General features: G+C 42.7%; 47 protein-coding genes and 1 riboswitch (1 of these 48 running past the window's edge). Of the genes, 44 read left to right on the top strand and 3 right to left on the bottom strand.

Annotated elements, in window-relative coordinates; translation table 11 throughout:
* From recG to JFU01_RS02500, 31 genes are all read left to right on the top strand, one after another.
* Positions 1 to 75 carry the final stretch of an ATP-dependent DNA helicase RecG gene (recG, locus tag JFU01_RS02650; RefSeq protein ID WP_195856579.1) on the top strand. 1,965 nt of this gene lie to the left of the window's left edge, so the window shows 75 of its 2,040 coding nt (coding positions 1,966-2,040); the start codon falls outside the window, past its left edge; its stop codon occupies positions 73 to 75.
* A 23-nt stretch (positions 76 to 98) separates the two neighbouring features.
* Complete coding sequence (plsX, locus tag JFU01_RS02645; RefSeq protein WP_195856580.1) at positions 99 to 1,118, top strand: phosphate acyltransferase PlsX; 1,020 nt, start codon at positions 99 to 101, stop codon at positions 1,116 to 1,118.
* A 39-nt stretch (positions 1,119 to 1,157) separates the two neighbouring features.
* Complete coding sequence (acpP, locus tag JFU01_RS02640) at positions 1,158 to 1,403, top strand: acyl carrier protein (protein ID WP_195856581.1); 246 nt, start codon at positions 1,158 to 1,160, stop codon at positions 1,401 to 1,403.
* An 18-nt stretch (positions 1,404 to 1,421) separates the two neighbouring features.
* A complete protein-coding gene (rnc, locus tag JFU01_RS02635; protein WP_195856582.1) occupies positions 1,422 to 2,120 on the top strand; it encodes a ribonuclease III in 699 nt (232 codons plus the stop codon).
* 14 nt (positions 2,121 to 2,134) lie between these two features.
* Positions 2,135 to 5,695, top strand: coding sequence for a chromosome segregation protein SMC (gene smc, locus JFU01_RS02630; RefSeq protein WP_195856583.1), 3,561 nt, complete (start codon positions 2,135 to 2,137; stop codon positions 5,693 to 5,695).
* A gap of 485 nt (positions 5,696 to 6,180) precedes the next feature.
* Positions 6,181 to 6,993, top strand: a complete 813-nt coding sequence (locus JFU01_RS02625) for a Cof-type HAD-IIB family hydrolase (protein WP_195856584.1) — start codon at positions 6,181 to 6,183, stop codon at positions 6,991 to 6,993.
* Between the two features lie 14 nt (positions 6,994 to 7,007).
* Positions 7,008 to 8,033, top strand: coding sequence for a signal recognition particle-docking protein FtsY (ftsY, locus tag JFU01_RS02620; RefSeq protein WP_195856585.1), 1,026 nt, complete (start codon positions 7,008 to 7,010; stop codon positions 8,031 to 8,033).
* Positions 8,034 to 8,183: 150 nt separating this feature from the next.
* Positions 8,184 to 8,531 (top strand): putative DNA-binding protein, encoded by a 348-nt coding sequence (locus JFU01_RS02615; RefSeq protein ID WP_111821317.1) that lies wholly within the window; start codon positions 8,184 to 8,186, stop codon positions 8,529 to 8,531.
* Between the two features lie 3 nt (positions 8,532 to 8,534).
* Positions 8,535 to 10,010, top strand: coding sequence for a signal recognition particle protein (gene ffh / locus JFU01_RS02610; protein ID WP_195856586.1), 1,476 nt, complete (start codon positions 8,535 to 8,537; stop codon positions 10,008 to 10,010).
* A gap of 24 nt (positions 10,011 to 10,034) precedes the next feature.
* Positions 10,035 to 11,285 (top strand): peptidoglycan bridge formation glycyltransferase FemA/FemB family protein, encoded by a 1,251-nt coding sequence (locus JFU01_RS02605; RefSeq protein WP_195856587.1) that lies wholly within the window; start codon positions 10,035 to 10,037, stop codon positions 11,283 to 11,285.
* A gap of 237 nt (positions 11,286 to 11,522) precedes the next feature.
* Positions 11,523 to 13,238 carry an ABC transporter ATP-binding protein gene (locus JFU01_RS02600; RefSeq protein ID WP_195856588.1) on the top strand — a complete coding sequence of 572 codons (1,716 nt, stop codon included), beginning with the start codon at positions 11,523 to 11,525 and terminating at the stop codon, positions 13,236 to 13,238.
* Positions 13,231 to 14,988 (top strand): ABC transporter ATP-binding protein, encoded by a 1,758-nt coding sequence (locus JFU01_RS02595; protein ID WP_195856589.1) that lies wholly within the window; start codon positions 13,231 to 13,233, stop codon positions 14,986 to 14,988. Before JFU01_RS02600 ends, JFU01_RS02595 begins: the two co-directional genes overlap by 8 nt.
* 448 nt (positions 14,989 to 15,436) lie before the next feature.
* Positions 15,437 to 16,039, top strand: a complete 603-nt coding sequence (locus tag JFU01_RS02590; RefSeq protein ID WP_440201601.1) for a hypothetical protein — start codon at positions 15,437 to 15,439, stop codon at positions 16,037 to 16,039.
* 58 nt (positions 16,040 to 16,097) lie between these two features.
* Complete coding sequence (floA, locus tag JFU01_RS02585) at positions 16,098 to 17,081, top strand: flotillin-like protein FloA (RefSeq protein WP_111851786.1); 984 nt, start codon at positions 16,098 to 16,100, stop codon at positions 17,079 to 17,081.
* A complete protein-coding gene (locus JFU01_RS02580) occupies positions 17,081 to 17,656 on the top strand; it encodes a hypothetical protein (protein ID WP_195856591.1) in 576 nt (191 codons plus the stop codon). Before floA ends, JFU01_RS02580 begins: the two co-directional genes overlap by 1 nt.
* A gap of 168 nt (positions 17,657 to 17,824) precedes the next feature.
* Positions 17,825 to 18,097 carry a 30S ribosomal protein S16 gene (gene rpsP, locus JFU01_RS02575; RefSeq protein WP_013668726.1) on the top strand — a complete coding sequence of 91 codons (273 nt, stop codon included), beginning with the start codon at positions 17,825 to 17,827 and terminating at the stop codon, positions 18,095 to 18,097.
* 15 nt (positions 18,098 to 18,112) lie between these two features.
* Complete coding sequence (locus tag JFU01_RS02570; RefSeq protein WP_064293197.1) at positions 18,113 to 18,367, top strand: KH domain-containing protein; 255 nt, start codon at positions 18,113 to 18,115, stop codon at positions 18,365 to 18,367.
* Positions 18,368 to 18,457: 90 nt separating this feature from the next.
* Complete coding sequence (gene rimM / locus JFU01_RS02565; protein WP_111821309.1) at positions 18,458 to 18,997, top strand: ribosome maturation factor RimM; 540 nt, start codon at positions 18,458 to 18,460, stop codon at positions 18,995 to 18,997.
* Complete coding sequence (trmD, locus tag JFU01_RS02560; protein WP_195856592.1) at positions 18,987 to 19,745, top strand: tRNA (guanosine(37)-N1)-methyltransferase TrmD; 759 nt, start codon at positions 18,987 to 18,989, stop codon at positions 19,743 to 19,745. Before rimM ends, trmD begins: the two co-directional genes overlap by 11 nt.
* A 118-nt stretch (positions 19,746 to 19,863) precedes the next feature.
* A complete protein-coding gene (gene rplS, locus JFU01_RS02555) occupies positions 19,864 to 20,226 on the top strand; it encodes a 50S ribosomal protein L19 (protein WP_013669011.1) in 363 nt (120 codons plus the stop codon).
* A gap of 72 nt (positions 20,227 to 20,298) precedes the next feature.
* Complete coding sequence (locus JFU01_RS02550; RefSeq protein WP_195856593.1) at positions 20,299 to 20,754, top strand: MaoC family dehydratase; 456 nt, start codon at positions 20,299 to 20,301, stop codon at positions 20,752 to 20,754.
* A 154-nt stretch (positions 20,755 to 20,908) separates the two neighbouring features.
* Positions 20,909 to 21,442, top strand: coding sequence for a hypothetical protein (locus JFU01_RS02545; protein ID WP_195856594.1), 534 nt, complete (start codon positions 20,909 to 20,911; stop codon positions 21,440 to 21,442).
* Positions 21,443 to 21,814: 372 nt separating this feature from the next.
* Positions 21,815 to 24,127: a CAMP factor family pore-forming toxin gene (locus JFU01_RS02540; protein ID WP_195856595.1), complete on the top strand. Its 2,313-nt coding sequence runs from the start codon at positions 21,815 to 21,817 to the stop codon at positions 24,125 to 24,127.
* Positions 24,128 to 24,654: 527 nt separating this feature from the next.
* A complete protein-coding gene (locus tag JFU01_RS02535; protein ID WP_195856596.1) occupies positions 24,655 to 25,533 on the top strand; it encodes a LysR family transcriptional regulator in 879 nt (292 codons plus the stop codon).
* 261 nt (positions 25,534 to 25,794) lie between these two features.
* Complete coding sequence (gene clpB / locus JFU01_RS02530; RefSeq protein ID WP_195856597.1) at positions 25,795 to 28,413, top strand: ATP-dependent chaperone ClpB; 2,619 nt, start codon at positions 25,795 to 25,797, stop codon at positions 28,411 to 28,413.
* A 202-nt stretch (positions 28,414 to 28,615) separates the two neighbouring features.
* The gene (tgt, locus tag JFU01_RS02525; RefSeq protein WP_195856598.1) at positions 28,616 to 29,755 is read left to right on the top strand and encodes a tRNA guanosine(34) transglycosylase Tgt; all 1,140 of its coding nucleotides are present in this window, start codon (positions 28,616 to 28,618) and stop codon (positions 29,753 to 29,755) included.
* A gap of 38 nt (positions 29,756 to 29,793) precedes the next feature.
* Positions 29,794 to 30,177: a preprotein translocase subunit YajC gene (yajC, locus tag JFU01_RS02520; protein WP_195856599.1), complete on the top strand. Its 384-nt coding sequence runs from the start codon at positions 29,794 to 29,796 to the stop codon at positions 30,175 to 30,177.
* 2 nt (positions 30,178 to 30,179) lie between these two features.
* On the top strand, positions 30,180 to 30,473 hold the full coding sequence (locus JFU01_RS02515) for a post-transcriptional regulator (protein ID WP_060777922.1): 294 nt from the start codon (positions 30,180 to 30,182) through the stop codon (positions 30,471 to 30,473).
* Positions 30,474 to 30,593: 120 nt separating this feature from the next.
* Positions 30,594 to 31,712: a DNA polymerase IV gene (dinB, locus tag JFU01_RS02510; RefSeq protein WP_195856600.1), complete on the top strand. Its 1,119-nt coding sequence runs from the start codon at positions 30,594 to 30,596 to the stop codon at positions 31,710 to 31,712.
* Positions 31,713 to 31,731: 19 nt separating this feature from the next.
* Entirely contained in the window at positions 31,732 to 33,045 is a 1,314-nt protein-coding gene (locus JFU01_RS02505; RefSeq protein WP_195856601.1) for a DRTGG domain-containing protein, read from the top strand.
* 28 nt (positions 33,046 to 33,073) lie between these two features.
* Positions 33,074 to 34,039, top strand: coding sequence for a DHH family phosphoesterase (locus JFU01_RS02500; RefSeq protein WP_195856602.1), 966 nt, complete (start codon positions 33,074 to 33,076; stop codon positions 34,037 to 34,039).
* A gap of 396 nt (positions 34,040 to 34,435) precedes the next feature.
* Here JFU01_RS02500 and zwf read toward each other — a convergent pair whose 3' ends face one another.
* Positions 34,436 to 35,893 carry a glucose-6-phosphate dehydrogenase gene (gene zwf, locus JFU01_RS02495; RefSeq protein WP_195856603.1) on the bottom strand — a complete coding sequence of 486 codons (1,458 nt, stop codon included), beginning with the start codon at positions 35,891 to 35,893 and terminating at the stop codon, positions 34,436 to 34,438.
* Positions 35,894 to 36,076: 183 nt separating this feature from the next.
* Between zwf and JFU01_RS02490 the strand changes: the two genes are divergently transcribed.
* Positions 36,077 to 37,426 (top strand): DEAD/DEAH box helicase, encoded by a 1,350-nt coding sequence (locus JFU01_RS02490; RefSeq protein ID WP_195856604.1) that lies wholly within the window; start codon positions 36,077 to 36,079, stop codon positions 37,424 to 37,426.
* A 27-nt stretch (positions 37,427 to 37,453) separates the two neighbouring features.
* Here JFU01_RS02490 and JFU01_RS02485 read toward each other — a convergent pair whose 3' ends face one another.
* Complete coding sequence (locus JFU01_RS02485; RefSeq protein ID WP_195856605.1) at positions 37,454 to 38,356, bottom strand: DUF1189 family protein; 903 nt, start codon at positions 38,354 to 38,356, stop codon at positions 37,454 to 37,456.
* Between the two features lie 177 nt (positions 38,357 to 38,533).
* Between JFU01_RS02485 and JFU01_RS02480 the strand changes: the two genes are divergently transcribed.
* Entirely contained in the window at positions 38,534 to 39,217 is a 684-nt protein-coding gene (locus JFU01_RS02480) for a class I SAM-dependent methyltransferase (RefSeq protein ID WP_326494195.1), read from the top strand.
* A gap of 60 nt (positions 39,218 to 39,277) precedes the next feature.
* Here the strand turns inward: JFU01_RS02480 and JFU01_RS02475 are convergent, their stop codons facing one another.
* Complete coding sequence (locus tag JFU01_RS02475; protein WP_230086968.1) at positions 39,278 to 41,962, bottom strand: YfhO family protein; 2,685 nt, start codon at positions 41,960 to 41,962, stop codon at positions 39,278 to 39,280.
* 183 nt (positions 41,963 to 42,145) lie between these two features.
* On the opposite strand from JFU01_RS02475, the gene JFU01_RS02470 reads away from it, so the two are divergent.
* The 11 genes from JFU01_RS02470 (at position 42,146) to glmS (ending at position 57,215) form a co-directional block, all read left to right on the top strand.
* Entirely contained in the window at positions 42,146 to 44,266 is a 2,121-nt protein-coding gene (locus JFU01_RS02470) for a penicillin-binding transpeptidase domain-containing protein (protein WP_146744273.1), read from the top strand.
* A gap of 108 nt (positions 44,267 to 44,374) precedes the next feature.
* Complete coding sequence (rpmG, locus tag JFU01_RS02465) at positions 44,375 to 44,530, top strand: 50S ribosomal protein L33 (RefSeq protein WP_013670055.1); 156 nt, start codon at positions 44,375 to 44,377, stop codon at positions 44,528 to 44,530.
* Between the two features lie 395 nt (positions 44,531 to 44,925).
* A riboswitch (TPP riboswitch) is annotated at positions 44,926 to 45,011 on the top strand.
* A 61-nt stretch (positions 45,012 to 45,072) separates the two neighbouring features.
* The gene (locus tag JFU01_RS02460) at positions 45,073 to 46,110 is read left to right on the top strand and encodes a LuxE/PaaK family acyltransferase (protein WP_195856608.1); all 1,038 of its coding nucleotides are present in this window, start codon (positions 45,073 to 45,075) and stop codon (positions 46,108 to 46,110) included.
* Positions 46,103 to 47,521, top strand: a complete 1,419-nt coding sequence (locus tag JFU01_RS02455; RefSeq protein WP_195856609.1) for an acyl-CoA reductase — start codon at positions 46,103 to 46,105, stop codon at positions 47,519 to 47,521. The genes JFU01_RS02460 and JFU01_RS02455 overlap by 8 nt, the downstream gene beginning before the upstream one ends.
* A 23-nt stretch (positions 47,522 to 47,544) precedes the next feature.
* On the top strand, positions 47,545 to 48,309 hold the full coding sequence (locus JFU01_RS02450) for an SDR family oxidoreductase (RefSeq protein ID WP_198434178.1): 765 nt from the start codon (positions 47,545 to 47,547) through the stop codon (positions 48,307 to 48,309).
* A 485-nt stretch (positions 48,310 to 48,794) separates the two neighbouring features.
* Positions 48,795 to 49,460: a rhomboid family intramembrane serine protease gene (locus tag JFU01_RS02445; protein WP_111821274.1), complete on the top strand. Its 666-nt coding sequence runs from the start codon at positions 48,795 to 48,797 to the stop codon at positions 49,458 to 49,460.
* Positions 49,461 to 49,469: 9 nt separating this feature from the next.
* A complete protein-coding gene (locus JFU01_RS02440) occupies positions 49,470 to 50,435 on the top strand; it encodes an ROK family glucokinase (RefSeq protein WP_195856611.1) in 966 nt (321 codons plus the stop codon).
* Between the two features lie 3 nt (positions 50,436 to 50,438).
* Complete coding sequence (locus JFU01_RS02435) at positions 50,439 to 50,861, top strand: rhodanese-like domain-containing protein (RefSeq protein ID WP_070559395.1); 423 nt, start codon at positions 50,439 to 50,441, stop codon at positions 50,859 to 50,861.
* Positions 50,861 to 51,487, top strand: a complete 627-nt coding sequence (locus JFU01_RS02430; RefSeq protein WP_195853902.1) for a DNA-3-methyladenine glycosylase — start codon at positions 50,861 to 50,863, stop codon at positions 51,485 to 51,487. The genes JFU01_RS02435 and JFU01_RS02430 overlap by 1 nt, the downstream gene beginning before the upstream one ends.
* A gap of 320 nt (positions 51,488 to 51,807) precedes the next feature.
* Positions 51,808 to 54,438: a valine--tRNA ligase gene (locus JFU01_RS02425; protein ID WP_195856613.1), complete on the top strand. Its 2,631-nt coding sequence runs from the start codon at positions 51,808 to 51,810 to the stop codon at positions 54,436 to 54,438.
* 968 nt (positions 54,439 to 55,406) lie between these two features.
* Complete coding sequence (gene glmS, locus JFU01_RS02420; RefSeq protein WP_195856612.1) at positions 55,407 to 57,215, top strand: glutamine--fructose-6-phosphate transaminase (isomerizing); 1,809 nt, start codon at positions 55,407 to 55,409, stop codon at positions 57,213 to 57,215.
* Positions 57,216 to 57,671 lie beyond the last annotated feature (456 nt).

Here is a 57,671-nt window from a genome sequence, read left to right as displayed (position 1 = left end):
CTCATGGAAAATACCCAGGACTATCCCTTACTAGGTGCCTGGTTGAATCAAGTGGAAGAAGAACGTCAAGCCTGATCTAGACTAAAGGAGTGAAGCTCATGATTAAAATTGCAGTAGATGCTATGGGTGGCGACCACGCCCCTCAAGCTATCGTGGAAGGGGCTCTGGCAGCGGTCCAGACCTATTCCGATATTCAGATCCTGCTCTATGGGGACCAAGATCAAATTCAAACCCTGCTTCCTGAGGGCGACTATCCCATTGAAATCATCCATTGTTCAGAAAAAATTGCTGGTGATGATGAACCGGTCCGGGCCATCCGCCGCAAGAAGGATGCCTCCATGGTGGTTGCCGCTAAGGCGGTAAAAAAAGGACAGGCTCATGCCTTGGTTTCAGCCGGTAATACTGGGGCCCTCTTAGCAGCAGGGACCTTGTTAGTCGGGCGAATTAAAGGAATTGATCGTCCGGCCTTATTGGGAACCCTACCTAATTTAAGAGAATCAGGGGAATCCTTTGTCTTGGTGGATATGGGCGCTAATGCCGATGCCAAGGCCAAGCAACTCTGGGAGAATGCCTTGATGGGGAACCAATATGCTAAGGACGTCTTAGGTAAGCGTCAGCCACGTGTGGGTCTTTTGAATAATGGTTCTGAGGATACTAAGGGTAACAAAGTCACTAAAGAAGCCTTTGAATTACTGAGCCAGGAAGAACAGATCCACTTCATCGGTAATGTGGAATCCCGCGACATCTTAGCTGGGGTCTGCGATGTGGTGGTTAGTGATGGCTTTACCGGTAATGCCGTTTTAAAGGCCATTGAGGGGACGGCTAAAGAGATTCTTACATTAGTCAGTCACAGCCTCAAATCAGGGAACCTCCAAACAAAACTAGGGGCCTTACTGATAAAAAATTCATTAAAGGAAACCCTAGGGCAATTTGATATTGAAAGTGTTGGTGGAGCGACCCTGTTTGGAGTTAAAGCCCCAGTGATTAAGTGTCACGGAAATGCCAGTGCTAAGACTGTTGCTGCAACCATCGGCCAGGCCCGGCAAATTGTGAAGTCAGGCACCTATGACAGTTTGGCCCAACAAATCGCTAATAAGGAAGGTCAAGCAGAGGACTAGGCCTTTAAAAAGGAATGGTTTTGGGAAGGAAGACCAACTATGGAAGAGAGAAAAATTTTTGATATCATTCGAGAAATGATCAGTGAACGATTTGGTTTGGAAGATGAGAAAATTGATAAAACTACCCACTTATCTAAGGACCTTGGGGCAGATTCCTTAGATATTGTGGAGCTGGTCATGACCTTAGAAGATTATTTCAAGGTATCCATTCCCGATTCAACTGCAGACCATATTGAAACCTTAGAAGAATTAGTTGATGCTATTAGTTTAGCGAAAAAGGGTTAATTATTAAGGAGGAAAACCATGTTTAAAGCGATTAAGCAGCTTTTTAAAGAGCAATTTGATTTGGACATTCATGAAAAGCGCCATTATCAAATTGCCTTTACGCATTCATCTTATGTGAATGAAAAACGCAAAGAAAATTTACAGGACAATGAACGAATTGAATTTTTAGGGGATGCGGTTTTAGAGTTAACAGTCTCTAATTTCCTCTACCATTACTTTCCCCAATTACCAGAAGGCGACTTATCCCGGATTCGGGCCTTAATTGTCTGTGAGGAAAGTCTGAGTAAACGCTGTAAGGAGTGTGGCTTTGACCAATATGTCCGTCTAGGGCACGGTGAAGAGGCCAATGGTGGTCGCGAACGTTCTTCCTTACTTTGTGATTTATTTGAAGCCGTCGTGGGAGCCTTATATCTTGATCTTGGGTTAGATGCTATTGAGAAGTTTCTAGAGCAAACCATTTATCCTAAGATCGAGAGCGGTGAATTTAAGGACCACCGAGACAATAAAACCGCCCTCCAAGAAGAACTACAAAAAGATGGTCAGATTAACCTGTCTTATCGTTTGTTGAAGGAATCTGGCCCCTCCCATAATAAACGCTTTGAAGTGGCGGTCTGTTTGGATGGTGAAATCATCGGTCAAGGCCAGGGGACTTCTAAGAAGCATGCTGAACAGGCGGCAGCCAAACAGGCCCTCGAGGATATACAAAAAGAGAAATAAAGGACGGCAAGTGTGTGTATTTAAAAACAATTGAAATGGTCGGTTTTAAGAGCTTTGCAGAGAAAACCCGGGTCGAACTCGACCGGGGTTTTACAGCCATAGTTGGACCAAACGGTAGTGGTAAATCGAATATCACTGAAGCAGTGAAATGGGTGCTCGGTGAACAATCCGCCAAATCACTGCGGGGGAAAAGAATGGATGACGTGATTTTCTCAGGTTCACAAAGTCGGCGGCAATCCCAATACGCCCAGGTGGTTTTAACCTTTGACAACAGTGACCGGGTCCTTGATATGGATAGTGATGAGGTCTCGGTCTTGAGACGCTATACCCGTTCGGGCGACAGTATCTATAAAATTAATGGCCAAAATTGTCGCTTAAAGGATATTACCCAGTTAATGATGGATACAGGAGTGGGAAAGGAATCCTTCTCCATTATTTCCCAAGGAAAGGTAGAAGAGATCTTTACTCAGCGAGCTGAAGAGCGACGGGCTATCTTTGAAGAAGCCGCTGGGGTAATGAAATATAAGAGTAAGAAACAAGAAGCTGAACGCAAGCTCGACCGGTCTCAGGAAAATTTAAACCGGATCGAAGATATTCTGTCAGAAATTGAAGGTCGCTTAGAGCCCCTCAAGGAACAAAAAGAAGCGGCTGTTTCCTACCGGGACAAGAAGCAAGAGCTTAGTCAGATTGAAATTGCCCTGACTGCCGTTCAAATTGAAACCCTTAATGAACAATGGCAACTGGCTAAGAAAGATTTGGAAAGCATTCAGGCCAGCAATGAAGGGAAAAAACGTCAACTTGACCAGGAAGAAACAGCTCTGGCCCAAGCCAAGACCGCTGAAGAACAGTCTGATGAGCGTGTTAACGAGCTCAATGACAACTACGTGGTCAAACTCCAGGCTGGGGAGAAACTACGTAGCCAACTGCAAATGATGGAGCAGGAGCAGCGTTTTATCCAGTCTAACCGTCAAAACCAAGAAAAAGAACAGGCCAATTTACAAGTAAAAATTGAAAAACTGAAAGCAAACTTAAAAAGTAACCAGGCTCAGCTAGATAAGTACCAAGAAACTTATCAAAGCCAAGCCGACTCCTATCAATCCCTCAAGGAGCAATTAGCGGCTTTAAGTGACTACAGCGAAGAAGATTTGGAAGACTTGCGTAACCAATATATCGCTTATTTACAGGAAGAAAGCCATTTATCTAATCAAATCCAACAAACTGAGAAGGATATCCAACAAGGGCAAAAGAACCAAGAAAAATATGCGGAGAGGATCCGGAACAGTCAAAAAGAACAGGCTAAGCTGGAAGACCAGCAGGAAGAATTGAACCAAGAAATTAGTCAAAAAGAGCAAACTTTAAAAGACTTGCTCCAAGAATATCAAGACCAAGCCCAGTCATTAAGACGGTCCCAAGACCAAGTCCAAAAAGCGACCAATGACAACCAGGCCCTCTATCAAAAGCTTTTGAGAAAGCAAGCCCAGTTAGATTCCTTAAAGAATTTAGAGGATAACCACGAAGGCTTCTACTACGGGGTCAAAAATGCCCTGAAATTAAAGAGCAAAAAAAGAGGGATTTTTGGGGCCATTGCGGAATTGATCGATGTGCCTGAGGATTATACCCTGTCGGTAGAAACGGCCTTAGGGGGTAGCATGCAAAATATCGTCACCCAGGATGGCCAAGTGGCCCAGGAAGTGATTACCTACTTGAAGGCTAAGAAGGCCGGACGGGCGACCTTCCTACCCCTGGATACCATGAAAAGTCGGCGGATCAATGACCAGCAAGTCAGCCGGGTCCAAGCTGATCCCGCTTATATCGGCTTGTTGGTTGACTTGGTAGACTTTGACGATCAATTTCAAACCGTCATGGAAAATGTGATGGGAAATATCATTCTGGCTGAGGACTTAACCGGGGCTCGCCGCCTATCCCAGGCCCTCCATGCTCGTTACCGGATCGTCACTTTGACCGGAGACCTAGTTAATGCGGGAGGATCCTTAACCGGGGGCGCTAATAAGCGGAACCAGACCTCCCTCCTTAGTCGTAAAAATGACATCCAAAGCTTAAGCCAAGATATTGAATCCATGGAAGCCTCTTACCAAGAAGCGGCTAGCCGGATAGCGACCCAGCAGAAAGACCAAGATCAGATGTCCCAGGCCTTAGAAAGCTTGAAAGAAAAAGGTAGTGAGGCTCGCTATGACCTGCGTTCTAGCCAGGCTGAAAGGGAGCACTTGACTCAAGAGCTGGAGAAATTGGTTAAGGAAGTCCAAGGCCAAGATTATGAGAAAAATCTCAGCCAAGAGGATGTTAAGCAGAGTCAGGCAGACCTGGCCACCAGCCAGGAAAAATTGACTCACTTACAGGAAAAAATTCAAGCAGCCAAGGCCAAGATCAATGCTCGTTTACTCTCTGATGAAGAAAAAGGCCAGCAAAAAGCCCAGCTGCAAGAAGATTTTCAACAGATTGCGACTGACTTTGCGGTCACCAAGGAGCAATTAAAGCAGGCTAAGGATCAAAAAGCTAGCTTGTCCGCAGAGCTCGTTGACCAGGAACAGGCCTATCAAGAACTTACTAACTTACTAAGCCAAGCCCTGACCAATGATAGCGACCAGGAGGAGAAGAAAAAGCATTTAGAGGCCCAATTGCAAAGCTTCCAAAAGCAAAGTAAAGACATCCAGACCCAGTTAAAAACAGCCAAAGAAGAACGCCAGGAAGCTAGTCAAAAGGTTGAAGCGGCCAATCAAATGATTAGTCAACTGAACTCAGAAATTCAAAGCAACTTACAAAGTATTGCTAAGCTAGAGGCCAGTGCCAGTCGCTATGAGGTGTCGATTGATAATCACCTGGAACAATTAAGTGAATCATACGGTTTGACCTATGAACGGGCGCGGGCAGAAAGTCAGTTAACCATGTCGATTGACCAAGCCTCCAGCCGGGTTAAGCAATTAAAGCAGGCCATTGACAGCCTGGGACCAGTCAATATGCAGGCCATTGAAGAATATGATGAGGTCTATGAGCGATTTTGCTTTATCGATAAACAGCGCCAAGATGCTATCGATGCTCGTGAAAATCTCTATCAAACCATTGCTGAAATGGATAGTGAGGTCTCTACCCGCTTTAAAACCACCTTTGAAGCTATCCGCGACGCCTTTGAAAGTATTTTTCCGGCTCTCTTTGGTGGAGGCAAGGCAACCCTCAAGCTCACCGATCCCAATGACTTACTGAATACTGGGGTAGAAATCATGGCCCAACCGCCAGGAAAGAAACTCCAGCTCTTGAGCTTGTTATCGGGGGGTGAGCGGGCCCTAACCGCTATTGCCCTGCTCTTTGCCATTTTGGATGTCAAAACGGTGCCTTTCTCCATTCTCGATGAAGTTGAAGCGGCCTTAGATGATGCCAATGTGGCCCGCTATGGACGCTACTTGCAAAAATTTGCTCAAAAAACCCAATTTATTGTTATTTCCCACCGTAAGGGAACCATGGAAGCCGCTAATATTCTCTATGGGGTGACCATGCAACAAGAGGGAATCTCCCAACTAGCTTCGGTTCGCTTAGAGGATGTTGATGACCAGTTGAATTAGGAGATAATGAGTATAAATCGTAATTAGGACTGGGAGATTTCTCCTCAGTCCTTTTTTAATACGAACTTTCTAATCAAAACCAACTAAAAACTGGTAACGCTCAGCCTAGTTGAGTTCGAAAAGGGGAGGGGATGTCCTTTCAGAAGTCTTCATAAATCCTCTTTGAGTATTTACTACACACTTCTTCCAATTGCTATAGCTGTTCGAAGCAAAGCGAGTTACAGATATAGTATGCGTAGCTCTCTCCCCTCTTTTTGCGCTTGTCACACTCTAGTTGAGTTCGGAAGGGTGAGGGGATGTCCTTTCAGAAAAGTTGAACGGTCAGCTTACTGACCTTTTCATCTTTTCCTCCAAGGAATCTCCCTCCCTGATCCTTCCTCACATCCTTTCCAAATGGGTTATTTTCTTGTTCTGTGATATAATGAGAAAGAAATTTTGTAAAGTTTGCTTCGGCATGCGCTAAGGATTTATAAAGGATAGATTGCATGATTAAACTTATTGCTATTGACTTAGATGGAACCTTATTACGCGATGATAAGACCATTAGTGAAGCCAATGCTTCTACCATAAGAAGAGCAGTGGAAGCGGGGATTGAAGTGGTGATTTGTACCGGTCGTCCCATTGAAGGCATTCAATTTGCCTTGGACCGCTTTAACATGAATACTGCTAAACACTTCTCCATCACCTATAATGGTGGCTTAGTCTTACACAACGATTCTCGTGAGATTATTTCTGAAACCATTATGACAACGGCTGATGTGCTTCGCATTTATGACATGATGTATGGTCTCGATTTACCCATTGATGCGGTAGATATCGATACCGTCCACCGTCTCAAGTACCCCAAGGACTGGCCGGGCCACTATGACCAACAGATGCCTTTTCTTCCCTTTGTTCATTTTGATTTGGATGCTTTGGGGATGGACCACCATTTTTATAAAACCGTGACCAATACCCCTAAGGAACATATTGAAGACCAGCTATCAAAATTGCCTGACTGGCTTTATCAAGACTATTCCGTCATGCGCTCTCACGGCCATCAGTTAGAAGTGATGCCTAAGGGTGTGGATAAGGGGCAAGGCTTGGCAGCCTTGGCCAATTATTTAAAGATTGATGTTAGCGAGGTCATGGCCATTGGTGATGAAGAGAACGATAAGGCTATGTTACAATGGGCAGGAACTGCCGTTGTCATGGCTAATGGCAATGAAACAATAAAAAAATATGCTGACTATATTACCAAATCCAATATGGACGATGGGGTTGCCCATGCCATTGAAGAATTGGTATTGAAGTCGTAAGGGAGTGAATCAATTTGGGTTTATTTGATCGTATTAAACAAGCCTTTACCGGTGAAGATCCGCTAGTCGCTGAACAAGCTAAGAACCGGGAGGAAGAAGAAGAGAAGATTGTCTTTGAAAAGTATGACAAGGGCGTCGAGAAAACGCGGAAAAGTTTTTCCGAGCGCATGAATGACCTTTTTGCTGGTTTTCGTGAGGTCGATGAAGAATTCTTTGATGATTTAGAAGAAGCCTTGATTACTAGTGATGTTGGCTTTGATATGACCCTGGCTCTATCAGATGCCGTTCGCGAAGAAGTGCAAAGACGGAATGTGACCAAGGGAGAAGATGTTAAAAATACTGTTATTGAGGAAATGGTCAAGATCTATGAAAAGGGTCAGGACAACTCCGTTGCTTTAAAGGAAAATCCCGATGGGCCAACTGTGATGCTCTTTGTTGGGGTCAATGGGGTTGGAAAAACCACCACTATTGCCAAGGTCGCCCACCATTATATCAGCCAGGGTAAGAAAGTTCTCCTAGCTGCTGGTGATACCTTCCGGGCTGGAGCGGTAGAACAGTTAAATTCCTGGGGCCAAAGGGTCGGAGCGCCGGTGGTTAGTGGTAAGGCCAATGGTGACCCTTCTGCCGTGGTCTATGACGCTGTTCATAAGGCGGTCAGTGAAGACTATGACTATCTATTAATTGACACGGCTGGTCGTTTACAAAACAAGAAGAACTTGATGAATGAATTGGATAAGATGAACCGGGTCATTAAACGGGAAATCCCTGATGCTCCCCATGAAACCTTATTGGTTCTGGATGCCACGACAGGACAAAATGCCCTGGTACAAGCCAAGGAATTTAATAAAACCGTCGATATTACCGGCTTAGTTTTAACCAAATTAGATGGAACCGCCCGTGGGGGAGTTATCTTTGCCATTCGTTATGAGCTAGACCTACCAGTGAAGCTGATTGGACTAGGCGAAGGGATGGATGATTTACAACCATTTGATGGGGAAAAATTCATTTATCAGTTGGTCAAAGATGTCGTCGAAGTCTAAAAGTGTTGAGAGTCTGGGACAAAAGTCTCAGACTCTTTTTCTGCCGCCTAATCTTAAGGGGATTTTACTGGCCTCTGCATTGACTTTCCCTAAGGACTTCGGTATTCTTAAAGATTGTAAGCTAGAAGCAATCTAGTGATGGAGGCAAATATGGAAATTCAAAAGACTAATGAAATTAACCGCTTACTGGACTTCTATTACCAGTTATTAACCAAAAAACAACAAGATTATATTAGTCTTTACTACCAAGATGACTACTCCCTCGGTGAAATTGCGGCCTATTTCGATGTCAGTCGGCAGGCCGTTTATGATAACATTCGTAGAACGGAAAAGACCCTGGAAAATTATGAGTCCCGCTTACACTTAGCCTCTGACTACCGTAAGCGGCAAGCGGCGATCAAGGAGCTCAGGGACTATGTCAAAAAGAACTATGCTCAAGATGATGAACTCAAACAAACAATAGATAAGTTACTAATAATGGATGATAAAGAGGTGTAAGGAATGGCTTTTGAAAGTTTATCGGACCGCCTGCAAGGAGCGGTAGAAAAAGTCGGTAAAAAGGGAAAAATCTCCGAAGGCGACTTGCGAGAAATGATGCGGGAAGTGCGTTTGGCCTTACTAGAGGCTGATGTTAACTTTAAAGTGGTAAAAAACTTTGTTCGTAAGGTCCAAGATAAGGCCCTAAATAGTGATGTCTTAGAATCACTAAGTCCAACCCAACAAATTGTTAAAATCGTCGATGAAGAGTTGACTGAATTATTGGGTGGCGAGCAAGTTGGCGTTAACTATAATGAAGATGGACCAACAATTATTATGATGGCTGGTTTACAAGGGGCTGGTAAAACCACCACGGTGGGTAAACTAGCCAATCACTTACGGGAAGAAGACCATCGCAAACCTCTCTTAGTGGCCGCCGACGTCTACCGTCCTGCTGCAATTGACCAGTTAGAAACCATTGGCCGTCAGCTGGACTTACCGGTCTTCCAACTAGGTAACCAAGTGAGCCCTGTTGAGATCGCCCAAAAGGCGGTCGTTTATGCCAAAGAGAATAACTACGATACTATCTTTATCGATACTGCCGGGCGCTTACAGATCGACCAAACTTTGATGGATGAATTAAAGAACATCCAAGCAGCTGTTCATCCCGATGAAATTCTTCTCACCGTTGACGCCATGAGTGGTCAAGAAGCTGCTAATGTGGCGAAGACTTTTGATGAAGAATTAGCACTCTCCGGGGTTGTCCTGACTAAATTAGATGGGGATACTCGTGGTGGTGCCGCCTTGTCGATTGCCTCTATCACTGGCAAACCGATTAAATTTACCGGGGTCGGGGAAAAATTAGAAGACATTGAAACCTTCTATCCTGACCGGATGTCTAACCGAATTTTGGGTATGGGGGACATGATGACCCTAATTGAAAAGGCCCAAAAAGAATTTGATGAAAAAGAAGCCGAAGAGATGGCAGCTAAGATGCAGGCCAATACTTACGACTTTAATGACTTCGTTAAGCAAATGGATCAAATGAACAAGATGGGCTCATTTGAAAGCATCATCAAGATGATACCGGGCTTAAATAAGATACTACCGGTTGATAAGTTAAACATCGACCCTAAAGATATGGTCCGTACCAAGGCCATTATCCAGTCCATGACTGATTATGAACGGACCCATCCGGATGAAATTAACCAAAGCCGGCGCCGGCGGATTGCTAAGGGATCAGCAACCACGGTCAACCAAGTTAACCAATTGATTAAACAATTTAACCAAAGTCGGACTATGATGTCAGCCATGACCAATGGGGATATGAGTTCCTTATCTTCCCTAATGGGGGGCATGCCTAATGGAATGGGTAATATGCCTAATATGCCTGGTATGGATGGTGGCCGTCGCAAGAAACAGCGGGCTCAAGAACTAGCAGCAAAACACATGAAGAAGAAATTAAATAAGCAACGTAAAAAACGTGGCAAAAAAGGGTAAATGTGAAGGAGACTAGTGGGATAAATGAAATTCGTTGAAATAGCAGCAGATGATTTTGACAAGTGGATCAAGCAATTAGGCCGCAGTAACCACTTGCAATCGCTAGACATGGCGCGCTTAAAAGCCGCCCGGGGCCGAGAAATTCATTATTTAGCCTTAGCAGACGACCAAGATCAGATTCTAGAAGCCTGCATTTTGGCCAACTTACCTACCCATGTGGGTGGGGCCTTTGAATTAGAAGGCTGGCTACCTGGAGATTTAAGCAATCGCGACCAAATTATTACTTTCTTGAATGGAGTTAAGGATTTTGTCAAGTCTCATAAGGGGATCTCCTTACTCGTGAAGCCAGATGTTGGGATTATTGTTACTGATGAAAAGGCACAAAACCCCAAAAAGATTAATGAAGATCTGGTTTCCTGGATTCAAGCAGCAGGCTTCACCTACCATTACCAAGACAAAAGACCAGAATTTGCGGGGTTTGACTGGAATTATAAGAAGGATTTGACTACAGTTGACCCCAACAAGGTGGAAAAATCCTACCTCCATGGCGCCCAACAATCCCTCAAACAAGCCCATAAGTATAGTACCGTGGTCCGAGAGATTACTGGAATTGAAGAAATGCCGCGCTTCTATGCTTGCTATGAGGAGACTTGTCAGCGATTGGGGATTGCGCCTAAGGAATACCCATACTTTGAAGAAGTTTACCAAAACATTGGCAGTGCGGCCCGCTTTGTCATTGCGGAAATTAACTTCAAAGACTACCAAGCTAGTTTAATTGAACGTCAAGAGGAATTAGAAGGAATCTTAGCGGACTTAGATGAAGATCTGGCTAAAAATCCCAATAGCCGCAAAAAGAACAACCAAAGACGGGAATACCAATCCCAATATGACGCTCAAGTGAAAAAGATTGCCGATGCCCAAGTCTGGGTGGACCAAGCCAAAGAAGAACAAACCGTTTTAGCAGTGGCTCTCTTTATTGAGAGTCCTTACGAGATGACCTATCTCTATTCGGGTTCAGATGAGGAATATTCCATCATCAATGCTCCTTATCTCATCCAAGATCAATCCATCAAGCTGGCTATAGACCATGATATTCCGGTCTATAATTTCTTAGGCATCAGTGAGCCTTTTGACGAGAATAACGGCTTGCTTCATTTTAAACAATCCTTTAACGGCTATGCGGAAAGAAATATTGGGACCTTTACCTGGTCACCACACCCCCACTTCCTCGCCCTCTATGAGAAGGTCAAACGTCTCCTTGGTCGCTATAATTAAGCGCCTTGACTCTGAGTGAATAAAAAATAGCTTTCAAAAATCAAGCAGGATAATGAGTCAAATACTTAAGTCGATGATTGATTAAGTTTGGGAGACTATATTCAAATTACCTATTAACAAGCTTCGCTTCTAGCGAGGCTTTTTTAGTGGAAATGTAAATGATTTGCTATGTTTTTTTAGATAGGGTATTTTAGTAGTTAGTCAGTAATCACATTCAGGGGGAGGTTGGTCATTTTTATGCAAGTGTTTTCCTATTTAAAGAGTTATCGCTGGCGGATTTTGCTAGTGATTGCTTTAACTTTTGGTAACGCCCTAGGGGAATTATTTTTACCACGCTTAATGGCTGAAGTGGTTGACCAGGGGGTGGCTCAAGGGGATACCTCATTTATTTTAAAAATTGGGAGCTTGATGCTGGTGGTCGTGCTGTTGACAGTGATTTGTCGGGGATCAGCGGCCTTTCATTCTGCCAAAGTTGCTATGGGTTTTTCTCGCGATGTCAGACATGCTATCTATACCAAGGTCAACCATATGACCTTTGATGACACCGAACATTTTGGCATTTCATCCTTAATCACGCGAACGACAGACGATGTCAGCCAGGTAGAACAAATGGCGCTTATGGGACTAAGGCCTTGGGTGCGTGGTCCGCTCATGTTCATTGGGGGCCTGATTATGGCCATGTTAACCAACATGCAATTATCCGTTATTATATTATTGAGTATTCCCTTTTTATTTTTGGGGATGTGGGTCATTATCAAGAAGGCCCTCCCTTATTTTCCCCGTTTACAAGGGAAGTTAGACCGGATCAACCTGCTCTTTCGTCAACGTTTGACCGGTTTAAAGGTGATTCGGGCCTTTAATAAGAATGACTATGAAGAAGCTGTCTTTAGTCAAGCCAATGATGAATATTATCAAATCGCCTTAAAGGTCAACAATTTAATGATTACGGTCATGCCGATTCTTTCCACGGTTTTAAATCTAGGAATTGTTGCCATTGCCTATTTTGGGGCTCATTTAATTAGCCAGGGAAGTTTAGAGATTGGTGGGTTAATGGCCTATCTCCAGTATATTACCCAGGTGCTAACGGCTTTAATCATGATTTGTAACTTACTTACTATGTTGCCACGGACCGTGACCTCAACGGAAAGAATCAGTGAAGTTTTAGCTTATCCTCAGGCAGAAATGATTGGTGAGAACTTACTTACCGAACCCATTAGTCGGGTAGAAGCTAAGGATTTGACTTTTTACTATCCAGGAGCGGCCTTACCTGCCCTAGATAAGATTAATTTCTCTTTAAGTAAAGGGGAAAGCCTAGGGATCATTGGTGGAACCGGGTCAGGGAAATCAACCCTCTTAAAACTCCTCTTACAGTTTTACCCACCCAGTGAGGGCGAGCTCTTAATCAATGGTCAAGCCATTGAAAGTTTAGCGCCGGGATCAGTCCGCCAGTATATCTCTTATATTCCCCAACAGAATTTCTTCTTTACCAAGACTGTGGGGGAAAATCTATCTTATGCGGATGAATCCGTCACCGATGCTGCTATGGAGAACAACCTAGATATCGCTCAGTCTAGGGACTTTTTATCTGATCGTCCTTTAGCTGACCGCATGGTTCGAGGTGGGGTCAATTTTTCCGGTGGGCAACGCCAACGCTTGGCCATTGCCCGGGCTCTTAGCCGCCGGGTACCTCTCTACTTATTTGATGATTCTTTTTCAGCTTTAGACTATCAAACGGATTATCAATTGCGCCAAGCCCTAAAAGATAACTTGGGCGATGCCATGTTAATCATTGTGGCGCAAAGAGTGGCCACCATCCGCCATGCCGATAAGATCCTGGTCTTAGATGAGGGCAAGGTCAGTGCATATGGCAGCCACGAAGAGCTTATGAAGCATTCTAAACTCTATCGTGAAATTGTTATTAGTCAAGGGGAGGAGGATGACATCCATGGCTAGGAAGAAACACCAAAGTAGCCAAGCTAATTTGCTCCGTTTAATCAAGCATTTAGGCAAGTACCATTGGTTGCTCATTTTTAGCTTGTTAGCGACTATTGTGATTGCAGCCTGTGATATTATCGCTCCTCGGATTATGGGAGACTTAACCAATGGCATTGCAGCCGACATCAGCCAGGGCCAGGCCATTAATTTTGACCAGATCAAGGTCTTCTGTCTCTATCTTATTGCCATCTACCTGGTCCTGGGCCTTTTCCGTTACTTTCAGGGTCGCTTGCTGACCTATTTGGCCCAATCCTTTATCAAGGAATTGCGCCAAGCCGTCTCAAAAAAAATCAAGAAAATCCCCCTGTCCTTCTTCGACCAACAATTGACAGGTGACTTATTGAGTCGGATGACCAATGACATTGAAAGCTTGGGACGTAATATCCAGCAAAGTATTGACCAAGTCTTTTATGGAGCCATTCTCTTAGTCGGCATTTTGATTATGATGTTGAGAATTTCAGTCACCATGACGGGAATTTTCTTTATTACCATCCCGCTGTCCTTTTTTGCAACCCGCTTCATCACCTCACGGTCGCAGAAATATTTTCGGGCCAAGGCGAAGGGCCTGGGAGCTATTGTGGGCTACATTGAGGAAAGTTTCACCGGGACTGACCTGATTAAGGCCTATAATTATCAAGATCGGGCTGACCAAGAATTTCAACGCTATAATAACCATCTCTATGAAGTCTCCTATCATGCCAGTTTTATGGCGGGGATCTTACTGCCAGTGATGACCTTTATCAGTAATATTGGCTATGTGGCCATTGCCATTGTGGGAGGGTTACTTGTCCTAGGACAGAGAATTTTAATTGGGGATGTCTTGGCTTTTATCCAATATAGTCAAAAAATTACCCGGCCCATTAATACCATTGCCGAAATGGCTACTCTTCTCCAAGAAACCCTGGCCTCGGCCGACCGGATCTTTGAATTATTAGATGCTCCCGAAGTGGTTGAGGATACCACTTATGAAATAGAGCCGCCGATTGAAAGTATTGTCTTTGACCATGTTGGCTTTGCCTATGAGGAAGAGATGATTATTAAAGACTTGAATCTCCAGGTTGAAAAAGGTCAAACTATAGCGATTGTAGGACCAACCGGGGCAGGAAAATCGACCCTGATTTCTTTATTGTTGCGGTTCTATGATGTTAACCGCGGGGCGATTCGCGTCAACGGTATTGATATCCGCCAAGCTAGCCGGGAAAACCTGCGTCAGTTTTTTGGCATGGTGCTTCAAGATACCTGGCTCCAGCAGGGGACCATTGCGGATAATATCCGTTATGGGGCCGAGGGAGCTAGCGATGAAGAAGTGGTTCAAGCAGCCAAGGATGCTCATTGCTATCACTTTATTCAAAGCTTGCCTGATGGTTTCAATACCCTCTTAAATGAAGAAGCCAATAATATTTCCCAGGGGCAAAAGCAATTAATTACCATTGCTCGGGCCTTTATCTCTAACCCCGAAGTCATGATCCTTGATGAAGCCACCTCGTCAGTGGACACCCGTACAGAACAACTTATCCAGTCAGCCATGGCTAAGCTCATGCAAGGGCGGACCAACTTTGTCATTGCCCACCGCTTGTCTACCATTGTGGAAGCTGATAAAATTCTGGTTCTAGATCAAGGGGATATTGTTGAACAAGGAAACCATGAAGAGCTGCTAGCAAAAAATGGCAAATACGCCCAACTCTACCAAAGTCAATTTAATGACTAATGAATAGAGTGCGAGGTGACGAAAAAAAGTGAAACGCTGGAAGAAATATGCGGTAATCCTTGAAAAGGATTGCCAAATATTTCTGAAGCGGAGTTCACTTTTGTCACCGAGCAGATTTGAAAAGGATGTGAGGAAGGATCAGGGAGGGCGATTCCTTGGAAGAAAAGCTGATAAGATCAGCTTGCTGATCGTTCAACTTTTCTGAAAGGACATCCCCTCACCCTTCCGAACTCAACTAAAGAGTGCGACAGTCAGGCTAAATAACAAAATTGCTGGGAAATAAGCCCAGCTTTTTTTATGTATCAAGCTTTGTAAAAAATGCCTTTCAAAAGTCGATTTTGCTCTAGGGTAGGGCTAACTTTTGAAACATTTTTCTTATCTTTCTATTTCTGTATTCTTTGGGGCTGTGCTATTATTAAAGCGAGAAAAGAAGGGGGTTGTTGGTAGGATGGGAAGTCTGCTCTTTCTATTAGGAGTCCTGGCTTTAATGGTAGCTTTAATGACTAGAGAGTATCTCTTTATGGGCTTAATAAGCCTGATTCTCTTTGCTCTATACTTTTATTTCTTTGCCAGCGCTTCTTGGCTGGCTATAATTTTATTGGTTTTAGGATTTTCTCTTTTGGCCTTTGAATTTATTTTACCCACGATGGGCCTTTTAGGCGTGATGGGCTTAGGGGTGATTTATCTGTCCTTATGGCTATTGCAGGGAAATTGGCTAAGGGCCTTAATAGACGGTACCCTAGCCTTAGCAATTGCCCTAGTCACGGTCTTAATTTTTACCCGCTTGGGTTTTCAATTGCCTTTTACTAAGAAAATAGTTTTAGACACTTCACTGACTGAAGCGGAGGGCTTCCAGTCCTTAGCTGATTCATCTAAATATCTCAACCAAAGGGCTATCGCAGTAACTGATTGCCGTCCAGTGGGCAAGGCTCGCTTCTCTAATGGGGAAATTCTCGAAGTCCTTAGTCAGTATCACTATATAGAGAAAGGAAGCGAAGTGACAGTCGTTAAGGTGAAGAATGATCGCTTGCTGGTCGCTGAAATAAAATAAGCCTATCAGGTAAAAATTGTTTAAGTTGGGAAAAGTAATACAGAAAGGATGGCAGCACATGACTAACCTACAAGCTGGAACCTTTTTAATTATGATGGTTCTGCTCTTGACATTAATTATTCTCTTTTTTGTTTTTGTGCCTATTGGTTTATGGATCACGGCCTATTTTTCTGGAGTTAAGGTAGGAATTGGAAATCTGATTGGTATGCGTTTGCGTCGGGTGAATCCTTCCCGCATCATTAAACCAATGATCAAAGCCACTAAGGCTGGTTTAGCTATTGATATTAATGAACTCGAAGCGCACTATCTGGCAGGTGGCGATGTGAATTCGGTGGTTGACGCTTTGATTGCAGCCCAAAGAGCCAATATTGACTTGGAATTTAAGCAAGCGGCCGCCATCGATTTGGCTGGTCGTGATGTTTTTGAAGCTGTCCAAGTCTCAGTTACCCCTAAGGTCATTGAAACCCCAATTATTGCTGGGGTAGCCCGTAACGGCATTGAGGTCAAGGCTAAGGCCAAGGTTACTGTTCGCGCCAATATTGAACGCTTGGTTGGTGGGGCAGGAGAAGAAACCATTATTGCCCGGGTTGGTGAAGGTATTGTCACCACAGTGGGGAGCTCACAAAATCACTCAGAGGTCTTGGAGAATCCAGATTCCATTTCCCAAACTATCCTCCGCAAGGGACTGGACTCAGGAACTGCTTATGAGATTTTGTCAATTGATATTGCTGATGTCGATGTCGGAAGAAATATTGGCGCGAAATTACAGGCTGAACAGGCGGAGGCTGATAAACGAATTGCCCAAGCTAAGGCAGAAGAACGCCGAGCTTTAGCGGTCGCTGAGGAACAAGAAAATGTCGCCAAGACCCAGGAAATGCGCGCTAAGGTGGTTGAAGCTCAGTCTAAGGTTCCCCTAGCTATGGCCAGTGCCTTAGAATCAGGCCACTTGGGAGTTATGGACTATTATCGGATGCAAAATGTTCAAGCGGATACTGATATGCGTCAATCCTTAGCCCATGAGGATAAGTCAGGTGATAAATAATGGATAAGGCAGAGTGGAGGCAGCTTTTTAAAGAAGTGAAATTTGCCTGGTCCCTCATCAAAGAAGAAATAGCTCATTCTGACAACCAAGGGGACAAAGCCCTCCAGGACGAAGAAGATCAGAAGGAAGAAAACAGTCAAGTGATTGTAAGTGAGGATGAAGCTAGGGAGGAGATCTCTCCCAAAAGCCAGCAAGATTCTTCTCGTCCGCCTCACTTGACTAAGTCTAATCGTCAAAGCATTGCCTTAGAAAGAGGCAAGCAGGACCTGAAGGCAAAAATCCTCAAGCTAGCTGACGAGGCTGAGGATTTAGCCTTGGATAAAAAGCAAGCAGAGCCTAAGCAGACCAATGCTGTTGACTTTGATTTGATTGCCAAAGACGAACAAGCCTTCAAGGATTATTTAGACCGCGAGCTGCGGGAAACTTATGCGGATCTTGATGATTTTCAAGATCTTCCCCTAACAGATGAGGAACAGCCCTCTGTTTTAACCACGGCTAAGCCCCGCCTTTCTAAAGAGAATTTAGGTCAGGCCATTCGCTATAAAGAAATCCTTGACCGGCCCAAGGGGTGGTAAAAAACTGGGAGGTTTCGGTTGTCAGCTTGAAAAGAAAAAACGAATAGCTATCAGTAATAAATTTCAGCTGTAAAGAAAAAATACTTTACAGACTCCTTAGAATTTGCTATAGTATAGCAATGTGAATAAAAGATTGAAAAAATAAAAGCACAAGGAGGAATTTTATTCATGGCAGTTAAATTACGCTTAAAACGTATGGGATCAAAACGTAACCCATTTTACCGTATCGTCGCAGCTGATGCGCGTTCACCACGTGACGGACGTATCATCGAAAAGATTGGTACCTATAACCCAACTACCCAACCAGAAGAAGTTGTTTTAGATGAAGAACTTGCTTTAAAATGGTTAGGAAACGGTGCTCAACCTACTGATACTGTTCGTAACATTCTTTCTCGTCAAGGAATTATGCAAAAACATCACGAAGCTAAGCATAATAAATAAAGATAGGTGAATTGCATGCCGGACATTGAAAATTTACTAATGACTATTATTCAACCTTTAGTGTCTTATCCTGAAGACATTCAACTCGAAGTGAGTGATGGGGATGAATTCTTAGAATACCATTTAATGGTACATCCCGATGACGTTGGACGTGTCATTGGTAAGCGCGGACGCGTAGCGAATGCTATTCGCACAATTTTATATAGTGTACGCGTAAAAGGTCATCGTCGGGTTCGGTTAACAATTGACCGTATCGATGAAGACCAATAAGATGATTGGTATTAGTAAGATTATCAGTTAAACTAGGATTATATCCTAGTTTTTTTCTTAGGCATTAAGCAGACTTGATAAGGAGATACGATGAGTCAAGAATTTTACCGTGTGGGAAAGATTGTCAATACCCAAGGGCTAAAGGGAGAAGTCCGGGTCATTGCGACCACTGACTTTCCCGACAAACGTTTTCAACCAGGAAGCCAACTAGTCATCTTTGACCATAAGAATAAAGAAGCTGAAGTCGAAGTTAATAGTCATCGCCAGCATAAAAATTTTCATATTCTTAGTTTTAAAGGCATGCCGTCAATTAATGATGTGGAAGGCTTTAAGGGGATGGAAGTGATGGTTGCAGCTGAAAATCGACAAAGTGATGATTTAGCTGAAGGCGAGTTCTTCTATGATCAAATCATCGGTTTAGCGGTTTATGACCTAGCGGGTAAGCTACTAGGCAAGGTCAAAGCCATCACCCAATTGGGCCCCAATGATGTTTGGACTATCCAGCGCAGTCAGCCGGGCAAGAAGGACGTCCTGATTCCCTATATTGATGACGTGGTCAAAACGATCGATTTAGAAGAGAAAAAAATAGTTATCGATGCACTTGAAGGATTGATTGACGATGAAGGTTAATATTTTAAGTCTATTTCCAGATATGTTTACTGGCCCTATGAACCAGTCCATTATTGGTAAGGCCCAGGAAAAAGGTCTAGTCGATATTGAAGTCACTGACTTTCGTCAATTTGCCAATAATAAGCATGGCCATGTCGATGACTATCCCTTTGGTGGGGGAGCGGGCATGCTGCTGCAAGTGGGGCCAATTTATCGGGCCCTGGAGGCCATTGATCCCCTTTTAGTGAGCGAGGATTTATCCCAGCGGCCAGCTAGCCGGGTGATTTTAATGGATCCTGCTGGACAGCGGTTTAACCAAGCCAAGGCGGAAGAACTGGCCCAAGAAGACCAGCTAATCTTTATCTGTGGTCATTATGAAGGCTATGATGAACGGATCAGAAACTATGTCACCGATGAAATTTCCATTGGTGACTTTGTCTTAACCGGTGGTGAGTTAGGGGCCATGACAGTGATCGATGCCACGGTGCGCTTGTTGGATGAGGCAGTAGGCAATAATGAGTCAGTGGAAGTGGAATCCTTTTCGACAGGCTTATTGGAATATCCCCAATATACCCGACCACGGTCATTTATGGGCATGGATGTTCCGGATGTCCTCGTCAGTGGCGACCATCAAAAAATAGCCGATTGGAAGGGCAAGGAAGCTATTCGGCGCACTTACCTTAGACGTCCAGATCTCTTAGACCAAGCTGAGCTAACTGATCAAGAAAAGCAGTGGTTACTAGAGATCCAAGCAGAAAATCCAAAATAAGCCTTTACACAGGACTTGAATTTTGGTATCATTTTACGAGTGAGGTTATTTCACAAATTTAAACAATATTCCGCTGTCGCTATGGAACATGAATATCTGTTGGAAAAGGAGAATTATCATGAGTCATAACCCAAAGTTAATCGATGAAATTGTTTCCGAACAATTACGCAGCGATATTCCAGATTTCCGTCCCGGAGATACCGTTCGTGTACACGCACGTGTTGTTGAAGGTGAACGTGAACGTATCCAAATTTTTGAAGGCGTTGTTTTAGCACGTAAAGGCCAAGGCATCAGCGAAACCTTCACTGTTCGTAAAGTCTCAAACGGTGTTGGTGTTGAACGTATCTGGCCAGTACATACTCCTCGAGTAGCTAAAATTGAAGTGATCCGTCAAGGTAAAGTACGTCGTGCGAAACTTTACTACTTACGTGACCGTCACGGTAAAGCAGCTCGTATTGCTGAACGTCGTCGCAAAAAATAAGCGATTTAAAAACTGTGTCTAAGACACAGTTTTTTTAATTGTCTGATAATTAGGAAAAAGGAGGAATAGACCGTGGAAGCTATCTATTTAGAAAACTGTCAGGTAGGCCTAACATTCAAAAGCCGTAGCTATCATTTGTCTGAAGAAGAAGCCATCAGTTTTGCAGAAAAATATGATCCCCAACCTTTCCACTTGGATAAAAGCGCCGCTGAAAACAGCTTCTTTAAGCAACTTTGCGCTAGTGGCTGGTTGGTGACTGCCATTATGATGAAATTAATGGTTGAAAGTATTCCTTTTAAACATGGGGATATTGGTGCCGGAGTGACCCTCAATTGGACTAAACCCGTCTACCCCGGCGACGACCTGCATATCGAAGGCGAAATTACTGATTTTAAACCCTCTAAAAGTAAGTCAGATCGGGGCATTGCCTATGTGTTTGTAAAAGTCATCAACCAAGAAAATGATGTCGTCTTAGAAAATGAATCGAAGGTGGTTGTTTTTTCTAAGGATAAAAATTTTAGTCAATAGGGAGAGTGAGATCGCTCTCTTTTTTACCTAGAAAGTCAATTAAAGTCAGTCATATATATTGACTAATTTTGATTAAAGGCTTATACTATAAACGTAGGATGAAAGAGATCCTAATAGTAAGATAATCAAAATAACTAAGAAAGGTGATCATTTTATGAAAATGTATACAGTAACTGCAGAAGTTAACAGTGATAAATATGGTAAAGGTACCCTAGTTGCAGAACTTAATGAACAAGATTTCATCAAATATGCTAACCTTTCAGACCAAGATAAATTAGCCTTCTTAAAGGATAAGGGCGCTCAATTCCAAGTCGATGTCAATGAATTAGAAGATGATGATGTGGTTTCTTATAAGGTTGAAGAATCTGCAGGCGCTAGCCATCCGGCTCAAGCTAAAAGTTCAAAACCTCAAGTCACCCGCAAGATGCGGATGAACATTAATGGTCAAGACACCGGCTGGGTGGATGTTACTGATGAAACCCAAGCCCAATATGACCAATTAATGGATCACTTTAACCAAATGCACCAACGCTTCAATGATGAATTCAGTCGTTTCTTTACCGACTTTAGACCAGGTCATTTCCTTGATTTCGGTACCCCCTTCCTAGAAGATGGGAAGAAATCCGGCAAGGAAGATAAGGACTCTCAAGCCGATGGTGAAGGGCAAGGAGAAAAACAAGTTAAATAAAGTTGACTCGTTAAGCTATTATCCTCTTAAAAAATAAAATCCATACAAGGACTGGGAAAGCCAACCAGTCCTTTTTTCGTGTGCTTGACCAGGGTCACAAAGAAACGCTTTTATGGTCAATTAAGGTCATGCTTCTACCATGCCACTGTAAAATACTATATTGTTTTTTGTTGTAAAATTCATCCTTGATTTATCAGCCTTTTTAAACTTTTTCTAATTAATTTCCTTGATAAGGGTGACAAATTTAGGCCAAAGTTTTAAAGTAGGAATGTGAAATGGAACAATAAATTGTTTCTTTTTGCCATCTTTGTAAGCGCTTAAGATGTTGCTGATGTTATCACTGGTTTTCATGTGAATACAGGAGGAATGAAGATGAGTCAATCGACCACTCAATTACACATTTTGTTAAGTCGCAAAGTTAGCAAAGGCGCGCTTTCTTTAGCCTTTGGGATGACTATGCTTTTTGCTTCTCAAGAAGCTGTACTAGCAGCTGAAATTGATCAAGTTGAAAGTAATCAAACAGCAGAACAATCATTGGTTATCCCAGAGCAGCAAGGCCAAGACCATGATGCTGTATTAGAAGAATCACAAACAATTGAGAGTGAAGCAGAAACTGAAACGGCTCTGCCTGAAGCAGAAATTAAAGATCTTGAGGAAGAACTTGCTGAAAAAGCAGCTGAAGCTCCTCTAGAATATCAGGAAGAAGTTTCTCCTGCGGAAAGTGAAGAGCTTGGTCAGCATGAAGAAGTTAGTGAGCCAAAAGCGCTTAGTCCAGAAAGGTCAACTAATAAGGAAGAGTCTTCTCAAGTAGAAGATAGCGAAAAAGATCTTGGTAAAACATCTCAGAAAGCAGAAAAAGATGAAAGAGAAGAAACAGAAGAAACAGAAGCAATCGATGAAGAGGCCACTGGTAAAGACAAGCAAGCAGTAAAGGTCGAAAAAGTTGACGATGATTATAAACAAGTCAACCAGGAAAAAGGCCTTGCTAGTGAAGAAGAAGCGATTGACTTTGCCGCTTTAGAAAACTTTGCTAAGGAAAATCCCGCAGGCTTCAATAAAGTTCTCTCGGTTGCTATTGCAGTATCGGTTCAAGACGAAGACCGTGCGACTAGCGAAGAGGTTTTAAAGACCTTAGGCGAAGTTCTCGTTGATAACGAATTAAACCATGAATTATTAGTCGAATTGTCTAAATTTGTTATCCGCTATGGCGAATTAGGTCCTGATGAAAGTGACGTTCACCACATTGTGGAAGGCCAACCTAGTGTTAGTCGGGCGTCTGGCTTTTCCTTCTATGCTGCTGGAGAAGACAAACCTGCTGTTAGCTTCGAAGACTTTGAAAAATTAGTGGCTAAAGTAACTGGAACAACGGATAGCGTCCTTAGCCTATTAGAAAACTTACAAAAAGGGGAACGGCCTGCTGCTGGCATCGGAGCGATCATGGATTCGATCCTACCCGTTAACTTAAACTTTACTAAGATTGGTGAATTGATCCAACGTATTGCTGAACTTAAAGCCGAAGCGGTTCGTCATGATGTCTATCTCTCAACAGAAGTGGTCGGTGCCATTGCTGAATTAATTCCTTCTGAAGTGACTTTCAATGGGACACCTGTGAACTATGTTTTAGACAAATTAGGGCAAATGGCTTTGGATATTGGTCGTAGCGTTGCAGACGGTATGGTTCTTAGTTACCACCCAGGCAGCTTCTATAACCCAAATACTATCCGTTTACGCGCTCAAGTCTTGCGCAAGGGTGCCGAATTAATTAAAACAGCAACCAGTGAATGGCGGATGAAACCACAAATCGTTCACTCTAAAGCTGGTCTAGAAATTACCCACGCCTTCATGTCTGTTGTCGATCCTTTCTCAACGGCAGAACGTTTGACTAAACGTTTAAATGAATTAGAAGCCTTAGAAGTCTTCGGTAATGCTTACCGGAATATCACCCCTAAAGACATTGCCACGACTTATATTAAGGAAAAATTGGACAAGGCTATCTGGGACACCCGCTTCAAACGTGACGAATACATTCTATCTAAAGTACCATTTGACGTTTACCACAAGCTAAACAAGGCTATTACTCGTGCGGTTGGGGTTCAATTATATTCAGAAACCCGCGTTTACCAAATTGATGATGCGGTTGCTGAACTCCAGGCAGCATACGGGGATGCTCTTGCTTACTTAGAAAGCATCCCAGCTGACCAACAAATTGCTCCAAATGCCCTTAAACGTGAATTGAAAGATCTCATTTGGAACACCCGCTTTGAACGTGATGGGTCAATCTTAGGGAATGTGCCAACGGAAGTTTACACGGCCCTCAATGCCACATTAACTAAGGCTGTTGGCCTCCAATTAGACCTTCACGCTAAAACAGTCGATGTACAAGCCGCAATGGAAGAAATTAAGGCTCAATTAGGTGAAGCCCGTGAAATTGCACAAGCGACGTTGAATGCCCGTGCTTCTAAAGAAAGAAAACTTGAACTCCGTGACTTGATCGGTGAAGTTCGCAGCATCCGCGATAGCGAATTACTGGGCAAGGTTTCTTTCAATGCCTACAATCATCTAAATCAAGTAATCACCAAGGCTGTAGGAACTCGTCTCAACTTGAAAGCAAGCAATGCAGAAGTTGATGAAGCGGCTAACGCTCTGCACCAAGCCCTTGCTTCAGCCCGCGCTGAATTGGCTTAATATCTAAGCTTATGATGAGGGATTTTGTCCCAAGCGATTTGCTTTTAGGCTAAATTGTATTGATGTGAATTTTAATTAACAAGAGAGTGTGACAAAAGTCAAAAGAGCCCTGAAGAGCTACGCATACTATATCTGTAACTCGCTTGCGCTTCGAACAGCTATAGCAACTGGAACAAACTATGGAAGATAAGCGCAAGCCTATCGCACATAGTTCGAAGTCGGGTTCGACTTGGCAGACTTGGAGTGATTTCACAAGTCAGAAACAAGCGAATACTTCGCTTTTATTCTGACTTGTTCCAATCATCCAAGCCTCGGTACCAAGTCTCACACCCTGAATGAAGTGGATGTCAGGGCTGACTTTTGGAATACGTTTTGATTAGATAGTTCGTATTTTGAAAAGAGTCTGAGACCTTTGTCCCAGACTCTTTTTTTGTACGGATAGTTGATCCGAGAAAGCTTGCTGACTAACCCTTGAAAATTGGATGCGAAATTGAAATAATAAGGACAATCAATGAAGAGGTGGTAAAATGAACTACTATGCTTTGAAATATTTTAAAGCGGTGGCTGAGATAGGCAATATGACCAGTGCCGCGGAAGAATTAAATGTATCTCAACCAGCCATTAGCCGGGCTATTAAACAGTTAGAAGAAGACTTAGGGGTCGATTTATTTATTCGTCAAGGCCGTAGTATTCATTTAAACCACTATGGGGAGACTTTTTTAACTTACTTGGACCATTCTTTTAGCGCCTTAAGTGAAGGTAAGCGGGTGGTTAGGGAAATTTCCGGTTTAGAACATGGTGAAATTGTCATTGGCGTTACCCTTCCCCATGTCTTCCCTAACTTATTGAGTGACTTTCTCCACGATTATCCCAAGGTTCGGGTCAAGCAGTATGAAGCAGCGAGTGGCTTGATGCTCGAAAAATTGTTAAAAGATCAACTCGATTTTTGGATAGCTACCCATGAGATTAACCATGACCAAGTCGAGACCCTCCCTATAATCAGTGAAGAAATCTTTGTCACAGTGAGTCAGAAACACCCCTTGGCCCAGGCTAAGCAGGTTTTCTTAAGCGATTTAAAGGCGGAAAAATTTGTTGGCTCGAGTCAGGGTTATAGTTTTCGGGAGTTAACGGATGGTTTCTGTCAACAGGCCGGCTTTACACCTAATTATCAGATCGAATTAGAAGATGCCGCTGCGATCCATAAATTGGTTGAAGCCGGTTATGGGATTTCTTTTACCCCTAAAATTTCCCTCTTATCCAGTCAAGAAAAGATAATCCCACTTAGGGTCGCCGATTATTCCATCCAGCGGACGATCAGCCTGGTCTATAAGAAAGACCATTATTTCTCCCAAGCCGCTAAAGCTTTTTTTGATTTTTCTAGGGATTACCTCCGCGGCTTTGCCTAACAGAATATCTAGCACTCAAATATCTCCTCCAAGTCATACTTATAGACTTGGGGGATTTTTTAAAAAAGGCTATAAATTTGACAATTTTATTAAACAGGACAGGCCGTAGAGAGCGTCTCCTTTTTGTTGCCTAGGAAAATAAACAAAATATCTGACTAATCTTGACTAAATTTATTGATCAATACTGACCAATATGTTATAATAGTCAATGTAAAGGTTAAAAAATACCTTTAAAATGAATGAATCAAAGGAGCGAAGAGAATGAATAATATGGAAATGACAAGAAGTTTACAAGAAGCTCTTGCAAATGCGCAACAAATTGCGATGACAGGACATCATCAAGAAATCTCGATTCCGCATCTCTTCAAAGCATTAGTACAACCTGGACAATTTGCTTATAATTTTTATCATCAAATGAATATTCCAATGGACGAACTCGATAGGGAACTTGACCGTGAACTGGATAATATTGCTGTAGTGAATGGCAGCAATGTTCAATACGGACAAAATATTTCACGTTCCCTAGCAGAATTATTGCAAACCGCTCAAGAAGAGGCCCAAGGATTCCAAGATGAATACTTGTCTACTGAAATTTTATTACTAAGTATTTTTAAATTGAACTATCTCGACCTCACTAAATGGTTAAAAACTTATACCAATTATGACCAAGTGAAGGACAAAATCAAAGACTTGAGAAAGGGTGATCGCGTGACCTCACAAAACGCTGAAGAAAATTATGATTCCCTAGAAAAATATGGTAGCGACTTAACCGCGATTGCTAGAGAAGGTAAAATGGATCCTATCATTGGCCGCGATGATGAAATTCGTGATGTTATTCGGATCCTCTCTAGAAAGACCAAGAATAATCCTGTCCTCATTGGGGAACCGGGTGTTGGTAAGACCGCGATTGTAGAAGGCTTGGCTCAAAGAATTGTAAAAGGTGACGTGCCAAGTAACCTGCGCGATAAGACCATCTTTTCCCTCGATATGGGTTCCCTATTAGCCGGAGCTAAGTACCGGGGAGAATTTGAAGAACGTCTAAAAGCGGTGCTTAACGAAATTAAGAAATCAGACGGAGAAATCATCCTCTTTATTGATGAAATCCACACCATTGTGGGTGCGGGCAAGGCAGAAGGGGCTATGGATGCTGGTAACCTCTTAAAACCTATGTTAGCTCGTGGTGAACTACATTGTATTGGGGCCACTACTCTAGATGAATACCGGGAATACATGGAAACTGATAAGGCTTTAGAGCGTCGTTTCCAAAAGGTCCTCGTTAATGAGCCAACTGTCGAAGATACCATCTCGATCTTACGTGGTTTGAGAGAAAGTTTTGAAAACCACCACCACGTTAAAATCCATGACCAAGCCTTGGTTACCGCAGCTGAATTATCTGACCGTTACATTACAGACCGCTACCTTCCTGATAAGGCGATTGACCTAGTCGATGAGGCCAGTGCTGAAATTCGGGTGGAAATGAACTCCATGCCGACGGAACTCGACCAACAACGGCGCCGTCAATTGCAATTAGAAATTGAAGAAGAAGCCTTAAAAGAGGAAGATGATCCCGCTTCTAAGGAACGTTTAGAAGAGTTGCAAAAGGAATTGGCTGAAGTCCGTGAAAAGACTAACCAACTGACCTTGGAATGGGAAGACGAAAAAGCCTCCCTCAGTCATATCCAAGATAAACGCCAAGAAATTGACGATGCTAAACGGCAACTTGAAATCGCGCAAAATAATTATGACTTAGAAAAAGCGGCTCAATTGCAACATGGGACTCTACCTAAGTTGGCTAAAGAATTAGAAGATATGGAAGAAAAATACGAAGCTGAAGCCAGCGGTAAACCGAGTCTGGTCCAAGAATCGGTAACCGAGGACCAAATTGAAGAAGTAGTTTCTCGCCAAACTGGTATTCCAGTGACTAAGTTAGCCCAAAATGAACGGGAAAAATTACTTGATCTCGCTGACCGCTTACATGTACGGGTGATCGGCCAAGACCAAGCCGTTAACAGCGTAACGGATACGGTTCTGCGTTCCCGGGCAGGTATCCAAGATCCTAACCGGCCATTAGGTTCCTTCCTCTTCTTAGGGCCAACCGGGGTAGGTAAGACGGAATTAGCTAAGGCTTTAGCGGAACAAGTCTTTGACTCTGAAGATAACATGATCCGTATCGATATGAGTGAATACATGGAGAAAGCCAATGTGTCGCGTTTAGTAGGGGCTTCACCTGGTTACATCGGTTATGAAGAAGGGGGACAATTAACTGAAGCAGTCCGCCGTCACCCCTATTCCGTTGTTCTTCTGGATGAAATTGAAAAAGCCCATAGTGATGTGTACAACATCCTCCTCCAAATCCTTGACGATGGTCGTTTGACAGATGGTCAAGGTCGGACCGTGGACTTTAAGAATACCATCATTATTATGACCAGTAACATCGGATCTGACTTACTCTTAGAAGATGCTAAAGATGGGAATACTTCAGAAATATCTACCGAGGCGCGAGACAAGGTCAAAGAACGTCTCTATGGTTATTTCAAACCTGAATTTCTTAACCGGATTGACGATATTATCCTCTTTACGCCATTGTCACAAGACAATATGCATGGGATTGTTGCCAAGATGCTGGCCGGACTCAATAAACGTCTCAAAGACCAACACATTCAATTGCACTTTAGTGATGAATTAATTGATTGGATTGCTGAGACGGCCTATGAACCAGAATTTGGTGCCCGTCCGCTTCGTCGCTTTATCACCAATGAAGTGGAAACGCCATTGGCTCGCGCTATTATCGCCGGAGATGTCGCTGCTGGCCAAGAGGTTGAAGTGGACTATGACAAGGATCAAGACCGGGCCAGTTTTGAAAAAATCAAAGACGCTTAAGCGAATGAATACCGATTGATAGAAGAAAATAATGACTTAAGGGCTGTGACCAGAGTCGCAGCCTTTTTTATTAACTACTAACTATTAAGATTATCTAGTAAAGACAATTTCCTTTTTCACTGGCCTAGTCCTAGTTAAATGCTGAAATCTTTGCTAAAATAGTCTTGTTCATTATTTTTTCTTAGCTAGAAAGGTGTAGGAAATGCCAGCACTTACTTATGAATTAATCAAAACGGAAAAGCACACGGGTGCTCGCTTAGGGCGGGTGACCACGCCGCATGGGTCATTTGAAACACCTATTTTCATGCCAGTCGGAACCCTAGCCACAGTCAAGGGACTGTCTCCTGAAGAGTTGAAGGGCTTGGGAGCAGAAATCATTCTTTCCAATACCTACCATTTGTGGTTACGTCCGGGAGATGATATCGTTAAAGAAGCTGGCGGTCTGCACCAATTTATGAATTGGGACCGTCCTATCTTGACTGATTCTGGCGGTTTTCAGGTCTTCTCACTAACCAAGATCCGCCGCCTAGAAGAGGAAGGGGTCTATTTTAGAAGTCACCTGAACGGCCACCGACTCTTCTTAAGTCCTGAAAAAGCGATTTCCATTGAAAATAACTTAGGGGCAGACATTATTATGAGTTTGGACGAATGTCCGCCATTTGATGCTTCCTATGATTATATGAAGAATAGTATTAATCGCACGACCCGCTGGGCTGAACGGGGCTTAGCGGCCCACCAGCGTCCGGAAGACCAAGCCCTGTTTGGAATTATCCAGGGGGGTGGCTATAAGGACTTAAGACTCCAGCATGCCCAGGATTTAATTAATCTCGATTTTCCAGGTTATTCTATTGGTGGTTTATCAGTAGGAGAGTCTAAGAATGAAATGTATGCAGTCCTTGACTACCTGACACCAGTTATGCCTAGCCATAAACCCCGTTACCTGATGGGCGTGGGTAGTCCAGATGCTTTAATTGAAGGAGCCATTCGCGGGATAGATATGTTTGACTGTGTCCTTGCGACCCGGATTGCCCGTAATGGGACCTGTATGACCAGTCAGGGCCGCTTAGTGGTTAAGAACGCCACCTTTAAACGTGATTTTAGACCCTTAGATGAAGCGTGTTCCTGTTATACCTGTCAAAACTATAGCCGGGCCTATATCAGACACTTGACCCACACTAATGAGATCCTAGGGGCGCGGTTGACCAGTATTCATAACTTGCACTTCCTGACCGATCTTATGGCCAATGTTCGTCAAGCCATTCGTGACGATAACTTGCTTGATTTCAAGGCAGACTTCTTTGAACGCTATGGCCTTAATAAGAAAAATCCTAAGAATTTTTAGTATAATTGAGTCAATAAATAGATGGAGGTTTATAAATTATGGTAAGTATTTTATTATATATTGTGATTATTGGTGCGATGATGTATTTCTTAATGATTCGTCCTGCCAAGAAGCAACAAGAACAAAAGCAACAAATGATGGATAGCCTAACTGTTGGCGACGAAGTGGTGATGGTTTCAGGTTTACACGGGGTAGTCTCTGAAATTGACCAAGATAATAATACCGTAACTCTCGACGTTGAGGGCGTTCTCCTAGTTTTTGAACGTATGAGTGTGGCTCAAATTAAAGGCCATCAAGCGGGTACTGGTCAAACTCCGACTGAGGAAGAAGATATTCAAGCGGACAGTAATGATGATGAAACTGTTGATGTGGTGACTACCGATGAAGATACGATCCTAATCAAGGATGAGGATGAGCAATAATTGTGAAGAAGACGAACAATAGCTTATCCAAATGGCAAAGTTTATTAATTCAGCCGCTTTGTCAAAAGAAGGCGCGTGAGTTTAAACGAGCGGGTTATCCAAAAATCAGTCGTCATGATGTCGAAAAATATTTTACTGACTTTGCTTGGAAACACCAATTGCCAGCTTCTTACCAGGAACGTAAGCAAGCCATTAAGCAGCTGTCGATTAATCAATATTTTGATTACTTGCAATTGGAGGCAACGGTCTATGATGTTCCTTCATTAGACCACATCGATATCCAAAGTCTATTGTGATGCTTAAACAGGTTGGGTGAGAGCTCAGCCTTTTTATTTTGGCTTGGAAGAGCGCCATCATGAAAGCAGGGACCGAATTTATGCTATGATAATTTTATTAAGGAGACGAGGAGGTGACTTATGCGTCGCATTGGTGTTTTAGAATTTAGGGAGCCTAAAATCGATCCTTCTAGAAAAATTCTTCACGTAGATATGGATGCCTTCTACGCTTCAATTGAACAACGTGACCATCCCTACCTACGGGGTAAACCGGTCATCATAGCCCAGCATCCTAAAGAAAACAGTGGTAAGGGTGTAGTGGCAACGGCGAGCTATGAAGCACGAAAATTTGGCGTGCATTCTGCCATGAGTGCTAGTGAAGCCTACCGCTTATGCCCCCAGGCTTACTTTGTTAAGGGCAATAAGGACTATTACCGCAAAGTCGGTGAAGAGGTCCGCGATGTCTTCCGTGAATATACTGATATTATTGAACCTCTCTCAATCGACGAGGCTTTTCTGGATGTGACTAACAACCACTACCAACTCCTCTATGCCATGGACGTGGCTGAGCGGATTCAAAAGGATATCTATCATAAACTAGGCCTTACCTGTAGTATTGGGGTATCCTATAATAAATTTATCGCAAAATTAGCCTCAGATTTTCATAAACCTGATGGCATGACCATCATTACTCCAAAACGGGCGCTTGCCTTTTTAGAAGAGCTTCCCATTGAAAAGTTTTACGGTATTGGTAAGCGCACCAGTGAAAAAATGCATGAGTTAAATATTTATAAGGGAAAAGATCTCAAGCAATTGTCCCAAGAGGATTGTATTAATTATTTCGGTAAGGCGGGTATTGTCCTATATGAGCGGGTTAGGGGAGTGGATGACCGTCCCGTTAAAGCACGGACTAGTCGTAAGTCGAATGGCACGGAAACGACCCTATATCCCTTTCTTTACCATGATGATCAAGTTAATAATGTCTTAAGACACCTCGCTCAAAAGGTAGCCAATAGCTTGCAAGACAAAAATATTCAAGGGCAAACAGTGACTTTGAAATTCCGCTATGGCAATTTTGAAACTACCACCCGCCAACGGGCCTTGAAAGATCCGATTAACTCTTATGATGATATTTATTTCCATGCCCAAGACTTGTGGGAACAATATGGTGATGCCAGTCAAGGGGTTCGATTACTAGGTATAACCTTGAGTGATTTAATAACCGTGGATTTTGAAAATATTCGACTACCCTTGTATTAGTGAACGAAGAGGAAGAAAAATGACTACTAAGCATGAACAAGTAATTCAATATATTAAAGACCTCCCCGTCGACCACAGCATTTCGGTCAGGAGTCTAGCTCGCAACCTGGACGTGTCCCAAGGGACCGCCTACCGGGGGATTAAGGAGGCGGAGAACCGCGGCCTCGTTCAAACCATAGACCGGGTAGGGACAGTTCGGGTTGAAGAGGCGGAAAGTCCTAAATACCAAGCCATGTCAGTAGGAGAAGTCGTCTCTTTAACCAATGCCAAGGTCTTTGGCGGTGAACAGGGACTGGACTATATGATCCGTGACTTTATTATTGGAGCCATGAAGGTCTCTTCGATTGCTAGCTATTTGAAACCCAACCTCCTGATGATCACGGGAAACCGGGATAATGTCCAAGAACTGGCCTTATCCCACGATGTTCCTGTTATTATTTCTGGGGGCTTTAGCCCGAGTCAAAGGATGGTCGACTTGGCTAACCAACGCCAAATTCCTTTGCTTGGCGTGAGCTTTGACTCTTATTCGACGGTTAAGATTATTAATAAGGTCCTGGTTGAGCGAGCAATTCAACAAAATATTGTCCTGGTCGAAGATATTTATGTCCCCTTAGACCGGGTCAAGTTCCTCTTCCAAGACGACAAGGTGAGCCGCTACCGGCAGTTGAATGAAGAGAGTAACCATACGCGTTTTCCTGTCCTCAATCATAACTATGAAGTGGTGGGGGTCATTGCCGCTAAGGATATTCTCGATGCTAATGCGGATACCCCCATTGTTGAAGTCATGACCCCTTCGCCCTTGGTAGCTAAATTAAAAATGAGTGTGGCCAGTATCACCCAACTCATGCTGTGGGATAATTTAGAAATGGCCCCTGTGGTCGATGACCAGGGCAAGTTAGTGGGAATTATGTCCCGGCAAGATGTCCTCTATACCATGCAGTTTAATGAAAATGCTGCCTACAAAGATTACCGCTTAGAGATTCTATTAAACGATAAGCTCAAACGTGCGGCCAGTGACCGGTCGGAATTATTTTATACCTTCCAAAGTGATGGGTCTTTTGCTAACCACCTGGGGACCCTATCGGAGAGTCTTCTAGCCACCCTGATCAATGTGGCAACTTGCCGGTATGTAAAAGACGCTATCGGGGAGTTAGCCATTATTGAATCAATGAATTACTATTACTTTGCCGCTGTTGACTGCGACAAATCCATTCAAATCTATCCTGAAATGCTTTACCATAGTAGACAAAATTGTAAGATAAGTATTAAAGTCTACTACCAGCAATTTAATATTGCCCAAGCCATTATATCCGTCAACTTATTTAGACAGTAATTAAGCCATATAGAAAGAGTGAAAACTTATGATTAGTGATATCATTCAAGCCATTAAAGACTATGAAACGATAATTATCCACCGCCATGTCAACCCAGACCCAGATGCCCTGGGATCACAAATGGGACTCAAGGCTGTCTTAGAAGCCACTTATCCTGAGAAAAATATTTATGCTGCTGGGGAAGATGAGCCGTCCTTGGCTAATTTTGGTCAAATGGATGATATCTCTGACGAACTTTACCCTGGGGCCTTAGTCATCATCAATGATACGGCCAACACCGAACGTATTGATGACCAACGTTATCAAAAAGCCAAAATGGTGATTAAAGTGGACCACCACCCTAACCATGATCCTTATGGGGATATCAACTATGTCCTGCCAGAGGCTAGTGCGGCCAGTGAAATTTGGGCGGATATTCTTTTGAGTCATCCGGAGAGTTTTACTATGACTGACCAGGGAGCGGAATATTTGTTCTTAGGCATCGTAGGCGATACTGGGCGTTTCTTATACGACAATACCTCAGTAAAAACCATGGTCATTGCCACCGAATTACGTAAATACGATTTCCCAGCCAGCGAACGCATGCAGGCATCCTTAACTGAAACCATGGGCCAAGCGCGCTTGAAGGGCTATGTTCTAGAAAACTTTAAACTAAGCGAAGATGGTTTGGTTAATGCGGTCTTTATTAGCCAAGAAGTCTTAAAGAAATTGGGAGTCACCGAGGCGGAATCCCATAATATTGTGCAAACACCGGGATCAATCCAAGGGGTGCTGGCCTGGGTAATCTTTGTTGAAAAGTCTGATGGCACCATGCGCTGTCGCATTCGCAGTAAGGGGCCAGCTATTAATGAAATTGCCCAAGCCCATGAAGGGGGCGGCCATGCCAAGGCGTCAGGCGCCAATGCCTATTCAAAGGAAGAGTGCCAAGAAATTGTGGCAGAATTGAACCAAGCCGCTAAAAATTATTTAAAAGAAAAAGACAATAAGGAATAGTTTTAGACTCACTTAAGGAAGTCTTTCTATTCCTTGAGCTAATCTTCCTAAAGCTGAATATTTTAAAAGAGGCTGCAAACTAATCTTGCAGCCTCTTTTTTAGAAATTGTGTGTGCAGTGTTTTCGTCCTTTCATGTGACTGTCGCACTCTTTTCAAACGTGTTCCAAGCGCAAGGCAAGCGTCCATTTCAAAAAAGGGAGCAGATTCTCTGTGAGAATCTTTACTCCCTTTTCTTCCAGTGGCCTTGCCTTCTAGCGCGCTTGTCACACTCTTCTCAAACGTGTTCCGGGTGCAGATCGATCTCCACTTCACTAAAGAGCAAAAAATTCTTTTCAAGAATTTTTGCTCTTTAGCTCCAGTGTTATCGATCTTTGACGCACCCGTCACACTCTATTCTAGTATTGTGGGTTGATCCAGCGGCGGCCGTCGCTTTCGATGAGATCTTTGGCAGCTTCGGGGCCCTTGGTCATGGCGGGATAGTTAGGGAAGCTTGGGGGATCGAGTTGTGACCAGGCATCCTTAATGGAGTCGGCGATCCGCCATTGTTCTTTGAGCTCGTCCCAGGTTGTAAATAGCATCTGATTACCAAGGAAGGCGTAGTAGATGAGAATTTCGTAGGATTCACTGGCCACCCGTGATTGGAGGATTTCCTTATCGGGTAGCATGCGCATGGTTTGCGGTTTAAAGCCACCTTTAAAGGCTTTTTGATTCATGGAGACTTCTAAGCCGTATTCAGGGGTAATCACAAAGGTCATCCGGTTAGGTGAATCGCAGGTCGACAAGTTATCCTTGAGGACCGCTTCAACTGTGGTATATTTTCCGCTGCTGAGGGCCTTACCCGTTCGGAAATAAAAGGGGGTTCCTTGCCAACGGTCATTGTTGATACGGAACTTACCAGCGACAAAGGTTTCGGTACTACTGTCTTCACTAACCCCTTCCAGGTCGCGATAGGCCGGCTCACTCCCATCTGCTGCTTGACCATATTGGCCCCGGACAATGTTCGTTTGGACACTTTCAAGGTCAAAGGAAGGGATTTCTCTTAAAAAGGCTTCTTTCTTAGGATGGAGGTCGTCTTGAGACCTGGGTAAGTCCATGCCTACAAAGGAGATAACTTGTAGGATATGGTTTTGGAACATATCTAAGAGGGCTCCAGTTTGGTCATAATAGCCCCCCCGACTACCAACTGGTAAATCTTCTGACAGGGTCACTTGGAAGTGGTCAATATAGTTGTGGTTCCAGATGGCTTCGAAAAAGGGATTATACTGGCGGGTTGCCCAAATATTTAGGACACTTTCCTTACCGACATAGTGGTCAATCCGGTAAATATCACTTTCTGCAAAGGAGATATTAAGGGCCTGATTGAGTGATTGGGCAGAAGCCAGGTCAACACCAAAGGGCTTTTCTAAAATTACCCGATGGTTACCAGGGATATCAATAATTCCGGTTTTCTTTAAGTGGTGTGAAGTGATCTCAAAGAGACTAGGGGCAATGGATAAGTAATAAAGAAAGTTCTTATCAGTTTGATATTGCTTTTGCAGGTCTAGGATTTTGTTCTTGAGTAGGATATAATCCTCTGTTTGTGAAGCATCATTTGAGATATAATAAAAATGCTTGGCAAATTCACCAGCCACTGCTCTCAAACTGTCATCCTTGGTGTAGTTAATAATTGATTCAACGATGATCTCATGATAATGTGCATCTGTCCAAGGACGACGAGAAGTGCCGATCAAGGCAAAACGTTGGCTTAGCCAGCCTTGTTGGTAGAGGTGAAATAAAGAGGGATATAATTTCCGTTGGGCAAGGTCACCGGATGCCCCAAAGAGGACAATGATTCCCGAAACTTGTTGGTCCATTGTGATAAGTCCTTTCATTTTTCATTTTCAGAGTGGTTTTATTATAGAATGTCTATCAGCTGAATGCAATCTGGCGAGCAGGTCTTTATAAACCCTAAATTATAACCACTAGTCGCCGGCTTGGCAAGCTGTATTTTAATCTAACAATCATCACTTAAGTCTTAAAAGCTAAAGGAGAATTTTATGTCATTTAAAGAATATCATTTCCAGCCTTTTATTGAGGCGGCCTTAGAGAAATTAGCCTTTAAAGAACCTACCCCGATTCAAAAGAAAGTTATTCCCGTTATTCAAGCAGGAAAAAGCCTAGTTGCCCAAAGTCAAACCGGATCAGGGAAGTCCCATGCTTTCTTGCTTCCCTTAATCGACCAATTAAAACCGGCTAATTTTACCCAATTAGTCATTACGGCACCGAGCCGGGAATTAGCCGACCAGTTGTATCAAACTGCCCAACAGCTTGTTGGTGATAGTGACTTTGATTTTCATATTGAAAGGGCCTATGGGGGGACCGATACCAAACGGCAAAAAGAACGCTTAGAAAATCAAGACCCACAAGTGGTGATTGGGACTCCGGGTCGCTTATTAGACTTAGTGACTGAAGGGTCGATCAATGTCCATAAAGTAGAACACTTTGTTGTGGATGAGGCGGATATGACTTTGGATATGGGCTTTTTGCATACGGTTGACCAAATCGCCAGTCGGATGCCCGATGATTTGAAGATTTACGTCTTTTCCGCCACGATCCCAGAGAAATTACGTCCCTTCCTTAGAAAGTACTTGGAACATCCAGAATGGATCCAAGTTGCCAATGAAAAGCTGATTTCCCCAACCATTACCAATATCTTACTCCCCTTAAGAGGCCGGTCCAAAGATGACCTGCTCAAGCAAGCCTTAACCATGGGGGAACCCTATTTGGTCCTTATTTTTGCAAATACTATTGAGGAAGTGGACCAACTCTATTTAAAACTCAAGCAGTGGGGGCTATCGGTAGCTAAGTTGCACGGCGATCTCGACAGTCGTGAACGGCGGCGGGTGATGCGTCAAATCCAACACCTTGATTATCAATATGTGGTAGCTACGGATCTAGCTGCCCGCGGGATTGATATTGAAGGGGTCTCCCATGTAGTCAACTACGATATTCCTAAAGAGTTAGAATTCTTTATCCACCGGGTAGGCCGTACGGGGCGGCAAGGAATGAAGGGCATTGCCTTGACCTTCTACCATCCTGACCAAGAAAAGGCGATTCGCTGGTTAGAAGATCGTGGGATTCACTTTGAGGTGAAAGACATTAAAAACGGTCAATGGGTCGAGGTCAAAGACCATAAGGAACGGCAGTTAAGAAAAGACCGCCACCAAGAGGAAACGGATCACGTTGTTAAGGGGATGATTAACCGTAATAAGAAAAGGAAAGTTAAACCCGGTTATAAGAAAAAACTCGACCGGCAAATTAAAGCATATAAACGAGACAAATATAATAAAAAACAAAGGCAAGCTGCTCGCCAAAAACGCAAGCAAAATAAAGAAAACAACCGTTAAAAAAATGCGCTCACAGGAGCGCATTTTTTAGTCATCATTTTTATTGGAATGGTCAGAGTCATCTTTTTGGTCTCGGTCAGTCTCTTCATCTTGTTTGTCTAAGTTTACCAAGTTCTTATCGTTTTTTACTTGATCTTTGTTGGCATCCCATTGCTTAGGGTCAATCTTTACCACTTTAATTTGTTTGGTAAAAGCCCAGATACGGATTAAAGCAGTAAAGAGGATGATGTAAAAGGAAAAGGTTACCTGGTAACCAAAGAGATGAACCAATTGGATAAGAACTAGAGGGAAGGTCATGGCCGTTAAGGCAAAATTATAGCGCTTGCCAAGGGTCAATTGCAATTTACGGGTAATGGCCATGGGTGCCATAAACAGGGCAATCACTAGGGCCAATAGACTTACCTGTAAGCTATTAAATAGGAAAATCCCTAAAAAGACTAAGAGATAAACCCAAGGCTGGAATTGTGTTAGGCTTTGGATGATTTGCTTTTGCCCTTGGCTATCTAAGTCCGTGCTAAAGTCAGCATAAGGAAAGCTTTGTTGCTGACCCATAAAGGAGAATGTGATATTTTTCGGGTTGGTATAAATGGTTAAGGCTGATGAATCGATTTTTTTTAGGTCTTCTTGACTGATTTGGTCTTTGGGGTTATAGACATAGTTTAAGAAATCAGTCTTATTGATAAAGGCCTGGTCCTTTTCACTGACTAATTGGTTATTTTCAATTGTAAAATCGGGTATGGATTGGATAATGCTGGCCCCATTGCCTCTTACCGTATGAAGTAGCTGGTAGCTGGGTTGGATAGCCGGTAGGGTCATCACTAGGCTCAATAATAAGATGTAGACTAATTTATGCTTCAAAGTCATATAAAAAGCCACAAGTGTATCTTTAAAGCGAAAGATACTATCAAAGAATAAACGTAAGGTTTTCAAAATTTTCCTCCTCATTAAACAGTCTTTGCATCAGTTTAGTATAGCAAAAAATTAACCGAGTCCGCTTAGAAAATCGCTTTTTTACTAATATTTAAAGACTCTCGCCTGGTTAAAAAGTTCTTACAAGCACCATTTTATCAATAAATAGGATAAAATAAACTATATTGAGTAAAGGAGGTGAAGTCAATGGCCTTATTTGATGACCTAGCAGGAGATTATGATAACTGGTACCAGGGGGAAGTCGGGGCTTTTGTCGATCAAATTGAAGCGGACTTGGCTTTTTCCTTAGTTGATGTTCAGGCAGGCATGTCGGTCTTAGATGCAGGTTGTGGCACAGGCAATTATAGCATCCGCCTGGCTCAAGCGGGGGCTCAAGTGCAAGCGGTCGATATTTCCAGCCAAATGTTAAAAGAAGCAAAACGGAAAGCGGAGGCGCTGGACCTGCCCATTGCCTTTCAAAAAATGGATATGAATCACCTAGATTTCCCCAGGGAGAGCTTTGACCTGATTTTTTCTATGACCGCTATTGAATTTATTGCGGATTTAGAAGCCTTTATTGCCTCCTGCTTTGACTTATTAAAGCCGGATGGCTATCTCTTAATCGGTTCCATTACTGAGTCGGGAGACTGGGGGCAATACTATCAAGAGAAAAAAGACTCCATTTATAATTATGCCCATTTCCGAGATACCCAAGACTTTATAAAACACTACCCTAAGCAGGTTCTTGGCTACCGCGAAGGACTATATCTCCCTGTCCACCCTGATGTTGACCTTGATTTAGCCAGTCAGGAAGCCAACTATGCTAAATCCGCTAGCCCAAGTTTCACCTGTGTGCTCTGGCAAAAAGCTGGAGAGAAATAATATTCATCAAGCAAAAAATGCATCCTTCAAAACGATGATTGGATGCATTTTCTAATTGTTTTATTTCCGTTTGATTCGGTAAAGCGACCACAAAACAAGGATATGGGATAAGGAAATAATCACACCTAAGGTTAATCCTTGGGGACGAAAACGGAGTTCTAGTTGATTTTCTCCTTGGGGGATTTCTTTAATGACCATCATACTCCGGTCTAAAACCGGTTCCAAATTGACTTTTTTACCATTGACCTGGGCCCGCCAGCCTTCATTATAGGGGATGGTAAGGAGGAGAGCTTGGTCATTCGCTTTGCCTTCAAAGCTTGCTTTGATGTGGTTATCAGCGAAGCGGTTAATATAAAGTTTTTGATTCGCCACGCTATTCATCACCTGATCGAAAGTTTGGTTAGCTAAGGAATAGAGGTTGAGCTGGGAAAGGTTGATACTATCCGCTTTTACCTCGATGGTAAAAATCCTTTCTCCCGGAGTGGATTGGTTGGCGATATTAAAGACTTGGGTAGAATTGTAACTTTTATCATAGTTTAGCTTTTTGCCATCTAAGTAATAAGTTACATCGTCCTCCGATAAATCCCCTGGTACAGTCAAGTAGTAGGCTTGCTTGCTATCAATTTTTAGGGTAAAGTCGATAAAACTTTTACTTTCTCGGTCCGTCTTATGGTAGCTGGTATTAATCCGACTGGGGTCATCACTCTCTAAGTTAGTTAAATCCATTCGCTTAAAGTCTCTGACCTGGAAGAAATCCAGAGAGCTGTCCTTAGTCGATCGATCGTCTTGATCATTGAGATAGGCCAAGAGTTTATCTTGGTTATCGATCGGTTGGTCAGGCTTCAAGTCCATTTGACTGATCGCTTCATTGACCAGAAAGCCGAGCGACAGGGCATAGGGGTTCTTAAAAACAGAAAAACCTTGGACCTGGTCAAGCAGAGGATAATGGTTAAAATCGGGACGGTGGCTAACTAAGCGGCGTTCGTAGGCCTTATCTTCGACCTCTCTTTGGCTTTGGACTTGACTATTAATCAGATACCTAATATTAAAGAGGCTATCCGTTACCAGGCTGCCATTCGAGTAATTGACTGAACCAGTGGTTGTCGGTTGGCCCAAAGCTTTAAAAAGTTCGGTGGTCGATCTTTCAATGGTTGAATTAAAATGGTCTAAGCCATAGTAGGACAATTGCATGGGATCATTTTTAGTCCGTTGAAAGGTCTTAGCAATGCGGTAGAAATCTTCGCCGGAATCATTCTGCAAACGAGCTAAAAGCGGTTGGCTGACTTCTAAATACTGGGCGTAGCTATCATAGTTCAGGTAAGAAATAGAGTTTAAGGTTAAAGCAGTATTGGTCATGCTTTCAATCAAAGCCAAGGCAGACAAAAGTAGCAAGGGAGCCGTTTTCTTACTGGAGTGACTGAGATAGTAAAGGCCAAAAAAACTAAATACAAAAGCTATTGTTGAGAAAAGTAGGCTATTAGGGCTAATATATGAAAAATCCTGGTAGTGTAAGGCCAAGCTCAGGGTTGATAAACCAATTAGGCAAAGGGTCACAATGGCTGGCTGATTACTGAGAGGCTCTACTTGTCTTAAAGTCCGATAAGCTAGGTAAAGGACGAAAAAGGAAAAGACAAAGGAAAAACGGTAGGGATACCAGATAGGATATTGAAAACCATGCCAAATTAAATTTAAGGCTTTAACATTCATGGACAAGAGTAAGAAAGCTAAGACCAAAAAGCTCATCAGTTTTTCCTGCCAGCTGAATCGCTTTTGCAGGAAAAACACCAGGGCCGCTAAAATAGCCAGGGAAGGAACAAAGATATTAGGTAACCCCTCCGGCATTTGGTCAAAGTTAAAGGGACCGACCACCAATCTGCTGATAACCTGCCAGAGTGGATAGGCAAAGGACCAGTCAAAATGAAGCTCTTGGTAGCTGCCTTTACTTTGGGCCAGGGCAAAGTAGGTCGGGATAAGGGTGAAAGCCGCTAGTCCGGCGGCTGCCAGGGAAGACATAATAAAGCGCAAAATCCTAGTAAAATATTGCTTGAATGAGAATCTTGCTTGTTTAAGTCTCTTGGTCAATTGGGCGCCAAAGAGTTCATAAAGAAAGAAGAGCACAGCAAAAAGACAAACCATATAACCGATATAATAATTGGCTATCAATAAGAGAGCCAGGCTAATGATATAATAAGTGCTCCTTTTGTGGTGGATAAGGTCTTGGATGCCTAGGATGATTAAGGGCAAGAAGACCAGGCCATCTAACCACATGATGTTGAGTTGGTTAGCAGAAAAATAGCCCATTAAACTATAGAAACAGGCAAAGCTGATGGTCAAGGGGCCGTGGTCGCCATAATTTTTGTAAAGTAGCCAGAGAAAACTGACACTAGCAGCAGCGCTCTTGGCTAGGACCAGGCAGACACAGGCTATGGGTAGGGCCTTTTGGGGAAAGAGGAGAAGTAGGAGGTTAAAGGGACTCATTAAATAATAAGTCCAAGTTCCTACCATCTCTCCTCCCATTCCCTTTTGGAAAGAGTAGAAGATTTGCTGCCAATTGCCTAGCAGGGTCTCCCGGTAATATTGGAAGAAATCAATATATTGCTGACCTAAGTCCACAGTTAAAATCGTCTGATTGCCAAAGGGAAAGATACCCTGAAACAGGTAAATAAAGACCAGGATTAAAACTGGGAGGCCGGCCGCTAATAAGAGCGACCGTTTAACTGCATTCATTTTGGAAAAATTCTTCATTAAAGACACCGTGCTAACTCCTTAAAGATGCTTTATTTCACCTTAGCTTAGCACAAATTAATTTATCAGAACATGGCAAGGTCAAGAGATCTTTCAAAGAATTTATAAAAGTCTACTTTCAGTCAGACAAAATCATAGAAATCGATTATAATGATAGGTGACTTGCTTTTTAGAAAGTGAGTGTTGGCACTTAATGACGATAAGAAAAAGAAAGTAGGTGAAGGCATGTCGCATGACTTTGATAAGTCAGCTAAGCGCAAGGGGAGAGAAAAACAAGCCCAGGTTAATTCCAAGACTTTACGGCGGAAATCGCCCCATTGGCATAATTACCTGAATCGGCTAAACATTTTACTTTATATTGTATTTATTTTATTTGCTCTGCTTATCTTCCGCTTAGGCTACTTACAGGTTGTTAATGGTCAAGCCTTCCAAGAACTGGTTCATATGACTGAAAAGAATATGTCTGAAGAAAGTGTTCCTAGAGGTTATATTGTGGACCGTAACCATAAGATGTTGGTGGATAACGAGGGACTCCAAGCCATTAATTACACCCGAGGCCCCAATGTCACGGGAGAAGATATGGCCAAGACTGCCCGGAAATTAGCTAGTTTTATTCATTTGGATACTGGGGAAGTCACAGAACGAGACCGAAAGGATTATTGGATTGCCAGCAATCAAGACCGCTTAAATGAGCGGATGTCAGAAGAAGACTTGCGGCTAAGGGATAGTGAACTTTATGAGAAGCAATTATCCTACGTCTCTGAAGAGGATATCAATTTTTCTGGAGATGATCTCGAAGCGGTTCTGATTTATAAGCGCATGAATGGGGCCTACGCCCTCACACCAACCTTGATTAAAAACAAGGATGTCAGCAATGAAGAAATTGCCCTGGTCAGTGAGCATAGTAATGAAATGCCTGGGGTCAATACCACCATGGATTGGCGCAGAGAATATCCACAAAAAGATTTACTCCGTTCAGTAATCGGTAGCGTGACTTCTGAAGAAGAAGGACTGCCGAGTGATAAGGCTGAATACTACCTGGCCCAAGGTTATGCCCGCAATGACCGGGTCGGTAAGTCTTACCTGGAAGCCATGCATGAAGATACCCTGCACGGCGCCAAGACCAAGTACGAAACTGAAATTAACCAAAGAGGCGAGGTCGTTAGAACCGACAAGGCATATCCTGGCTCCATGGGAAATACCGTTCAACTGACCATTGATACTGATTTTCAAAAGAAAATTGAAGAAATTTTAGAAGGCTACTTGCACGGGTCAAGTACCGGTAAAAATAATTCCATCTATGTGGTAGCCAGTGACCCTAATAATGGAGAGATCCTGGCCATGGCTGGTAAATACCGCAATGAACATGGCGAAATCATTGACGATGCCCTGGGAACTATTAATTCATCCTTTACCATGGGATCTACAGTCAAAGGAGCCACAGTTGGGGCTGGTTACCATTATGGCGTCTTAAAACCGGGTCAAGAAAATATCTTTATTGACCAACCGCTTTACTTTACTGGGACACCAAGGAAGGCTTCCTGGTGGGCAGCCCACAATACTAGCCCTGTTCCTATTAATGATGTCATGGCTCTGGCAAGGTCTTCCAATGTCTATATGATTCGGACTGCCATGGCTATCGGGGGCTTACCCAACTATGAAGCAGGGATGTCCTTGGCTGGTTTAGATCCAGAAACGGGTAATAAGTTGCGTAATTTTTACCATCAATTTGGTTTAGGAAGCTCGACCGGTATTGACCTACAAAATGAAGTGACTGGTCTGGAAGGTGAAGGGGGTAACCCTGGTAACTATATTGACTTGGCTTTTGGTCAATACGATACCTATACGCCCATGCAATTGAACCAATATGTCGCAACTATCGCTAACGGTGGTAAACGCTATGCCAGCCATGTGCTTAAACAAGTGCTCAGAGAAAATGGTGAGCATGAGTCTGACACCCCTCAAGTGGTTTATCAAAACCAACCTAAATTGTTGAATGCCGTACAATTAAGTCCAGAAGAACTGGGACGAATTCAACAAGGTTTCTGGTCAGCAGCCAACCATCCGCAAGGTCTCTCATATAATGAATTTAGAGGTTTCCCGGTGACTATTGCTGCTAAAACTGGTACGGCGGAAACAGGGACCGAAGGGATAATTAACTCGACCTTTGTTTCTTACGCACCTTACGAACAACCTAAGATTGCCTTATCGGTAGTCATTCCTGAAATCAGTGCCTCAGCTTATGATAAGACAGCAGAAGTTGTTGGACACAAAGTCTTGGATGCCTATTACCATAAAAAATAATTAAAGGGCATTTTTATAAAAAGTTTGAAAAGCACTGAGAACTATGGTAGACTTTTAAGGTATGATTAAAAATCTATGATAAATTATTGATCTGATGGAGGGAAAATAATGCGTATTAACATTCTTTTAGAAAATACGGAACTTAAGGGCGAACGCATTTACTTAACAGAAAAAAATCGTCGTAACAACCCTGACCGTATTGAATTAAAAAAATATAGTCCAAAATTACGTAAAGTATGCTTATTTAGAGAAGTTAAAAAATAGAAATATTTCTATTGCTAAAAAGAGAATGTGCCGATAGTCTTCAGACTATTGATCGATTTGCTGATATTCGTTGGAAGCTCTTATTAAGTTAAGGCTGAGATTGCTTTTAGAATGACATTTCCTTTTTAGACATTGATATAGTGAAAAGAGGCTGGAAAACTTTCCAGCCTCTTTTTTAAAATTTTCTAATCGAAATAGTTTGCAAAAGTCTGACCTGATCTAGTTGAATTAACTATGGAAGGCAATCGAAATCCTATCGCACATAATTCCTTCAATGAATATCAGGGCTTTTCTACTTTTAGCACACTTTCCTCCTTACAAGTCATTTTTTATGAAATCATTAAAAAAAGCCTTGCATATTGATGCTATGTAAGCGCTATGATAAAATTTATGTGAATTGAGATTCGGGGTGCCGGATGGCTGAGAATATACCCGTAGAACCTGATCAAGTTATTGCGTAGGGAAATCTATTCAACGGGAGAAGGCTACTGTCATCTTGAACTCAAGAGGATAGTGGCCTTTTTATTTTGTAGGAGGGAAAAATGAAAAAGATTATTAAACATTTTATAGAGCATCCCGAAGAAAAAGAAAATTTTAATGATATGGCTCTACTTTTATTTGAATATTTATATAAACATAATCAAGATTATCAGCAATTCTGTCAAAGAAGAGCTGTAGGGATAAGACAAGTACGTCATTGGAAGGACATCCCGGCAGTGTCAACCGACGCCTTTAAAAGTGCATTTCTGAGTGCAACGCCACATGAACAATGTTCGCGTATATTTATGACAAGCGGGACGACGACAGGAATCAGTGGAAAACACTATCATAAAGATCTAGAAATTTATGATTTGTCTGCCTGGTTAGGTTTCAAGCAGTATGTCACTGATCAATGTTTACCTACGGCCATTCTTTTTCCTAATGAAGAAGAGATGCCTAATTCTTCGCTGGCTCACTATTTAGAAATATTGAAGGCTAATGGTCAGCCGGATTCCATGCATTTTATCACTGAGAAAGGCCTAGAAGTCGCTGCTTTAAAAGAGTGGCTAATAGCGCATCAAAAGCAACCAGTAATTATTTTAGGAGCTAGCTATAGTTTCGTACACTTATTTGAAGCCTTAAGCCAAGGAGAAGTGCTTCCGATCCATCCGGATAGTCTATTATTTGATACTGGTGGGTTCAAAAATTTTTCTAAGGTTTATCAGCTAGATACTTTTTATCAAAAGCTGCTTTCGGTTTTTCCGGTAAGAACAAATCCAGTGAATATGTATGGTATGACAGAATTATCCACAGAATATTATACCCAGTTTGCTTTTGATAAATTGCTATTAAAACGAGGGCCGCATTGGATAAAATACAAAATTATTGACCCCGCGACGGGTCTAGAGGTTGAGCAGGGGAAACCAGGTTTACTCGTTCATATTGATTTAGCAAATATTAATTCTGTCCCTGCTATTCAAACAGGGGACTTAGCAATTGACCATGGAGAAGGTTTTGAATTATTGGGACGAGTAAAAAATGGAGAGCCTAAGGGCTGCTCTATAGCAGCTAAAGATTGGTTAGAGGTCCACCATGATTGACATAAACTGTGGCTATTTGCCGCCTATAGTAAATGATCTTGCTATTGAAAACCGTGAACTTATATTTGATTCAATACGGATCCAAGTCCCAGCTCCTAATGTTAAACAGTTAAAAATAATGATAGAACGCATGAAAAATGATACTTCTGAAATTAGTGTAACAGAAACCGTAGTAGCTATCGATAAGGCGATCCTTTGTTTATTAGATCGCCAGAATTCTCTTAGAAAGAAATATGAAAAAATACTTCCTATTATTACCGGCTATGATTCAGAAATTCTACGCTTAGCCTTGACTAAATTTTTATTGAATTTTAGACAACATGAGTTAAGGCGCTGGCTAGCTGAAAATTTTGAAAATCCTAATATTTTAGAAGAATTTGTGCCCAGAATACATGGAGGATATAGTCGCGCTTTTGCCCCGCAATTGTGTGCGCATATATGGGCAGGAAATGTGCCTGCTTTACCCTTATGGAGTTTGGTCGCTAATTTATTAGTGAAAGGGAAGCTAATTGGAAAAGTATCTTCTAGTGAGCCGAGTTTTATTGGTTTATTTTGTCAATTACTGATTCGAATTGAGCCTAAATTGGCTAATAAAATAGCAATCCTTTCCTGGCAGGGAGGAGATAAGGAGCGTGAGCAAACCTTAATTGACTCTTCTGATTGTGTCCTTGCTTATGGAAATAATCAAACCATGGCAGCTATTCAAGCAAAGCTTTCACCAACAAGTCATTTCATTGCTTTTGGCAATAAATTGAGTTTTGGACTTATTCATCATCAATTATTAAATGCTGAAAAGGTAAATCATCTCGTTCATGAAGCAGCTAAAGCAGTCGTTTATTATGATCAACAAGGATGCTATTCCCCTCAGATTTATTTTGTGGAAAGAGGAGGTCAAGTTTCTCCCAGGGAATTTGCCCTCATGTTAGCAGGAGAATTAAGAGCTTATGAAAATCGTTATCCACTTAGAAAGTTATCGCTCGAAGAAGCTTACTTACGATCTCAGTGGCGCGAAAAAATCGAATGGCAGGGAGGGTGTGAGATCTTCCCAGCTCATCCTGAGAAGTGGTTAGTGACTTATAGCCAAGCATTGACTTTCAGTCCTTCGCCTTTGTCTCGCGTGATACAAGTGATTGCTGTAGATCAATGGGAGGATATTGATAATTTACTAGTGAATAAATTATCCATTTTACAGAGCGTAGGGGTAGCAGCTCCTACAGAAAGTTTATTTAAAATGGCTAACCATTGGGGAAAATTAGGGGTTACTCGCGTAACGAGTCTATCTGCGATGATGCAAGTCCATTCAGCTTGGAATTCTGATGGTTATTCCCTACTAAGAGAATTGGTTCGAATAGTAGATATTGACTCTGCTTCTCTTAGAGATTCTGAACGCTGGAATTCCTATAGAGATTAGAAAATGAAGGAGTGAGTAATTTGTTGGCTGGAAAAGTCGTTTTAATAAGTGGATCAAGTCGAGGAATTGGGGCCGGAATTGCAAAAGCTTTTGCCAAAGCAGGCGCTAATGTCGTTATTAATTATCGCAAAAGTGAAGATCATGCAAAAGCGGTGGCAGAATATTGTAGCTCTCAAGGTGTTCAAGCTATTCTCGCTAAGGGAGATGTTACAAGGCAAGAAGGAGTCCATCAGGTTGTTAAAAAAGTATTAGATAATTTCGGTCGTCTTGACGTTTTAGTAAATAATGTCTTTTCTCCTTTTCAATTCGATGCCGAGAAAAGGAAGAAAGTTTGGCAGCTTTCTTGGGAAGACTATGAAAGGCAGCTTAAAGGGGGCTTAAAATCAACTTATCTACTCACCCAAGCGGTTTTAGATACGATGATGGAAAATAATTCAGGCAGTATCATCAATATAGTATCTAATTTGGTTGCTGATCCTGTTGTCCCCTATGCGGATTACATCACTACTAAGGCCGGCATTGTTGGTTATACGAAAAGCATGGCTAAAGACTTAGGTGTCTTTAATATTAGGGTGAATGGTGTAGCACCAGGTTTGGTCTATCCAACAGATTCAACTAAAACAACGAAAGAAATATTGAAAGAAAAGATTATTGAATCAACTCCTTTAGCTCGAATGGTTCAAGTCGATGATGTAGTTGGTCCAGTATTATTTTTAGCTTCAGATTGGAGTAGTATGATGACCGGTCAAATATTATACGTTGATGGTGGCTTAGTAATGCACGGTTAAATTTTTGCCCGTGTATGAGAAATATAAAAACGACTTGTGTATAGTCCCCCCAAGACTTGGACCAAGCATTCAAGTCTTGGGGGTTATTTTCATGGGTAATTATTCCTTATTATTTACTAGCAGATTATACTACCAAAAATATCGCTAAGTGCTATTCAAACAAGATACAATCTTATCAACTTTCCTATGAAGAAGGAGAACGTATAGCAGTATAATGAAAGCTACCAAGCTAAATTACCTTGTGGGTCCATAAAGAAGTCTTGTACATTTGATAAAATTACTTATATTAAGGATAAAGTCGCTTTGACTTGGTCGCCTGATCTTATCATCGGCACCATGAAAAAATTCAATTGTAAAGCCCAAATATTTAACGTCATCTTGTCTATTGTGCTTTATTTGATTTACCTATTTATTGACAGCTTGTCGAGAAAAAGTATGGTAAAGTTAATAGGTAATTAGACTTAGTTGACACAGAAGGAGTTAAAATGCGAAGAAAAGCTTATATCACCTATGCTTTATTAGCTATTCAAATTATTATTTATCTCTTGATGGAAGTCACGGGATCGAGTCTCAGTATCTCAACCCTCCTGCATTTTGGCGCTAAGGAGAATGCTTTAATAGCTATCTATGGGCAATACTGGCGCTTAATTACGCCAATTTTTGTTCATATCGGTTTTTCTCATCTCTTATTCAATTCCATTACTCTCTGGTATCTAGGGAGTGAAGTGGAAGGGATTATTGGTTCCTGGCGCTTTTTGTTTATCTATCTTTATTCGGGAATTATGGGGAACTTATTTAGTTACCAATTCTCAACGAGCGTTTCAGCAGGAGCCAGTACGGCGCTATTTGGCTTGTTTGCTTTCTTCTTAGCCATGCGTTATCTCAACCCTCATGACCGCTATTTTCAGGCCATGGGCTACCAATACCAGACCCTAATTATCTTGAATATTGTTATGAATTTGTTCATGGCCAATGTGGATATGTCAGGGCATATTGGGGGCATTGTCGGTGGTTTTTTAGCCACCCTCATTATCACCAATAATCCTAAACACCGTCTAAGCAGTATCCTCTTATCAATTCTTGTTTATTCAGTGATTGCTGGTATAATTATTGCGAATCATGGGGCTTTTAATACCCTATTTATACATTAGGAGGCAAGTATGGCATTTATAGTTGGTATTGATTTAGGAGGAACAACCGCCAAGCTGGCTTTGTTTACTCCAGATCTTGAAAAAATCGATCAGTGGCAAATTCCCACGGATACTTCTGACCATGGGGTAAATATTATTTCTAACCTGGCTAAAACCATCCAAGACCATGTTGAGGCGGCCCATTTAGACCTAAAGGACTGTATGGGGATCGGTATGGGGTCTCCTGGCGCTATAAATCGCGAGCGTGGAACGGTTACTGGGGCCTATAATCTGGGTTGGGAGAATGAGATTGCTGTCGTCGACCAGTTTCAAAACCGCTTAGGCCAGCTTCCCGTTTATATTGAAAATGATGCCAATGTGGCTGCTCTGGGTGAACTCGCCAAAGGGGCAGGAAGTAAGAGTCAAAATATGATCTTGGTTACCCTGGGAACGGGTGTGGGCGGCGGCATTATCTGTCAGGGTGAGCTCCTGCTAGGTCAAGGTTCTGCAGGGGAAATTGGCCATATGACTAGCGAAGTCGATGGTTACTTATGTACTTGCGGATCCAGAGGTTGTGTGGAAACTTTGGCTTCAGCGACAGGCATTCTCCGCCTCAGCAAGGACTATGCTAGGGACTCGCGCTTTGATTCTTCCTTAGCCAAGCAGCTGCGTGAGGGTCAAGAAGTAGACGTCAAAAGCATTGTTGATGCGGCTAAGGTGGGCGATTTATTAGCTGAGAAGGTGATGGAACGGTCTCTGAAAGCCTTGGCGCTTTGTTTGAGCCAGTTAACCTGCATCTTTAACCCCGAACAGATTGTTTTGGGTGGGGGAGTAGCTAATGCCGGCCAGTATCTGATCGACAAAATGACACCTATTCTTAGAGAATATACTTACCGCCCGAATCTCCGGCAAGTCAAAATTTCTTTAGCCCAATTGGGTAATGATGCGGGAGTGATTGGTGCGGCCAATTTAGTTAGACAGAAAAGTAAGGAGTAATTTATGTTATTAGCACAAACAATTGGTGGTTTTACTTTAATTTATCTATTATTAGTCGTGGCTTTATTAGCTTTCTTGATTTATCAAGCTTATTTTTGGATCAAAAGAAAGCAATCAGCAAGTATGATTGACCAAGCAGATTTTCAAGCCACCATGCATCAAGCCCAAATTATTGATGTTCGGGAAGCCCAAGAATTTCGTTCATCCCATATTCTTGGCGCCCGTAATATCCCTTATAGTGAGGTCCGTCAATTGAAAAAAGCCCCTGGCCTCAACCGGTCCCAAAAGATTTACCTCTATGACAATGGGGTAAATATTGCCACGCGGATGGCTTCAGTCCTAAAGCAGGAAGGCTATGAAGATATCTATATCTTAAAGGGAGGCTTCAATGAATGGGAAGGTAAAACTAAAGGAACGGCTGACTAATGGCTGAACTTTTCTTTAAGAACCCTGATTTATCGACTCCAGAAATCGCTCAAAAATTATTAGGTTGCCGTTTAAGAAGAAAGTCCTCAGCTGGAGTGACTAGTGGTATTATTGTTGAAACGGAAGCTTATTTGGGGGAAAGTGACCAAGCGGCCCATGTGTATGGTGGCAAGCGGACCGCCAGTTTAGAAGCCTTTTACCAGGAGGCGGGGATTTTTTATATCTATAATATTCACGGCCATTGGTGTGTGAATATGATTACCCAAAGTAAAGATGAACCCCAAGGGGTATTGATCCGGGCCTTGGAACCTGTGGAAGGTATTGACCTCATGCAGAGTCGGCGCAAACAAGACCAGCGCAGGCTCTTAACCAATGGGCCGGGCAAATTATCTCAAGCTTTAGGGGTCGATAAGGAAGTCGACTACGGAACGTCGATTTTACAAGACCCCTTGACCATTGATTTCCATGAGCCAAGACCAGTAGCAGAGATTGCTCGAGGTCCCCGTATTGGTATTCCCAATAAGGGCGAGTGGACCCATAAACTGTTACGCTTTTATGTGAAAGGCAATCCCTATGTTTCCTCGCCCAAGGGGAGGACTCAGACCGACCATGGTTGGTTAGCCTGAGTCCTTGAAATTAAATTGCTTTTTCCTAGCTTTCTTGTTAAACTAGATGGAAAATAAGTAAAGGTAATGCGTAAGAGGTTGCTTTTGAATCGGTGAAGCGAGTGGCGTTTGGTGAGAGGCCATCAAGAGAAAAAGGCATGGTTGCTTACAAACTGAACTGTCCGGTCGATGCCGTTATCATCCAGTCATAAATATAGGTGGCACCGTGCACTTAGCGCCCTATCTTCCCTAATTAGGAAGCTAGGGCTTTTTTACTTATTTCTAATAAACTTAAGAAATCATTCCACAAAGAGAGGTGCTTTTTAGTGCAAGAAATTGATATGCCCAAAAAATACAATCCTAATGAGGTAGAAAGAGGCCGTTATGACCAATGGCTCGATGAAAAAGTCTTTGAACCCAATGGAGATGCTTCAGTCGAACCCTATTCCGTGGTGATTCCTCCACCCAATGTTACTGGTAAACTCCACCTCGGCCATGCCTGGGATGTGACCCTCCAAGACATGATCGTCCGCCAAAAACGCATGCAAGGCTATGATACCTTGTGGTTACCTGGGATGGACCATGCGGGAATTGCTACCCAAGCCAAGGTCGAAGAAAAGTTACGTAAAGAGGAGAATCTCTCCCGTTATGACTTAGGACGAGAAAAATTCATCGACAAAACCTGGGAATGGAAAGAGGAATATGCCCAAACCATTCGTAACCAATGGGCCAAAATGGGGATTTCTGTGGACTATAACCGGGAACGTTTTACCCTAGATGATGGCTTATCAGAAGCAGTACGTAAAGTTTTTGTGACCTTGTATGAAAAAGGCCTTATTTACCGGGGTGAGTACATTATTAATTGGGACCCGGTCTTCCAAACCGCCTTATCAGATATTGAAGTGGTCTACAAAGATGACAAGGGCGCTTTCTATCATTTGGAATACCCTCTGGCTGATGGGTCAGGCTCCTTGCGCCTAGCCACCACCCGTCCAGAAACCCTGTTAGGGGACACAGCCGTTGCGGTCCACCCTGATGATGAACGCTACCAAGACTACATCGGTAAGACCGTTATCCTACCAATTGTGGGTAGAGAAATTCCTGTGATTAGTGATGACTATGTCGACCGTGACTTTGGTACTGGTGTGGTTAAAATCACCCCAGCCCATGATCCTAATGACTTTGCAGTGGGCAACCGCCACAATTTAGAGCGGATTAACGTCATGAATGATGACGGTACAATGAACGAAAATGCGGGCAAGTACCAAGGCATGACTCGAGATGAATGCCGTCAAGCCATTGTTGAAGACTTAAAAGCTGATGGTAGCTTGGTAGACATTGAAGAGATTGTCCACAGTGTGGGTCACTCCGAACGCTCTGACGCAGTAGTGGAACCCCGGCTTTCGACCCAATGGTTTGTGAAGATGGCTCCCTTAGCTAAGCAAGCCCTAGACAATCAAAATACCGAAAACCGTGTCGACTTTTACCCACCACGTTTCGAACAAACCTTTGTTTCCTGGATGAAAAATGTTCATGACTGGGTTATTTCCCGCCAACTCTGGTGGGGACATCAAATTCCTGCTTGGTACCATAAGGAGAGCGGGGAAGTCTATGTGGGGATGGAAGCGCCTGAGGATGAAGAAAATTGGGTGCAAGATCCTGATGTCTTAGATACCTGGTTTTCAAGTGCTCTCTGGCCATTCTCTACCATGGGCTGGCCAGATGAAGAGGCTAGCGACTATAAGCGTTACTTCCCAACAGATACCTTGGTAACCGGTTATGATATTATTTTCTTCTGGGTCAGTCGGATGATCTTCCAATCATTAGAATTTACCGGAGAACGTCCTTTTAAAAATGTTCTCATCCACGGTTTGATTCGCGACTCCCAAGGGCGAAAAATGTCTAAGTCACTGGGCAACGGAGTGGACCCCATGGACGTTGTTGACCAATATGGGGCTGACGCCCTGCGCTGGTTCTTAGCTACAGGGTCAACGCCAGGCCAAGATATCCGCTACTATCCAGAAAAATTGGAAGCTGCATGGAACTTTATCAATAAAATTTGGAATGCTTCCCGCTATGCCTTGATGAATTTGGATGGGATGACCTATGATGACATTGATCTAAGTAACGTCACCTCCATTGTTGACCAGTGGATTTTGACCCGCTTAAATGAAACCATTGCCAAGGTGACTGACCGCTTTGATGCCTTTGAATTTGGTGAAGCTGGCCGGGCCCTCTATCACTTTATTTGGAATGACTTCTGTGACTGGTATATTGAAATGAGTAAGGAAGTCTTACAAGGAGATGATGAAGACGCCAAACATACGACCAGAAGCGTACTCAGCTATGTTCTTGAACAAATGTTAGCCTTACTCCACCCCATTATGCCTTTTGTTACCGAAGAAATCTGGCAACACATTCCTCACCAAGGCAATTCTATTGTGACGGCTAAGTATCCTGAAGTCGAAGAAAGTCAAATCCACCAAGAAGCTGCTCGCCATATGGAGGCTTTGATTTCCTTTATTCGCTCTATCCGTACGGCACGGAATGAAAACAATGTCGCACCTTCCAAGCCAATTGCTATTCATGTCAAAGCTAATTCTCAAGAAATTTTGACCATGTTAGAGGAAAACAAAGAATACATTAATCGCTTTGCTAACCCAAGTGAATTAAAAATGGCCTTAGATACGGAAATTCCTGACCAAGCCATGACCTTATTCTTTAGTGATGGGGAAATTTACCTTCCTTTAGCAGGTTTCATTGACATCGATGAAGAAATTCAACGCTTAGAAGCGGAACTCGCTAAATGGGCCAGTGAAGTTGAACGGGTAGACAAGAAATTAGCCAACCAAGGCTTTGTTAATAATGCTCCCGCTGACCTGGTAGAGAAAGAGCGTCAAAAAGGCCAGGATTACCAACAAAAATACCAAGCCACTAAAGAACGCTTAGCTGATTTAAAAGCTACGAATTAGTGGATGAATTTGTATTCTTTATTGATTACTGTTGATGATTAATTATTTACCAGTTTTGATCTTTAAATAGTTTTGAGCAGTAGTGGCGCTTTGAATTTGGTTGTTAGCCATGAATAAGCAAGCGATGTGAAATATGCTGAAGCCGTTCGAAGCAAAGCGAGTTACGGATTCAGTATGCGTAGCCGGATAGTAGGCATTAGCCGTACTATCCGAAACCTGTTCCAAAAGAAGCCCTGGCATCCACTTCATAAACGATATCCGAGCCTTTACTAAGGCTCTCCCTTCGTTTATTCCAGTTGCTATAGCTGTTCGAAGCGTCAGCGAGTTACAGATATAGTATGCGTAGCTCTCCAGGGCTATTGGACTTTTGTCGCACTCTGGCTTTGAAGCGCGCTAGGCGAGAGAGACCTTGTGCTCGAGCCGGTTCTGCTTTAGCCGTTAGAGCTTTAGCGACTTACGGATAAAGTACAAAACGTCTTTAGACGTTATTGACCCTCTATATTCAACTACCAAATCCAAAAGCAGAACGAATGCTCATCAATAGTAAAAATAAAAGAAGCTAAGGATGTTTTAATTTATAAGAAGAGGCTAGGGTTAAATTCCTAGCCTTTTTAATTTATGTCGCACTCTTTTCTTTTTTCATGTTTTTTATAAATTTTACTTAATTTTGTTAACAGGAGCTCTGCCTATATTGACAAGCTTTTAACAATGGCCTAGGATGTAATTACTACTTAAATGTTATTAATAAAATCTGTTATAGACAGATAGCGCCTGACTGATTAAAGAGATTTTTTCAGTGACGAGGACTAGGTTTATCGAAGATTCGGCGGGTGGCCTAGGGGTTGCACAATCCATAGAAAAGCACAAAAATCATTTTTAGTAAATGAAACAAAATCCTTTTCTCGTGCTTAAGTAGTTAATATCAGTGTGCCCATTAAGTGATGGGTATTTTTAGGAGGAAACTATTTATGTGTGGAATTGTAGGATTTATTGGCGAAATGCGGGCTCAAGAGGTGCTTTTGAAGGGCTTAGAACGCTTAGAATACCGGGGCTATGACTCAGCGGGAATCTATGTGGTCGATGAAGAAGACCAAGGACACCTCTTTAAAGTCAAAGGGCGGATTGCTCAATTACGCGAAGAAGTCGATCTGTCTATCCCGGCTCATTTAGGGATAGGTCATACACGCTGGGCGACCCATGGGGTGCCATCAGTCCCTAACGCCCATCCTCATTTATCCCACGATGGCCGCTTTGCCTTGGTTCATAATGGGGTGATTGAAAACTATCAAACCTTAAAAAATGACTATTTAGCTGATGTTGATTTTTATTCGGATACTGATACTGAAGTTGTCGTGGAATTGCTTGCTAAATTTAGCCGGGAAGAAAATATTGATGCTCCAAGCGCCCTAAGAAAAACAGTTGACCTCTTAGAAGGGTCCTATGCTTTAGGTTTGATTGATACTGAAGATCCAGACCACCTTTATGCAGCTAAGAATAAGAGCCCGCTCTTAATTGGCAAAGGACAAGGTTTTAATACCATCGCTTCTGATGCCATGGCTTCGATCGCCTATACTGACCAATATATTGAAATCCATGATGGTGAATTAGTCACCCTAACTAAAAACCAAGTTAAAATTGAGAATTTAGCGGGTGAAGTCGTAAGCAGAGAGCCTTATACCGCTAGTTTGGACGCTGACGATTTAGAAAAAGGCACCTTTGATTACTACATGGAGAAAGAAATTGTAGAACAACCAGCAGCTATCCGTAAGATTATTCAAGCCTATGAAGATGACAAGGGGCAATTAAGTATCGACCATGACTTGCTGGAAACCATTACTGCTAGTGACCGTATCTTTATCGTAGCTGCTGGGACCAGTATGCATGCTGGCTTAGTTGGTAAAGTGCTCCTGGAGAGAATTGCTAAGGTTCCTACAGAGGTCCATGTGGCTTCGGAATTTTCTTATAATCCGCCGCTTTTACCTGAGAAACCTTTCTTTGTTTACTTAACCCAATCAGGGGAAACAGCGGATAGTCGCCAAGTCCTAGTCCAAACCAATGCCCAAGGTTATCCTTCCTTAACCATTACCAATGTACCAGGGTCTACCTTATCGCGGGAGGCTGACTATACTTTACTCTTGCATGTTGGCCCTGAAATTGCGGTGGCTTCTACCAAGGCCTATACTGGACAAATAACAGTTTTAGCAATTATTGCTGATCAAATTGCCCGTAAGAAGGGCTTAGACCTTCCCTTTGACTTAAAACATGAATTATCAATTGCTGCCCAAGCCATGGATGAAGTGGTTGGACAAGCGGATTATTTCCATCAACTGGCAACCGATTACTTTAAAGACCAAAGATCAGCCTTTTATATTGGTCGTGGCCTAGATTATGCGGTTTCTGTTGAAGCGGCTTTGAAATTAAAAGAGGTCTCTTATATTCAAACAGAAGGTTTTGCTTCTGGAGAATTAAAACATGGTACCATTTCATTGATCGAAGATGGCGTCCCTGTTGTGGCGATCATTAGCCAAGCCAACACCGCCCTGTTAACTCGTGGTAATGTGGAAGAGACTCGCTCACGTGGCGCCCATAATTTAATTATTGCTATGGAAGGACTAGACCAAGAAGGGGACCAAATTGTCCTCCCCCATGTGCATGATTTATTAACGCCATTGATTACAGTCATCCCCGCTCAACTCCTCGCTTACTATGCGACCATTGATCGCGGCTTAGATGTCGATAAGCCTAGAAATCTGGCTAAATCGGTTACAGTAGAATAGACATATTTTTCTTATAAGAAGTTATAAAAAAGAAGAGTCTGGGACAATAGTCTCAGACTCTTTTCAAAATACGAACTATCTAATCAAAACGTGTTCCAAAAGTCAGCCCTAACGTCCACTTCACACAGGGTGTGAGACTTGGCAACTAGACTTGGATGATTGGAGCAAGTCAGAATAAAAGCGAAGCATTCGCTTGTTTCTGACTTGTGAAATCGCTCCAAGTCTGCCAAGTCGAACCCAACTACGAACTATGTGCGATAGGCTTGCGCCTATCTTCCATAGTTTGTTCCAGTTGCTATAGCTGTTCGAAGCGCAAGCGAGTTACAGATATAGTATGCGTAGCTCTTCAGGGCTCTTTTGACTTTTGTCACACTCTCTTTTCCTACGATTAGTCAAGTGTAAATCAATATAAAATTACTAAATATATGCGGTATTATTTAGAAGTTTGACTTTTGA

This window comes from Aerococcus sp. Group 2 (assembly GCF_905125285.1).
Classification (GTDB): domain Bacteria; phylum Bacillota; class Bacilli; order Lactobacillales; family Aerococcaceae; genus Aerococcus; species Aerococcus urinae_E.
Note: the sequence above shows the minus strand (reverse complement) of the source record. Positions and strands in the feature narration are given on the sequence as shown.

Bases quoted from the DNA above. Each gene is read 5' to 3' on its own strand.
- JFU01_RS02505 (WP_195856601.1), top strand. From the start codon at position 31,732: ATGACTACTAAGCATGAACAAGTAATTCAATATATTAAAGACCTCCCC.
- JFU01_RS02445 (WP_111821274.1), top strand. From the start codon at position 48,795: ATGCGAAGAAAAGCTTATATCACCTATGCTTTATTAGCTATTCAAATT.
- JFU01_RS02590 (WP_440201601.1), top strand. From the start codon at position 15,437: ATGGGAAGTCTGCTCTTTCTATTAGGAGTCCTGGCTTTAATGGTAGCT.
- JFU01_RS02605 (WP_195856587.1), top strand. From the start codon at position 10,035: ATGAAATTCGTTGAAATAGCAGCAGATGATTTTGACAAGTGGATCAAG.
- JFU01_RS02430 (WP_195853902.1), top strand. From the start codon at position 50,861: ATGGCTGAACTTTTCTTTAAGAACCCTGATTTATCGACTCCAGAAATC.
- ffh (WP_195856586.1), top strand. From the start codon at position 8,535: ATGGCTTTTGAAAGTTTATCGGACCGCCTGCAAGGAGCGGTAGAAAAA.
- JFU01_RS02580 (WP_195856591.1), top strand. From the start codon at position 17,081: ATGGATAAGGCAGAGTGGAGGCAGCTTTTTAAAGAAGTGAAATTTGCC.
- JFU01_RS02600 (WP_195856588.1), top strand. From the start codon at position 11,523: ATGCAAGTGTTTTCCTATTTAAAGAGTTATCGCTGGCGGATTTTGCTA.
- JFU01_RS02455 (WP_195856609.1), top strand. From the start codon at position 46,103: ATGATTGACATAAACTGTGGCTATTTGCCGCCTATAGTAAATGATCTT.
- JFU01_RS02625 (WP_195856584.1), top strand. From the start codon at position 6,181: ATGATTAAACTTATTGCTATTGACTTAGATGGAACCTTATTACGCGAT.
- JFU01_RS02570 (WP_064293197.1), top strand. From the start codon at position 18,113: ATGCCGGACATTGAAAATTTACTAATGACTATTATTCAACCTTTAGTG.
- dinB (WP_195856600.1), top strand. From the start codon at position 30,594: ATGCGTCGCATTGGTGTTTTAGAATTTAGGGAGCCTAAAATCGATCCT.
- rpmG (WP_013670055.1), top strand. From the start codon at position 44,375: ATGCGTATTAACATTCTTTTAGAAAATACGGAACTTAAGGGCGAACGC.
- JFU01_RS02475 (WP_230086968.1), bottom strand. From the start codon at position 41,962: ATGAAGAATTTTTCCAAAATGAATGCAGTTAAACGGTCGCTCTTATTA.
- zwf (WP_195856603.1), bottom strand. From the start codon at position 35,893: ATGGACCAACAAGTTTCGGGAATCATTGTCCTCTTTGGGGCATCCGGT.
- JFU01_RS02500 (WP_195856602.1), top strand. From the start codon at position 33,074: ATGATTAGTGATATCATTCAAGCCATTAAAGACTATGAAACGATAATT.
- acpP (WP_195856581.1), top strand. From the start codon at position 1,158: ATGGAAGAGAGAAAAATTTTTGATATCATTCGAGAAATGATCAGTGAA.
- JFU01_RS02535 (WP_195856596.1), top strand. From the start codon at position 24,655: ATGAACTACTATGCTTTGAAATATTTTAAAGCGGTGGCTGAGATAGGC.
- clpB (WP_195856597.1), top strand. From the start codon at position 25,795: ATGAATAATATGGAAATGACAAGAAGTTTACAAGAAGCTCTTGCAAAT.
- JFU01_RS02490 (WP_195856604.1), top strand. From the start codon at position 36,077: ATGTCATTTAAAGAATATCATTTCCAGCCTTTTATTGAGGCGGCCTTA.
- JFU01_RS02545 (WP_195856594.1), top strand. From the start codon at position 20,909: ATGAAAATGTATACAGTAACTGCAGAAGTTAACAGTGATAAATATGGT.
- JFU01_RS02615 (WP_111821317.1), top strand. From the start codon at position 8,184: ATGGAAATTCAAAAGACTAATGAAATTAACCGCTTACTGGACTTCTAT.
- JFU01_RS02540 (WP_195856595.1), top strand. From the start codon at position 21,815: ATGAGTCAATCGACCACTCAATTACACATTTTGTTAAGTCGCAAAGTT.
- floA (WP_111851786.1), top strand. From the start codon at position 16,098: ATGACTAACCTACAAGCTGGAACCTTTTTAATTATGATGGTTCTGCTC.
- yajC (WP_195856599.1), top strand. From the start codon at position 29,794: ATGGTAAGTATTTTATTATATATTGTGATTATTGGTGCGATGATGTAT.
- rimM (WP_111821309.1), top strand. From the start codon at position 18,458: ATGAGTCAAGAATTTTACCGTGTGGGAAAGATTGTCAATACCCAAGGG.
- tgt (WP_195856598.1), top strand. From the start codon at position 28,616: ATGCCAGCACTTACTTATGAATTAATCAAAACGGAAAAGCACACGGGT.
- JFU01_RS02460 (WP_195856608.1), top strand. From the start codon at position 45,073: ATGAAAAAGATTATTAAACATTTTATAGAGCATCCCGAAGAAAAAGAA.
- JFU01_RS02440 (WP_195856611.1), top strand. From the start codon at position 49,470: ATGGCATTTATAGTTGGTATTGATTTAGGAGGAACAACCGCCAAGCTG.
- JFU01_RS02425 (WP_195856613.1), top strand. From the start codon at position 51,808: ATGCCCAAAAAATACAATCCTAATGAGGTAGAAAGAGGCCGTTATGAC.
- rpsP (WP_013668726.1), top strand. From the start codon at position 17,825: ATGGCAGTTAAATTACGCTTAAAACGTATGGGATCAAAACGTAACCCA.
- JFU01_RS02435 (WP_070559395.1), top strand. From the start codon at position 50,439: ATGTTATTAGCACAAACAATTGGTGGTTTTACTTTAATTTATCTATTA.
- plsX (WP_195856580.1), top strand. From the start codon at position 99: ATGATTAAAATTGCAGTAGATGCTATGGGTGGCGACCACGCCCCTCAA.
- JFU01_RS02595 (WP_195856589.1), top strand. From the start codon at position 13,231: ATGGCTAGGAAGAAACACCAAAGTAGCCAAGCTAATTTGCTCCGTTTA.
- rplS (WP_013669011.1), top strand. From the start codon at position 19,864: ATGAGTCATAACCCAAAGTTAATCGATGAAATTGTTTCCGAACAATTA.
- rnc (WP_195856582.1), top strand. From the start codon at position 1,422: ATGTTTAAAGCGATTAAGCAGCTTTTTAAAGAGCAATTTGATTTGGAC.
- trmD (WP_195856592.1), top strand. From the start codon at position 18,987: ATGAAGGTTAATATTTTAAGTCTATTTCCAGATATGTTTACTGGCCCT.
- glmS (WP_195856612.1), top strand. From the start codon at position 55,407: ATGTGTGGAATTGTAGGATTTATTGGCGAAATGCGGGCTCAAGAGGTG.